This is a genomic window from Pseudomonas sp. SMN11, assembly GCF_052041945.1.
In the GTDB taxonomy this organism is placed as follows: Bacteria; Pseudomonadota; Gammaproteobacteria; order Pseudomonadales; family Pseudomonadaceae; genus Aquipseudomonas.
Window position 1 is genome coordinate 1 of record NZ_JBKGGW010000021.1, and the last position, 57,367, is coordinate 57,367.

Genomic DNA, 57,367 nt, shown 5'->3' on the forward strand with positions numbered 1-57,367 from the left:
GGGGGGGGGGGGTGGGCCTTGTAGGGGAAAAACAAACAAATAGGCCCATAAGCCTTGCACAGGATCAGGACCTTGGTTCGCGGGTGCCCAGCACATCGCGGATGTTGTCCACCACATTGCTGTCTTTGATCACGTCGCTCAGCCAGCCTTCCAGCGGCATGTTGCCCCACTTGATGGCGCGTTCGATCAGGTAGGGCACCGGGCTTTGCGGCTCGCTCTGCTTGAAGAACTGGGCGATGCCCGCGAGCATGGTGAAGGCCTCGTCGCGGGTCAGTGGCGTGGTGCGCATGGGCGCAGGCGCGGGGGCCTGGACTGGCGTGTTCATCGGTTCACCTGCTTCGCTGGTGGGGGCAACGGTGGCCACGGACTCTGCCACCGGCACGACGACCGGGTGCAGTTCGACGCCGCGGTCCTTGAGCAGTTTCTCGGCCAGTTGGCTGGCGCGCGACAGCATGTCGGCGAGGCTGGCGAAGCTCGGGGCCTCAGAGCCGAACAGTCGGTCGGCACTGGCCTGCAGGCGGTTGCAGGCCTGCAGGCTGGCGGCAATCTGCATGGCCTTGGTGCGCAGGTGCTCGGTGTCGCTGAGGGCGACCGAACGCTGGAAGATCTCGGCGTTGATCTTGCCTTCGTTCAGCGCGGTCTGCATCGCCTTGGGGTTCTGCAAGGCGAGGTTTTCTACGTGGCGTGATTCGTCATAGCGCAGCACGCCAAAATTCTGCCCTTGGGTGATGGGCAAGCCACCGGCAATGTCGGTGAGCGTGGTCTTGAGCCAGGCAAGGCGCGCGGCGCGCTCGTCCAGGCCGTCTTCGAGCGACGGGTAGGCGCTGTCCCAGAACGTGTCGAGGATACGTTCGGTCAACGTCAGGCCGAAGCTGATACCTTCAAAATGCTCGCGTTGTGCCAGGCCTTCGCTGAGCCAGGCGACCAGCATCAGGTCCTTGCTCTGCTGCGCCAGCCCCTGGGCCGAAAGATCGATGACCTGTTCCCAGTCGGCGGTTTTCAGGTCGGTCTGCCAGTCGCCCTGGGTCAGGTAGTCTGGGTCTGCCCGGCGCGCCTCCTTGATCTGGTCGAACAAGGCAGAGAAGCTCAAGTCTTCGCCACTGCCACCATCGATCGGTGCGGCCAGCTCGGCCAGCGAAAGTTCGTTGAGGATTTCAGGCATATAACACTCTGATCAGGGGAGGGGAGCGGCGCGCCGGGCAAGCCGGCACGCAGCGGAACATGGGCCGCCTGCGCGGCCCATGGGCAAGCCAGTGCTTAGGCGAACACTTTGTTCGCGGTGCGGTCCCAGCCACCGACGATGTTGCCGCCAGCCTGGCCGTCGGTGCGGTTCTGCTGGGTGTAGGTGGTCTTGATGCGAGCGAAGTTGAAGCTGATCTCTTCGATCGGCAGGTCGCTCACGGCCTTGTCTTCACCGCCCTGGTTGCCACCGGCGACGAAGCGGACCGACGACACCACGACTTCTTCCATGTCGATGGTCAGGTAGGTGACCTTGTCGCCACCGGCACGGTTGACGTTCAGTTTCAGCTTGGAGATGTGCTTGCCAGTGCAGCAGTGTTCGAACAGCTTGGCCGAAGCCTTGTCGACTGCCTTGCGGATCTTGAAGTCGCTCAGGGCAACGCGCTCGGAGGACGCACCGCCCGAGGAGCTGGCGGTAGCCGAGGTGGCCTGGGTGGCGCCGTACTCGTAGCCCAGCACTTCGATCCAGTCCTTGTGCTTGTCGTCCAGTACTTCGCCTGGGATGCCGTCGATTTGGATATACGCGTCAAAAGCCATTGTGAAACTCTCCATTAACATCATTTGAAGGGTTGCTCATGCACCCCTTGGTTTTGACCTCGCCGAACACGTCGGCAGAGGTAGCTTGCCGCCCCCCTGGCCTCCTCCTGTGAGGCCCGGGTGGCCGGTTCTTGCGGCGCGGCCTCAGTTGAGCCCGCGCACTTCGATTTCCACCCTTCGGTTGGGTTCCAGGCACTTGATCAGCTGCGCCCGTGGCTGCTGCATGTCGCAGTTGACCAGCGGCTTGCGGCTGCCCTCGCCCTGGGCGACCACCAGTTCGGCGGGCACGCCCTTGCCGACCAGGTAGGTGCGGATGGTCTGCGCCCGTTGTTTCGACACCTGCAGGTTGCCCTGGCTGTCGCCGAGCTGGTCGGCGTGGCCGGAGATGACGATCTTGCCGATGTTGGGCGTGTTCAGCAGTTTGCTGGCGATCGCGCTCAGCTGATGCTGGCCTTCGTTCTTCAGGCTCTGGAAGTCGGCGCGGCCGAAGGCGAACAGCGTGTCGGACTCCAGCGTGATGGTCTCGATCGAGCGCAGCGACTGGGCCCGCAGGCTGTCGATGTAGTTGCGCGAGCTAGACATCAGGAAGGCGTTGTCGAGGATGCGTGGCACGTCCGGTTCACGGATCTGGTCGCTGTAGAATGTGATCTGGCGGCTGGCGTACAGGTAGTCCTGGTTGCCGCCCTCGCTGCCGGCTGCAGCCATGCTCTTGCCGGTCTGGCGGGCGATGGCCGGGTACCAGTAGTCCGGCAGGCGCGCCTTGAGGAAGGCCGGGTCGGCCTTTTCACGCTGGGCCGGCGACAGCATCACGTAGGTGTCCAGGGTCGCCTTGCCGAAGTCGGCGATCGACTGGGCACGGTTGTCATGGGGCAAGGCTTCGGCCTGCACGCTGTCGACGCCGCTGACTGGCTGCAGCTCGCGGGCGTTGCGCTGGTAGACCTTGAGCGTGGTCAGCAGGTACAGGGTGCGGGTCAGGTTGTCAGCCGTGGGCTTGAGCATCACGTTCTGCAGGGTGGCGAAGTAGCGCGTGCGCACGATCGGCTCCACCTCATGGCCCTGGTACAGGCCCAGGCGCATGCCCAGCGGCACGCCCTGTTCGTGGTGCTGCTGATAATAGTGCGCAGTCCAGAAGCGCAGGCGGTCGAGGCTGCGCCAGGCGGCGTACTGGCCGCTGGCGGCCTTGTCTTCGGCCTTGGCCTGGGCCAGCTCGCCGGCAATGCTGGCCAGGGTGGCGCGGTTGTTCAGGTACGACCAGCCCCACAGGCTGCACAGCACCAGGCCGGCCAGGCTGGCGGCGGCCACCCAGGCGCCCTTGCGCCGGCGTTCGCGACGGTTGCTGGTGTACAGCGCCACCAGGTGCTGGTCGGGGATGATCACCTTGCGGAACAGGCTGTTGATGAACAGGGGCGCGGGGTGGCTGCCAGCACCGGCCGCGTCTGCATCATGTTCCAGGGCGAAGCGCTCGGCCACATGCTGGCCGTGGCTGCCCCACTGGGCTTCGTCAGCCTCCAGCGCAGCGGTGAAATAGAAGCCACGGAGCATTTCGGCATTCTGGTAGGGGTTGGCACGCAGCAGGCTGTCGACGAACTGCTGCAAGCGCGGCTTGAGCGCCGCCAGCTCCAGCGGGAAGCGGTAGGCCGCGTCGTTCTGCCGGGTCACCTGGATGTCCTGCTGCACCAGTTGCTGGCTCGCCACGTGCTGCCAGTAACCGGTCAGCTCGTCCATCGCCTTGCCGAAACGCTGGCCCCAGTCGGCCTGCTCATAGCCCTTATGCGAGAAGGTCTTGCCCATCACCTCGCCGCGTGCGGCATCGTCCAGCTGGCGGTAGAACGGGGTGAAGCCCGGGATCAGGTCGCATTTGGTGAACACCAGGTAGATCGGCAGGCGTACTTCCAGCAGCGCACAGCTTTCCTGGATGCGCTCGCGCAGGCGCTTGGCCACGCGCTCCTGGTCTTCGGCCGTGCCATGCAGGATGTCGGCGATGCTGACGCTGACGATCAGGCCATTGAGCGGGCGGCGCTGGCGATGCTGACGCAGCAGTTGCAGGAAACCTCGCCACTTGCCGGCTTCTTCGGGGCTGTTCATATAGCGCCCGGCGGTGTCCAGCAATACCGCTTCGGAGCTGAAGAACCAGTCGCAGTTGCGTGTGCCGCCCAGCCCGGATACCCGTGCGCCCTCGCGTTCTGCGTAGGGGAAGTTCAGGCCCGATTGCAGGATCATGGTGCTTTTACCTGCAGCCGGCTGGCCGATCACCAGGTACCAGGGCAAGGCGTACAGTGCATCCTTGGCGGCGGTGCCGCGCGGCTTGTTGCTGTGCAGGCGTTCGATGCTCTGCAGCAGGCGCTCGCGCAGCAGGCTGATTTCCTCGCGGTCGGCCGGGGTGGCGTTGAGCACGGCCTGGTCGGCGTCGTCACGCAACAGGCCTTCAAGGTTGTGATGCTGGCCGGCACCCCGGTACAGCAACAGGACATAGCCCGCCGACAGCAGCAGGAACACGCCGATGCCCGCCAGCAGGCTGTGCAGCGAAGCGAAGCCCAGGGCACGGCCGATCGCCCAGACCAGGAAGATCGCCAGGAAGAACGCCACCCCCAGCAGGTAGGGTTGGTAACGCAGGCAGTAGTACTTGATCTTGTTCATACAGGCGTCGCATCCAGCGCATCGACGAACTGGTCGATGACGTGTTCAAGAGGTCGGTCGTAGTCGTGTTGGCGTGGTGCCGCTGCCAGCGGGCCGAGCAGCGCCAGGTGCTGATGCGCTTCGGCGCAGCTGCTGAGCAGGCGATAGGCGCTGCTGGCGTGGCGCGACGGGAAGCAGTACAGTCGCGGGTGCATGAAGTCGTCGGCCAGCAGGCTCACCGCCGGCACGCTCGGTTGCCCGCTCAGGCGTGTCAGCCAGGTCAGCCAGAGGTCGGCCGTAGGGTTTTTCAGGCCGCGTTCGGCCGGCAGCGGCAGTTCGATGCCGCCGTCGAAGTCGCCGTGCAAGGCGGCCCGGCTGGCCTGCAGCCGCGCCAGCGCTGTGGCACTGTCGAAACTCGGCCAGGAGCCGTGCAGGGCGCGGGCGATATCGGTAAAGCTGAAGTCGTGGAGGAACTTGGCGTGTACCCGGCGGAACAGGTCCAGGTCCTGGGGCTTTAGCGGGCGCAGGGCCTTGATCCGCTCGAACAGGCTGGCGCGGTCGGCGCCTTGTACCGCCTGGTGCAGCAACGGTTTGATCTGCGTGCTGAACAGTTCACCGAGGGTGAACGGGTTGAGCAGCGCTGCGCCTTCCTCGCCCTTGAGCAGCTGGAAGATGAAGAACGGGTAGCGCCGCTGGCTGGCGTCATGCGAGCTGAGCAGACCACCGAGCAGCCAGTTGCCATTGCGCGCACGGTAGTTGAAGAAGCACATCGGCAGTGCGTCAAACAACGCCTGCCAGTCTTCGCGGTGGCGCATGGCCGCCAGCGAGGACTGCAGCCAGGCGTCGAACTCGCAGACTTCCTCCGCCGCGCCATGCAGGCTGACGAAGTCCGCGCTCGACGGCAACTTGCCGAAGCAACCGATCATTGCGCGCCCCTGTCGTTGAGGGCGCTGAGGGCCTTGACGTCACCCAGGTCGGTCAGCTTGACCCCACCGAAGTTGCGCACCACCAGGCTCACCCGGCCATTGGCGGTGTTCCAGCTGAAGCGCTGCTGGATGCCGTCGAGGTCTTCGACCCGGGCGCTTTCGTTCATGCGCAGCAGGCCCCAGCGCCCCGGGAAGTCGAACACGGTGACCCGCGCGCCGCTCAGGGTGACCACGTCCAGGCGGGCGCCCGGGGCGTTGCTGGTGCCTGGCCAGGCAAAGCGGTTCCAGCTGCTGCGGCCGTTGCGGTAGTGCTGCTCCTGGCCGTCGAGGGTGAACACGATGTCGGTGAAGCTGGCCGAGGGTTCCAGCATGATCTCGAAGCCGTTGTCACGATCCGACAGGCTGGCGATCACCTGGCCCACGGAGCTGGCCTTGTCGATGCTGTTGAGCATGCCCGGGTTGACCAGCGCGGGCCCCTTGCCATCGCCAGCCCCCAGGCCTTCACCGCCGGCCAGATTGCCGATTTCATTGCGTTTGAAAGCCGGGAGCAGGCCGCTGTCAGGGTCGACGAAACGCTGCAGATCTTTCACCGAGGCCTCGTTGCGGCTGCCGCCGGCAATCGGGTAGCGGTGCGCCATGACCTGCTCCCACGGCTTGGCGATCTGCTGCGCCCAGGCCTTGGCGATCTGTTGCCCGGCCGGGTCGCGCAGGGTCGCCCAGGCGTACTGGATCGGCAGGCTGAACAGCCCCTGCAGCGAGCGCGACAGGCCGTCCTGGCTGGTGTCGACGCTGCTTTCCACGTAGTTGCGTACGGTGGTGACTTCGCTCGGCTGGCCTTCCAGGGTTTCGCTGATCAGCTGCTTGCTGCTCTTGCCCACATCCTGCGAACGCTGGATGTTGTTCATGCGCACCTTGAGCTTGCGCAACGCGGCCAGGTAGCGGTCCATGATGGTGCTGTCGGCGCCTTCGGCGTTGTTCTCGGCGAACACTCGCGCCACGGGTTCGAAGCGCTTGGCCAGGCTGCCGTCATCGACCGCCGGCAGGACCGGGGCGACGTCAACGGGGCGGGCGTCTTTGCTGTCGAGCAGGCCGGTCACCTTGCTCCAGAAGCCGTCCTCATGGGCGGTACCCGGGGCCGGGATGGCATGCTTGACCGGCAGGTCCCACTGGGTGTTGTCGTTGACCGCCGCCAGCAGGTTCTTCACCGGCGAGTTCTGCACGTCGCTGAGCAGGCCCAGTTGCTGGGTGGCCGAGGCCAGGTCGGCGAAGTGGCGCACGCCGACGCTGCTGACCATCTTGTACCAGGCCTGGGTGTAGTCGCGCTTGTAGCGGGTCATGAACTCGCGGACGAAGTTGGCCTTCTGCACGATGGCATCGCCGCCTTCGCCGTCCAGTACCCAGTCCGACTCGTTGCGCGGGTTGCCCGACACCAGCTTGATCAGCTCGGGCTTGACGAAGGTGTCCCAGCCTTGGCGGGTGTATATCGCCGGTACGCCAGCAGAGCCATACAGCAACGCGCGGCCCGGTTGCGGCACCAGGTCGTTGAGGCTCAGCGCCGGGAACTGGCGGCTCGATTCGAGCTGCAGGCGCAGGTATTCGCGATCGACCAGCGAGCTGGAGATCATGAACGACTTGAGGTTCTCGCGGGTTTCGGTGATCAGTTGCTCGTTGCGTGGCAGCGACGGTGCCTGGCCCTGTTCCAGCAGCTGCACGTAGAGCGGGGCGTTCTCGTCGATCACGCCGGCATCGGCCATGGTGCCTTCACCTGCGGCGCTGGCCCAGGCCTGGGGTAGGCTGGCGGCGACGAAGGCAGCGTCCGGGTGGGCCTGCGGCTCGGTCAGCAGCAGGTACAGTTTGAGGGTGTTGTAGGCATCGATGATCGACGCCACTTGTTGCTCGTCGAGGCGCCCGAGCATTTCCTCGGACAACGACAGGCCGCCGGTGGTGGCCGACAGGTCGGCGGCATCGCTGGCGGTGGCCAGGTTGACCTTGGCGGCATAGCCACCCATGCGGGTATTACTCAACGCAGCCTGGGCCTTGGCGGCAACAGCCGGAGCCAATGGCTTGCCATTGCGCTTCTTCTGCGGGGCCGGGGTGAATTCCAGTTCCTGATTGATACCGCTGGCGAAGGTGTTGAACGCGCGCATCTGCAGTTGCAGGCTGCGGGCGATCGGCTCCAGCGCCTGGCTACGCAGTTGCGCCAGGTAGGCGGTGCGGGTCACCTGGTGGATTGCCTCGCCATGGTACAGGCCGGCACTCAGTTGCAGCGGTACGCCCTGCAGGCGATGGGCCTCGACGGTGGCCATCTGTTCGCGCAGCACTTCCAGGCCCTTGCCGGCGGCCAGTAGCTGCTCGCGGCCCTCTGCCTGCTCGATCTGCGCCAGTTGCCCGCGCAGGCTTTCCAGCCATTGGCGGTTGTTGCTGAACGACAGCGCTTGCCAGCCAATGAACAGCACGCCAGTGGCAGCAGCCAGGGTCAGCAACAGCGGGCTGAAGCCGGCCTGGCGGCCCATGCGCGACTGGAACAGGGTCAGGTCACGGTCGGGGAAGATCACCCGGCGGAAGGTGTCGGTGATGAAGTAGCTGCGGTTGCCCGCAGCCTTGCTGGCGTTTGCAGTGCCGTCATCGTGGGCGGCCTTCAGGGCGAACTCGTCGGCGATGGCGTCTTCGTAGACCTGTCCCAGGTGCTGGTCGGTATGCAATGCACTGGTGAAGTACAGGCCGCGCAACAGCAACGGCGCGCCGCCGCGGTGGCCACGGGTGAAGTGTTCGAGGAACTGCTCGAGCACACCGCTGAGGGCGGCGAAGTACTGCGGGAAGTTCAGCAGGATGCTGTCGGCCTCTGAGCCGAGGGCGATCATCTGCGCGTCGACGTGCTGGCGCACATGGCCCTGAAGGTTCTTCAGGCGCGTCTGCAGCACTGCATGCAGGCCATTGCTGTGGATTTCCGAAAGGCCGAAAGTCATGCCCAGCGGTTGCTGGCGTTCGTTCAGGTCGAGGCCGCCGAAAGCCTGGGTGAAGCCCGGCAACTGGTCAGTCTTGCTCAGCATCAGATAGATCGGCGGGTTGGCGTCCAGGCAATCCGCGTACTCTTCCACTCGCGCCACCAGCTGGGCGGCCAGGGCGTTGCGTTCTTCGCTGTTGGCGGCCAGCAGCTCGGGCAGGCTGACCACCAGCACCAGGCCGTTGATCGCCGCCTTGCCACGCTGCTTGCGCAGCATGCGCAGGAAGGCCGAGAACTCGCTGGCCGACTGGTCGTCGCGCAGGTAGCGGCCGGCGGTGTCGATCATTACCGCGTCAGGGCTGAAGTACCAGTCGCAGTGCTGGGTGCCGCTTTCACTGTCGTTGGCCGTGGCGATGCTGGCCGACAGGCCGGAATGGGTCAGCAGCGAAGTCTTGCCGGCGGCCGACATGCCGATCACCAGGTACCAGGGCAGGTCGGACAACGCCGCCTTGCCGCCGCCGCCAGCAGAGCGGTCGGTGCGCAGCATGGCGATGGCGTGCTTGAGGCGCTCGCGAAGTACCTGCTGGTCACGGAACTCGCCAGTGGCGTTCCACGAGCGGTCGACCTCGATCTGCAGCAGGTTCTCCAGGTTGTGCTCGGCGCGGATGCGCTGATACTGGCGCAGCACGATCACCAGCAGGAAGCAGGCGCTGATGATCGCCAGCGCTTCAGGCACGTGATGACGCAGCCACGGCACCAGCGGCGCAACCAGCCAGCAGATCAACAGGCTCACCAGCCACAACAGTGGCAGGAGAATCCAGAAACTTTTCAACAGACGCAGTAATGTTTTCATGTCTTCCTGACTCGGCTACCTGGGGTGTGCTCAGGCACTGAACAGCTGGCGGATTTGTTCGGAAAGGGCGGCGACGTCCTTGTCCAGCAACCAGTCGAGCGTCAGGTACACGGCGACGCAGACCAGCGCGATCAGCGCCAGGTACACCCACAGCGGCACTTCGTGGCGCAGCATCTGCGACACCTGGTCGGGCAGCGCCCAGTCCGGCGACAGGGCCTTGGGCGCCTTGCGGTAGCGGGCGATGTCCTGGCCGAGGGTGTTGGCCAGGTAGCGCAGCTGGTCTTTCTGGCCCAGGCCGAACTTGCCTTCGAAGCCCAAGGCCAGGCACAGGTGATACACCTCGAGCACGTCGATGTTCTGCTTGACGTCGGCACGCAGCGCGTCGACCTTCTCGTAGAAGCCTTCACCGGCCAGGTGCACCCCGAAGTAGCGGAACTGCAGCGGCTGCAGCTCGAAGTGCCGGCGCAGCTCGTTGTCCCCCGAGCGCAGCACGCTTTCGTCGAGGAACGCGCACAGCGCGTACTGGGTGTCCTTGACCTGCTCGACGCTGTAGTTGGCGGCGCGGGCATCGCGTTCGAGGTTGGCGAAGAAGCGCTCGACGCTGCCTTCGAAGGCCTGAACCGAGGTGACCTGGCGGCCACGGCGCACGATCAGCGCCATGCTGATGAAGTCCTGGACCAGGTCCTTGAGTGTCGGTTTGTCGCTGGCGGCCGCGACGGCGCCCTGTTGCAGTACGGCTTCGGTCATTTGAGCACCGCCATCAGTTCAAGCTTTAGGTTGGTAAAGGCGCTGGGCGCGTAGAAGCACACGGTCTGGGCATTCATCATTCGCTCATACACATGGCCGTGGGGCTCGATGGCGAAGTACTGGTTGTCCAGGCGCACCGGGATCGCGTTGGGCAGCCGCGCGGCGTGGTTGAGGGTGACGCCGGGCATGGCGCTGTTGACCACCACTTCGATGTCTTCCGGCGAGCCGACCTTGAATGCCCGCGGCACCAGTTCCAGGAGGCTGGCACCGGGCATGTCGGCCTGCACCGAGACGTAGAAGTCAGCCTCGGCCAGGCGCGGGTCGCGCAGCTGGCCCTGCCAGTACGACGGCTTGGTCTGGGTGAGGTTGATGACGATGCACTGGTTGGGCACCACGTTGTCGAGCATCACCCGGATCATTTCGTCGAGCTTGACCAGCGATGCCGCCGGGTCGCGGTGGTCGTACTCCGGGACGTCGCTGAGCTGGCTGTCGAGGGTGAAAGTCAGCAGGCCGCCGGCCAGGTCGGCGAGGAACAGGTACAGGCGCTCCGGGTGCAAGCGCGGGTGGGCCAGCAGGTGGGCAAGCTGCGGGTGGGCACGGTTAACCGTGTTCAGCAGCCAGAACAGGGTGACGTCGCTGGAGCCGAACTCGGCGATCTGGTCGGCACGCTCGCGGCGTCTGCCGGACAGCGCCTTGCTCTTGGCCTGCAGGGCGCCGAGCAAGCGCTTGCCGATACCGGCCAGGGTCTCGTGGTTGCCCAGGTGCAGGGTAGGGTGGACGAAATGCGGGTCGAGGTTGAAGCCGCCCATGCTGTTGCGCGTGAGCTTGGCCAGCGGGCAGTGGCTGTAGCCGTCGAGGCTGTCGCCGTCGACCAGCAGCACCACGTTCAGGCGCAGGCTGGTGATTTCGTTCTCCAGCTCGCCTTCGTTGAGGTCGGGCAGGGTGTCGAACTGCTTGCGGAAGCGCCGGGCGGCCTTGTGCTCCTCGCCGTCCTCGACGTAGTTGAGGCCGAACGGCTCGGGCAGCTTGAGCGCGGCATGGACCTTCAGCTCGTTGGCCTTGAGTAGGTCCTTGAGGTCGCGTGCGGCCGGCAGCGGGTCGTGCTGCGGTGCGTCGTACAGGCTGCCGTCGGGAAACACCAGCTTCAGGCGCTTGAGCTGCAGCGAACCGTTGGCCAAGGCATCCTCGTCCACCTGCAGCGCCTGCACGCCCCAATGGAACGGGGTACCGCGCAGGGTTGCTTCGGCCAGCTGGTGCTGGTGGAACTCATCCTGGTACTGGAAGTGCTGGGGCAGCAGGAACATGCCTTCCGACCACATCACCCGGCTCTGCTTGCTCATTTGACGCTATCCACTAAAGAGTTGAGGGTTTTGTCCGCGGCGTTCTGTGCCGACTGGCCGGCCACATCGGTGGCCTTGTCGAGCACGGCGTCCTGCACCTTGTCGGCCAGGGACGGCGTGGCCTGTTCGGCCTTCTTCGCGGCCGCCAGTTGGTCGGCGGTTGGCGGTTTGTTCAGTACGTCGACGCCGCGCATGGCGCTGATTTCGGTCTTGTCCACCAGCACCCGCAAGCCGTCGGAGGAGAACCAGATGCCATCCTTGCGCAGCGACTCGGCGTCGAAGGCAACCTTCCAGCGCGCGTCCTTTTCATCGCGGAAGAACGCCGCCACACCGACGTAGCGCGCGCTCTTGGCCAGAGGCCATTGGTCGATCTGGCCAATGCCCGGCAGCAGGGTGATCTCGCGAGCCTCGACCAGGGTGTTGCCTAGGGCCTTTTCCGGGGTGTCCCAGAGGGCCTCGGCATCGGTCGCGGCGAAGCGTTCGAGGTCGGTCAGCTGGTACACGCGCATCACCACCGACAGCGGTTTGCCCTCGACATCGGGATTGAGCTGGTTGCCGCCGTCGGACGTCAGGATGACCTTCTCGTTGTCGGCCAGCATGTCGGCCGCCCAGCTGTCATTCATGCGCTTGCCGATGCGGTCGGTGACCCCACAGCCAGCCAGCGTCAGCAGCAGGGCGGCGGTGGTCAGGCGCTTGAGGGCGGTGTGTTTGAGTTGCATGACGGCTAAACCTCCTTGTACGGGTCAGGCCAGGCGGTAGGCGAAATCGCCATCGCTGCCCAGGTCGATCGCCAGGCGCTCGATCGGCGCATCCTGGGCCATGCGCTCGAGCACGCGTTGGGCGAGCTCGGGCATCAGGGTCTGGGACAGGATGTTGTCGATGTTGCGCGCACCGCTGTCGACCTCGGTGCAACGAGCGGCAATGGCCTTGACCAGTGCCTCGTCGTAGCTCAGTTCGGCCTGGTGGTTGCGGGCGAAGCGCTTGGCGATGCGCTCCAGCTTGAGGGCGACGATGCGCTCGAGGATCTGGTCCTGCACCGGGTAGAACGGCACGATGCTCAGGCGGCCGAGGAAGGCCGGCTTGAACACCTGGTTGAGCTCGTCGCGCAGGCCTTCGACGATGGCCTCCGGCGTCGGCAGTTCGCTGGCGTTCAGGCAGGTCTGCATGATGCGTTCGGTGCCGGTGTTGGAGGTGAGGATGATCACCGTGTTGCGGAAGTTGATCTCACGGCCTTCGCCGTCGTCCAGCACGCCCTTGTCGAACACCTGGAAGAACAGTTCGAGTACATCGGGGTGGGCCTTTTCCACCTCGTCGAGCAGCACCACGCTGTACGGCTTGCGGCGCACGGCTTCGGTCAGCACGCCGCCTTCGCCGTACCCGACGTAGCCGGGTGGCGAGCCCTTGAGGCTCGATACGGTGTGCGCCTCCTGGTACTCGGACATGTTGATGGTGATCAGGTTGCGCTCGCCGCCATACAGGGTGTCGGCCAAGGCCAGCGCGGTTTCGGTCTTGCCGACGCCGCTGGGGCCGAGCAGCAGGAACACGCCGATAGGCTTGTTCGGGTCTTCCATGCGCGCGCGGGAAATCTTGATGCGCTTGCCAATCTCGTGCAGGGCGTGGTCCTGGCCCAGCACGCGCTCGCCTAGCAGGGCCGGCAGGCGCTGCACGGTGTCGATCTCGTCACGCAGCATCTTGCCCAGCGGGATGCCGGTCCAGCCGCTGATGACCTGGGCGATGGCGCCGCTGTCGACCAGCGCATGGACCAGTGGCTGGTCGCCTTGCACGCGAGCCAGCTCGGCGCGCAGGGCGTTGAGCTGGGCGGCATCGGCGTCGTTGGCGGCGTCCAGCGCCTTGAGCTGTTCGACCAGCGCCAGCTCTTGCTGCCACTGCTCGTTCAGTTGCTGCTCCTGTTGTTGCTCGGCCTGCAGGGCCGCCTGCAGCTCGCCGAGGCGGCGGGCGTGGTCGTGGCCCTTGCCGGCTTCGTGGCCAAGCACGGCGATTTCGGCCTGCAGGTTGTCGATCTGCCGGCGGCAGTCTTCCAAGGCACCCGGCTGCGACGATTGCGCCAGAGCGATTCGCGCGCAGGCGGTGTCGAGTACGCTGACGGCCTTGTCGGGCAGCTGGCGGCCGGTGATGTAGCGGTTGGACAGGCGCACCGCCTGCACCAGCGCTTCGTCCATCACCGCCACCTTGTGGTGCTCGCGCATCTTGCCGAGCAGGCCACGCAGCATGTGGATGGCCTTGTCTTCGTCAGGCTCTTCGACCTTGACCACCTGGAAGCGGCGGGCGAGGGCGGCGTCCTTCTCGAAGTACTTCTTGTACTCGGCCCAGGTGGTGGCAGCGATGGTACGCAACTCGCCACGGGCCAGGGCCGGTTTGAGCAGGTTGGCGGCATCGTTCTGCCCGGCCTGGCCGCCGGAGCCGATCAGGGTGTGGGCTTCGTCGATGAACAGGATGATCGGGTGCAGGCTGCGCTTGACCTCTTCGATCACGGCCTTGAGGCGGTTCTCGAATTCGCCTTTTACCCCGGCACCGGCCTGCAGCAGGCCCAGGTCGAGGGTGTGCAGGGCAACGTCCTTGAGCACTGCGGGCACATCGCCCTGGGCGATGCGCAGTGCCAGGCCTTCGACCACGGCGGTCTTGCCGACGCCGGCTTCACCGGTGAGAATCGGGTTGTTCTGCCGGCGGCGGGTGAGGATGTCGACCATCTGCCGCACCTCGAACTCGCGGCCCAGCACCGGGTCAATGCGGCCTTCGCGGGCGCTCTGGGTGAGGTTGACGGTGTACTGGTCCAGCGCCGGGGTCTTGCCAGCGGCCTTGGCATTGCCGGCCACCGGCGCTGCCGGGCTGGCCAGGGCGCTGGCCTGTTTCGATTCGGCGCTGCCTTCGACCAGGGCAGCGAGGTTCAGGCGCAGGTCGTCGGCATTGATCTTTTCCAGCTCCGGTGCCGAAGCGACCACCACGCGGCGCAGTTCGGCATCGTCGAGCAGGGCTTGCAGCAGGTGGCCGCTGCGTACCTGGCCAACGCCGTACTCGATCGAGGCCAGCAGCCAGGCCTGTTCGATCATGCGGGTGATGTGCGGCGACAGTGCCGGGGTGCGGGTGTTGCCTTTCTTGAAGGTGCCCAGGGCGGTGACCAGCTGCGCCTGCAGGCGCTCGGCAACCACGTCGTAGTGGCGCAGGATCGGCGCCAGGTCGCTGTCGCTGTTGTCGAGCAGCTGCAACAGCAGGTGCTCCACCTCGACGTCGTAGTGGTGCTCCGACAGGCACAGGGCCGCCGCGCTTTCAGTGGCCGTGCGGCTGGTTTCGTTGAGCTTGGCGAACAGAGACTTCAGGTTCACAAGGCGACCCCATCGTAAGGAATGTGGAAAACGGCGCAACGCGAAGGCTCCGCGTCACGGCCAGGGCGTTTGAGCCAGCCCAGCCAGCCCAGGGCGACATTGCCACTACGGCCCAGCTGGGCCCGTGGTACCGCCTCGCGCTTGAGGCGCGGGGCAATTTCGAAATCCAGCTCGGCACCTATATAGAAGCGCACCAGTTCGACCAGCTTGCGGTAGCAGGAGGTGCCCGGCTGGAAGCGCTGGTAATCGGCCAGGCTCAGCGGGCCCAGCTCGATGCGGATGCACGACTGATAGTCCCAGACCCGGTTACCGGCGACGGCGCTGTGGCCCAGTTGCGCGTTCTTGCGCCCCAGCTGGGTGCATTGCTCGGGCTGCAGGTTGAGCCAGCGCCCGGCAAACTGCTTCACCTTGATCGGCAGCGAGAAATAGAAGCCGAGCATGACTTCAAGGTTGAGTGCGTTGCGCGGCTTCTGGCTGAGCAGCCCGGCGAAGTAGCTGAACAGCTCGCGGCGCAGCGCCGACGGGTGCTCTTCGAACCTGAGCTTTTGCGCACGCGGGCCCAGGCCGACCAGGTTGAGCAGGTAGCCATCGAAGCCCGAGGTGCCATTGCGCTCGTGCTCGATATGGAATTTGTACTTCTGCCACGCCTCGTAGAACAGCGTGGTCATGCGGTGCGAGAAGATGTCGAGAAACGCATGGGCGGCATCGTCGCGGTACTGCACGTGGCGTTCGAGCAGCAGCTCGGTGTACGGGCGCGGCAGCACGCCCGACGGCCCGACCAGGCCCATGAAGGTGACTTGCACCTCCGACAGCGGCAGGCCGGCCGTGGAGACCTTGCCTTCGCGTTCGAAGTGCAGGTCGCTGACCTCGCTGGCCGGGAACGCCAGCGACAGCTGGGTGCGAAAACGCAGCGGGTCTTCGTGTGGCCTGGTTGCCAGGTCCATGCGCCCGGTACGGCTGTAGTGCAGGCGGAGCAGGCGCACCAATTGAAAGAATTCGAATCGGTGCGGCTCGGCTCGGGCCTGATCGATCAGACCAGGGGCTGATCGCCAGTGCGTGCTGGCCATTGGACGATTCTCTTTTCTCGTTGTTGGGAGCGCAGGCTCAGTCGGGTGAAGCTGTTCATCGAGCAGTACTGGCCGAAGAAGTGGTCCAGCACCATGCCGAACAGGAACACGCCGCTGCCGGTGAACTGGCTTTCGTCGAGGGTCAGGGTGATGCCCACGCCACGGACGAAATTCGGCCGCGGGTGGCCGATGCGTGCCACCACTGGCTCGCTGCTGATCGCCTTGATGCCGTTGATCTGTTTGCGAATGGCCGAGACGTTGCGGTAGTTGTACAGCGACAGCAGTTCGAGCAGCACTTCGCGGCCTTGGCTGACCAGTGACAGGTGGTTCAGCGACAGGTGAGCGATCAGCCGCCAGATCAAGCCCTTGCCCAGCGGCACGCGCACGGTGGCGGTGGGCTTGCGCAGGCAGCGGATGTCCTTGATCACCGAGTTGGCCGGAATGTTGAACTCGCCGCGGTCGCCACCGAATGACAGCATCAGCGGCACGTCGCGGTTGCTGCAGGTCAGGCCGATGCTGAGGGTGTCGCTGCTGCCGTCAATCAGTTCCAGGTCGCGGTCGACCACGCGGATGCTCATGGCCGTGGCATCGCCCTGGTTGCGCCGGCGGGCGATCCAGAAGCTGGTATGCGGGTCTTGCTCGCCACGCGGCTCGAAAAACGGCTGGCAGGTGGCGACCTGGTCGATGCCGCCGAGCTTGCGCACCCGGCGCACGCGGTCGATCGACACCACTTCGGCGGCATTGTGCAGCCGGGTGTCGGGGGTGACCGGGTATTCGTGCTGGGTGTGGGTCAGCTTGATCGGCTCGGCCTGTTGGCGGAACAGGTTGATGATCGGCGTGCAGTTTAGCTTGAAGTTGTTGCGCCCGATGTTTTGGGTCAGCCGCGCCAGGCGCTCGCTGAGGTCGTAGTCGGAAAAGTAGAAGTTGATCTCGACCTGCTCGATCGCCTTGCCCTGCAGGATGCGGGCAAAGCCACTGAGGTCGAAGAACAGGAATTTATCGGGGAAGGTGAAGTACTCGTGCAGCAGGCGATAGCCCAGGAACGAGCGCTCGGAGTAGTCCACCAGGCCTTCCTCGCGGGCATAGCCCACGGCTTTCAGGGCATCGACCGGCAGGGCGACCTCGCGGCTGCGGCCCTCGTCCTGGAAACTCAGGGTGACTTTGGCCAGGTTGTTGAACAGCAGCTCGTACAGCTGCAGCATCAGCGTCGCTTCGCCGTCGAGGAAGAACCGCAGGCGGTCGATTTCCATCTGGCCGAACAGTGCATCACGGGTGGCTTGCAGGCGGATGCGCAAGTGCGCCACCAGGTCGGCGCTGTGACCGTTGAACGCCGAACGTTCCATTTCCGCGAACGATGCCTGTTGCACGCTGATCGGCCACAGCTCCACCGGGTAGCAGGTGCGGAATTTGCACACCACGCCGTCCACGGCATTGGCATGCATCTCGGTGTGGCGTGCCACGCGGTAGGCTTCGGTGACCTTCTCATGCTTGCCCAGGCTCAGCTCGGCGATCGACATCGACGGGGTAGGGCGCAGGTAATGCGGGTACAGCACCTCAAGGAAGGATTCGACGATTTCAGGAAACTCGTCATCGAGCTTCTTGTGCACCCGCGCAGACAGGAACGAGAACGCCTCGATCAGGCGCTCGGTGTGCGGGTCTTCGCAGTTGTCGCCCTCGATCAGCAGCCGCGAAGCAATCTTCGGGTACTGCGCGGCAAACTCCTGGCCGAGGAAGCGCAGGTGCGACAGTTCCTTTTCGTAGTAGGGCAGCAGTTCGTCGAGCATCAGTTGAGGTTCTGCACTTTGTATTCCTGGGTGTTGACCTGCAGCACGGCGTCGAACGACACCTGGCGGCTGATGTCCTGCAGACGCAGCACGGCGTCCACTCGGAAGGTCAACATGCGGTGGCCGTTTTCCTGGGCCAGCAGTTGCACCCGCACCCGGCGAAAACGCCGGTCGCCGGTGCTGATCGCCCGCTCCAGCTGTTGCTGGATGAGCCGGCGATCATGCGGATCGAGCACGCTGCGGCTGATGAAGTCGGGCATGCCGTATTCAAGGATGGAACCACCGAGCTGGCTGAAACCGCCGAGTTCCTCCGCGACCAGGGACTGGCGAGTGTTCACCAGCACCTCGAGGTCGCGAACGATGCTCGCCTTGTACTCGGCCAGCGAGCAGGTGCGCTGCGCGGCCGCTTCGGCCGACTGGTAAGGACGGTCGTCCAGCAGTCGGTCGAGCAGCGAGGGCAGCAGGCGGGCCTGGTTACTCATGTGTCATCCCTGTACACAGCGGCCGGTCAGCCGCGGGCGCCTTGCGGCAGTTCGGCGACCAGGCGCAGCGAGGCGGTCAGTTCGTCGAGCTGGTAGTGCGGGCGCAGGTAGGTCACGGCCTTGTACACGCCTGGCTTGCCGGGCACTTCGAACACCTCGGCACGGGCTTCGCGCAGCGGGAACTTGGCCTTGGCCTCCTGGCTGGCGGTGTCGTCGAGCAGCACGTAGCTGGCCAGCCACTGGTTGAGGAAGCGCTCCACATCCATGCGCGAAGCGAAGCTGCCGATCTTGTCGCGCATGATCGCCTTCATGTAGTGGGCAATGCGCGAGGTGGCGAAGATGTACTGCAGCTGCGCCGACAGGCGTGCGTTGGCGTTGGCGATGTCGGTGTTGTACTGCTTTTGCTTCTGCGCCGACTGGGTGCCGAAGAACGCCGCGTAATCGGTGCCCTTGCAGTGCACCAGGGGTATGAAACCGAGGTCCGACAGCTCCTTTTCGCGGCGGTCGGTGATGGCGATTTCGGTCGGGCACTTGAGGGCGATTTCTCCGTCATCGGTCTTGAAGGTGTGGGTCGGCAGGCCTTCGACCAGGCCGCCACCTTCAACGCCCCGAATCGCCACGCACCAGCCGTAGCGCGAGAAGGCATCGGTGACGCGGGTGCCAAGAGCGTAGGCGGCGTTCATCCACAGGTACTTGTTGTGGTCGCGGCCGTCGACGCTCTCGATGAAGTTGAATTCCTCCACTGGCGTGGTATCCGGGCCGTATGGCAGGCGGCCGAGCACGTGGGGCAGGGTGAGGCCGACGTAGCGCGAATCTTCCGAGGCGCGGAACGACTTCCACTTGGCGTATTCGACGGTGTCGAAGATCTTCGCCAGGTCACGCGGGCCGGACATCTCGGTGAAAGAATCCCAGCCGAACAGCTCGGGCGAGGCCGCCGAAATGAACGGTGCGTGGGCCGCGGCGGCGACGTGCGAGATTTCTTCGAGCAGGTACATGTCTTCGGGGCTGCGCTTGAACTCGTAGTCGCCGATCAGCATGCCGAACGGGGCGCCACCGAAGGTGCCGTACTCTTCTTCGTAGACCTTCTTGAACAGCGCGCTCTGGTCGAATTCGCTGGCGGCCTTGAGGTCGCGCACCAGGTCTTTCTTCGAGGCGTTGAGCAGGTGGATCTTCAGTGTGGTGCTGGTCTCGGTCTGGTCGACCTGGTACTTCAGGCCGCGCCAGGAGGCTTCCAGCTGCTGGAACTCACGGGCGTGCATGATCTCGTTCATCTGCTCGGAGAGCATCGAATCGATTTCGGCGATGCGTGCGTCGAGCACGGCGATCAGGTCCTTGCTCGGGGTCATCTCGCCCTCGAGCACCTGATTCACCAGTTCGCCGATCAGGTCGCGGGTGCGGTTGCGCTCGGTGTCGGAGCGGGCCACGCGGCTTTGCGAGATGATGCTGTCGAGCAACGATGGCTGGGGGGCGAAGTTTTCCACTTCGACCAGGTCGCCGGCCTGTTGCGGTGCGGTTTGCTTGTCGGTCATGTTCGGGCTCCTGCTCAGGCGCGATCGTCGCTGGACGGGTCTTTCACTTCGGCTTCACGGCCGAATTCCTTGCCCAGGGTCTTGAGCTTTTCGGTGTTCTGCAGCACGTCCATCAGCAGCTCTTCTAGCTTGTCGTTGCCGCCCATCTTGTTGCGCAGGTCGGCCAGCTTGTTGCGCACTTCCAGCAGCTTGCGCAGCGGCTCGACCTGCTTGACCACGTTCTGTGGCTCGAAGTCTTCGAGGCTGTTGAAGTTCAGCTCGACACCGAGTTGGGTACCGTTCTTGGCCAGGGTGTTGTCGACGCGGTAGGTCAGGCGTGGCTTGATGCCCTTGAGCACGCCGTTGAAGTTGTCGCGGTCGATGAACACGAACTTGCGGTCCTTGAGCTTGGGCAGCGGCTCCAGCGGGTTGCCGGAGAAATCGCCCAGCACGCCAACGACAAAGGGCAGCTCCTTTTTCTCGATGGCATCACCGATGTCCACGTCGTAGGTGATATGGACCCGAGGCGCGCGAACGCGGTCGAGTTTGTGCTGGGTGCTTTCCTTCTTCGCCATCGTGTTCTCCAGTGCGAGCAATTCGCTGCGAATCATTGCGCGGCCCGCCAGCGGGCCCTGCGCGTTACAGTCCTTCGATCGTCAGCAGCAGGCGCTGACGGATGTCGTCGTTCATTTCCAGGATGTTGTCGCGCCCCACCAGCTCTTCGAAGCTGGTGTTGCCGGCAATTTGCGTGCTGCTACGGATAACCGAATCGTCGGGAAGTTCCGAGCGTACCGGTGAGCTGATGACGCAGAACGGCAGGTCGCCAAAGCCCTTCAGGCGCTCGAAGCTCAGCCCGTAGCGCAGGCCTTCGAACAGCCGGCCCAGGCCCGGCGACTTGCTCAGGCAGTAGAACAGCACCAGGTAGTGCACCACGAAGCGGTACAGCTCGGCGCTGCTGCGGTTGGGGTCTTTGATGACGTTGCGGAACTGCGCCAGATCGAAGGCGTGGAAGCCCACCACCCAGCGCGTCGGGCTGGTGATGCGGATGACCTGGCCGCTCTGCTCGAGGACCTTGTCGTATTCCAGCGGGAACAGTTCGGGGGTGGTGCTGATCAGGTTCAGCGGCACTTCCAGCTCGCTGACCAGCTGGAACGGCGCGGCCGAGCCGATGCGCTCGTAGAGTTCGATCAATGACTGGAAATGGCCCTGGGTTTCGCGCCCGCTGCTGCGCTGGGCGCCTTGCAGGTATTCGCCAAACAGGGTTTGCGGACGGATCAGCGGTGCCACGGTGGCAAGGTAATCCGCCGCCTGCGCCTTCAGCGCATCGGAGATCGCCCGCGTCTGGCTACGCAGCTTGATCAGTGCTTCGACATCAAAAGTCTGTGTCATCGGTACATCGTCCATGAGCCTGCTTGATCGTCCTGAAACGCCAATGGCGTGGACCTGAAAATCGCGCCTCTCGGCTGCGGCAATTTGAGTGCTGGCACATGAATATCGTGTTGCCAGCAATGCCGAGTAGGGCACCCCGCTGCGGAAGAAGTTCCGGCGAGGGGCGCGATTTTTTCCCTGTTTTGTGATGCGGTGCAATGATGGCGCCATGATATTGGCTAGCGGTTTCGAGCGCGGGAAACGGGGCTTTGGCCCCTAAAGTCAGGGGGCTGAAGTGCTAAGAGAAGGGTAAAAATTGGCGTAAAAAGTTTTTTTCAAAAAGTGAAGCGGGTCTCATTTTTTTGCGTCATGCCGTTGGCATAAGACTTCCATCGCGGCGCGTTTCAATGATGGCAATGCGACGGAATATGGCGTGCCGAAGCGGTTTCGTGAGGGTTATTGGAGCGGCTTTGCGCCCACCATGCGACCCTCGATTGCCCACTCCTGCAACCACCCGAGCAAGGCCTGCAATTCGTCGGTGACTTCGACCGACAGCGCGCCGTTTTCATACAGCACGGCATCGCTGAGCGTGCCCATGCCGCGAGGCATTGCAAACAAGCTTAGGCGCACTTGTTCGGGATCGCTGTGCAGCCGCGAGCAGTAGCCCATGAGCGTGTTGGCCCAGCTCGAGTAGCCGCCATCGCGCAGCAGCAAGGTGGCTACTCGCGTCAGCACCGCGGAGATTTCCGTCAGGTCCCAACTGCACGGGTCAGCCGTGCCGCGCTGGGTGCCAGGTTGCATCATCAGGGCATGGTCCAGTTCGCGGCGGCGGCATCGAGCGACCATGGGCAGCGCTGCCGATGGATCCTGTAGCCAGGCCGTGTATCGGGCCTTGTCGATACGGTAATACTCTTCGTAATCGACCATGGCATTACTGACCGGGATTGACAGGTAGAACTGCCGCGAAGTCAGTTCTATCCCTAGCGAAAAGTGGTGCTCCCGGCTGGTGTAGGTGTCATTGAATTTCATGCTGGGAAGCGCCTTCGAGGTAAGCAGCTAGCGGCCATCTACCTGGATGCAGATGGTCTTCTTGCCCACGATCTTGCATGGCCAGTTATCATTGATGTAGCTGTCTGGTGTGAAGCACATGCGCTCATCGTTCACCCAGAACATTTGCCATCCTGAACCCGAGATGCGCAGCTTGGGGCACGACCAGTAGCCCTTGGCGGAGAGTGTGGCAGTGGTCAGCGCGATCATGACAGGTGCCAGCACCATGAGTGCGACCGTCAGTTGAATCGAGCGCAGTTGCCACGCGTAGAGCCAGGACTTTTTCGGTGGGTCGAATTTCTGGCCGGTCCAGGCGGCGATCAAGCACCCCACGGTCATCATCGGCGTGAACGGCAACGCCGAGATCACGAAGAACGACATCAGGGGCGTTTCCACAACCGGTGCATGCCTGTAGATGCGACCGTAAAGCGGGACGATTTCAGTCCAGAGCACGTAGATGCCAAGCGCCCCCACGGCCAGCATGCCAAGGGCAAGGCCAATGCCCGTCAGTCTGAAAAGGATCGGGGATCTTACATGGAGCTCGGCATGTCTCTTCACGGTAGCCTCAGCGTTCCTTGCTGCATCGGAGTGGTCTCTGTTGCTGCCTGCAAAGGCCGTCGCCAATGAGCAGCAGGTTCAGCAGAATGTTCGCATGGATGAGCGCGACCCGCAGCAAGGAATGAGCATGATCGATCTGAGAAGTCCGGATGCAACCCTGAGTGAGTACGCCCAGCGATACGTTGCCCTGCTGCCCGAGTGGTCGCCGCAGTTGCAGCAGCGCATGGACCTTACATTGGGGCCCGATGTCCCCAAGCTGCCGCGTATCAAGCCCGCCTGGTTGAGCGACAGGTCGTGCACGTTGTTTCCGGAACAAGCGCTGGACCGCACGCAAGGTGCACAGCTGGGGCTGGCGATTGGTGATGCGGTAGGCACGACCCTGGAGTTTCAGCGGCGCATGTCAACGATATGGTCGGCGGCGGTCCTTTCCGCCTGGCGCCGGGTGAGTGGACTGACGATACCAGCATGGCGCTGTGGAGTTGCCTGGTCGCAACACATTCGTGATTTGGCGAGCCGAATATTTGAACTTGCGCCGCCGGGTGATGAGTTAGATGCTTGCGTATGATCGGCAGTGAAAGTTTCTATATGACGGTTGCGTGCCCTCTGGTCGGGACGTCCGGATTAGGTACGTTTGGCGCTCTGCGTCTGGTTGATTAAATGGATTGAGATCATGTTTACCGTTGATCGCTTCTTTGCAAAGATTTGGTCGGCATGGCTGCTGGTAGTGATCATGGCCGTGATGATGACTGGTGTAGCCCCGCCATTTTTTATTATCCTGTCAGCCATTGCGGTGGTCGTGATGACCGTGTGGTGCATTCAATGTGCCTATCGAACTGAACGCTTTGTTGTCTATGCTAACCTACGGCTCTTCTTCAATCTTTCTGTCGCTCCGTTATTCGCTGCTCAAGTGGCGATGGCCATCAGTCACAAAATAATGAAGCTAGGCGGTTTTGCCTCAACTGCGCTGTGTCTTGCTCCTGTGGTTCTTACACTGTTGGCATATGGCCTGGTTTGCGTATGGCCTGGGAAAAGCAGCGTGCTTCAGTTTGAGGGGCTACGCGTAGAGTCCATCGAGCCTCCGGAGCCGGTTAGGTGGTGGCAAGCCGGGCTGGGTGCGGGGCTGAGCAGTTTGGCCTACCCACTGATTAAAGCTCATGATGTGCCGATGAGCGGGTTGATCTACTTCTTCGTGTTCATGGCCTTGTTCATGGTGTTTTACAGTCGGGACAAAATATGGGCTTTGAGGTCCCTGAAGGCACGTGAGGCAAAAAAGAACTGTCAACACACCTTCAGGGATGTAGATGCCATTAGAGCCCTGCGCGCCGCTTCGTGGCTGGGCAGGCTTTTTGCTGTCAGGGCGAACGGCGAGTGAAGAGTATTAGCGCTGCGCTGGTGGATTGAACAGTCCCTGCTTATTCATCCATGGTGATGCATAACTTTTGCCTTCTATATTTTTGCAAGGCCACCTGTTTTCTGTATAGCTGTCAGGGACAAAGCAAAAGCCAGGGTGACTTACCCAATAGGTCTGCCAGGCCGATCCAGATTTTCTGAGTTGGGGGCAACTCGTATAGTCTAGTTTGTTGAGCGCTACCGTGGTGAGAATGGCTGTGAGGGGCGCTACCACAATTAATGAGTAGACAGAGGCTTTCAGCATCGCGATCTGGAACTTTCCGAACACAGACATGGCGGGTGGTGCGAATCGTTCGCCTGTACATATCGCAAAAGCACTGGCAATGACACAAGCGAGCATGACCGGTGGAGCCATCAGCAAGCCAAAAGCCATATATGGGACTTCGATAACAGAGGCGAGACGCCACATCTGGCCGTAAATGGGAAGCACCTGTGTTATTAGCCAATAGACGGCGAACAGACCCACGCTTACGCAGATGAGTAAGGTCAGAACAGCTCGAAGTCTGAATGCTATTGATCCAGTATCGCTGCCAGCCGAGGTCATTGGGTCCGCCTTGAAAGGGAGGACAAGGCTGCCCGTCCATCACCCTGTGAAGGCTTTTCCCCATACGCGACTTGAGCTTGCGCAGGGTAGGGGACTCGCCTCCTGTCAGCTCGATGCGGAACTCGGCGAAGGCCTGCTCGAGGTTGGCATACTGCTGCAGCCCTTCTTCGGTGAAAAAGTAGCGCCCGGGGATGTCGTGCCACTCCATCGGGGTGATGGCTTGGCGTATGTTGTCGACGCGCTGACCCCCCCAGGTAGTCATAGGCCAGATTGGCACCATTGCTCACTCGGCAACTGAACCCGTCCCAGGCTTCGTGGGTGCTGTTCAGGCCGCTGTCGACGCTCCGGTTGGGCTCGCTGAATTTCTGCTCGAGATTGCGCTCGATGTCTCCCCAGCTGGGGATACTGGTCAAAAGATCCATTTTCGCTTCACTGTCCATGGAGGTGGGCGGCGCTTCGGCGGCGAGCGCAGCATGTCGCGTCAGACCTCAAGATTTGGGTGAGGATCCGGCGGAGCGTTCATTGTTCTCATGACAGGGGTGTGCGGCAAAGATGGCAATTGAGTATCGTCGCCCGAATCATGGCTGTTCGCTTGCCGCAAGTGCCAGTACGGCCAGTGCTCACGCTAGCCATTTGCCAGAATGGATGAATGCCGAAGAGTTTGAACCAGTCCACGTTATGAAACATTTTTCTCCGCGAGCGGCGTGGACGTAATAGGTAGCGGACAGCTCGAATTGGCGTGGTCAGGTATGGGCTCCGATCACCACTTGAAAAACCTTCTGCTACGGGCCATTCGGCGGTGGTCCGTAGCGCTTCGGCGCAGCAGTGATGGTTGCGAAAAGTGGCGATGTGATATCGCTTTGCGCGGCTCTAAGCTCAGCGTTACAAGGCTTGCGATGTGTTGACAGGGCATCATTTGCCGGTGTCTCCTTTTGGGCGCTTCTGCCTGCCTGGCATTCGGTAATGTGAACCAGGTCGCATTAAATTCAACGCATGATGGCACTTTCCATCATGCTGGCAGTCGCATGATTCCGCGGGGCACGCGCGTGATGCGCGCATGCCGAATACGCCCGCAAGAACAGAGTTGTAGCTGAGCATCGCATTAGCGTGCTGGCCGTGTTTTCAAGGAGATTTCGCATGATCATGGACCTGGCCTCCGCGCTGCTGTCGCCGCAGAACCGCCGCCTGTTCAAGTTCCACAACCTGGCTAACCCCGAGCAGGAACTGCTGCTGGAAACCTTCAAGGGCGTCGAGGCCCTGTCGCGGGCGTTCAACTACGAACTGCTGCTGGTATGCGAAGACTCGGGCGTGCCGCTCAAGTCCATGATGGGCCAGCATGTCAGCATCGAAATCGAACTGGCAGAAGGCGGCCCGCGCTACATCACCGGTTACCTTACGCGCTTTGCCAGCATCGGCAGCGACGGTGGCATGGCGCGTTACACCGCCACCCTCAATCCATGGTTCTCGATGCTCAAGAACCGCTTCGACACGCGGATCTTCCAGGGCAACACGGTCGAGGAAGTGGTCACCGAAGTGTTCGCCCTGTGCCCGGCGTTCTCCCGCCACGAGTTCCGCCTGACCCGCCCGCAGAAGCGCTACACCTACATCACCCAGTACCGCGAAACCGACTTCAATTTCGTCCAGCGCCTGCTGGAGGAAGAGGGGATGTTCTACTACTTCGAGCACACCGCCGAAGGCCACACGATGATCATCTGCGATGACTCCAGCACGCTGGTGGACATCCCCGAGCAACCGCAGATCCGCTTCCACAGCGCTTCAGTCACCGAGACCGCCGACTCCATCACCCAGTGGAGCGGCAACCGCCAGCTGCAGTCCGGCAAGATGGCCACGCAGACCTTCGACTACCGCCAGCCAAACAACCGCTTGCCGGTGGCGATGAACAGCGTGAACAAGCAGGGCGACGTGGAAAACTTCGAGATCTACGACTTCCCCGGCCAGTACACCCACGGTACCTACGACGAAGGCGAAACCCTGCTGCGCCTGCGCATCGAGGCGCTGGAGCTGCGTGGCAAGAAGTTCGAAGGCGCCAGTAACTGCCGCGCCATGAAGCCCGGCTACACCTTCGAGCTGCTGCAGCACTACAGCCACGACCAGGGCGCCGTCGAAGACCGCCAGTTCCTGCTGATGAGCGTGGAAAGCGAAGGCCACAACAACTACCTCAGCGGCCAGCAGGCCAGCTACTACAACACCTTCACCTGCGTGCGCAAGAAGATCCCGTTCCGCCCGCAACTGAGCACGCCAAAGCCGACCATCGCCGGCCCGCAGACCGCGATCATCGTCGGCCCGCCAGGCGAAGAGATTTTCACCGACGAACTGGGCCGCGTGAAGATCCAGTTCCACTGGGACCGCAAGGGCCAGCACAACGACCACAGTTCCTGCTGGGTACGCGTTGCCCAGTCCGGCGCCAGCGGCGGCTTCGGCAGCATCCAGATCCCCCGCGTCGGCGACGAAGTGGTGGTGGTGTTCCTCGACGGCAACCCGGACCGCCCGCTGATCATGGGCAGCCTGTACAACAGCAGCAACACCCCGCCATGGTCGCTGCCGGCGAACAAGACCCAGAGTGGTTTCCTGACCCGATCGATGAAAGGTGACGGCGGTACCGCCAACTTCTTCCGCTTCGAGGACAAGGCCGGCGCCGAACAGATCATCATGCACGCCGAACGCAACATGGATACGGAGGTTGAGGCGGACGATAGTCTTCAGGTGGGCGGCAACAGAACAATCAAAGTTGAGGGAAAACATTCCGAAACCATAAGGCTGGAAACCAGCATTGCGGTCGAGGAGGGGTCGTATTTTGTAACGGTTGATCAGGGAGCGGTTAAAATAAAGGCTGCGACTTCAATCACTCTGGAAGTAGGTAGTAGCAAGCTGGTAATGAATTCTAATGGGACAATTACAATTTCCGGCATCATAGTGGATGTTGCGGGAAGCACGGTTATCAATTTAAACAAGTCTTGATATCAGACAGGGAAAGTTCATGCGTACTAACATCTACGACCGGATTTCCGAGCGGCGTGAGCGTGAGGAACGACTTGAGCGTGAACAATTGGAAAAGGAATTACTCAATGCGGAGCCGCCTGTTCCCGAGTGCTTCCTTACTAATGAGTTAAGCTTTATCAGGCCTGAAAATTTGAAGGATAAAACCTTTCATGTTTTCACGCTGACAGACATAGGCCCGAGTCCGTTCTCCCTGGTAGTTGGGCGCTCGCCAGTCGAGCCCGATGCTGATCTTGAGATAGTTGCACAGCAGTTACTTGGAGAGCTCGGTAAGTCCCTATCACATGTTCAGTGGATAGAGCCGGTTTCTCCTGCCGTTGTCGCTGGCCTGGAAGCGCGCCGTGTAGAGTTTCGTTGGCGACAACAGGGGAAACCCGTTCATCAGGTACAGCTGATTTTTCTCCACCAAGATGAAAAAAATCAACCTTTGCTTATGCAGATTACCGGTACAAGTAATAATCCGAAAGGCATGACGGTTGATGAACGTAGTGCGTTTGATAGCGTAGTTGAAAGTATCCAGCTGCGTTATCCGCTTACGGCTGAGGGGGGCGCAGAACAGGCAGGGCTTGTATGAGTGGCGCCGCTGCGAGATTTGACGATCCAATCGAGCATTCAAGCGCCTTAGGTGGACTGCTTGCCGGTTTGGCGATTGGGGCTGGTGCGGTCCTGATTGGTATTGCCGTTATTGGGACTGGGGGGCTCGGAGCTGTAGCGCTGGCTGCAATGGTCGGTGCGGGAGCTGCTACTGGCGCGGGGATTGGACAACTCATTGGGAGTTTGTCGTTCGCCTGTAGTGAAACGGGCAAAATTCGATCTGGTTCAAGTAACGTCTATATAAATGGAAAACCGGCTGCCAGAGCTCATCAAGATAGCGTCGAATGTTCTGACCATTCGGGTGCTCCGAAGGCGATAGCTCAAGGAAGCGATTCGGTCTACATCAATGGCCAGCCCGCAGCTCGTGTTGGTGATCGGACGGTTTGTGATGCGAAAATAAGCGCTGGATCCCCCAATGTAAATATTGGGGGAGGGACAGAGACAACAGACACAATTGACCCTGAGGTCCCGGTGTTGCTTGAGCGGGCTGTTATGGCTTTAGGGCTCGCTAGCGCCTTCGTGCTCGCCAGTCCTGTAATAGTGATAGCGGGGTTAGTTGGCGGTATTGCGGGTGGAATGGCTGGACATTGGGCGGGTGGTGAGCTCTTTGGTGAAGGCTCCGACGGCCAGAAGCTTATGGCGTTTGGCGGCGCGCTGTTGGGCGGCGGTATTGGTGCCAAAGGTGGGAAAGCATTCGACGCACGATATGAAATTAAGGTGCAGGGCTTAGGCTCGAATCTAGGGAACGTAAAAATAGTTCCTAAAAAAATACCGCCTGAAGTTATAGAGCCTACGCCGCCTGTGCGAGGGGCGGATGGTAGGTTCATTAAGAGCAGAGCAGAGCCTGTTCAGTATAATCGAAAATCTCAGTATCCAAGTGGTTATCGTGCCGGTGTCAAGGATAAAGTTCTGGATGCTAATACTATCAAAGACGGGCCGGATGCCGGCAAAGTTCTTACAGCTGATATGGAAGTTGTGAGCAGGAACGATCCTAGAATTACGATCGAGCACAACAAGGCAGTCGTTGAACATTGGAATGAACAGGGTTATAATTCCACGCGCGCTGCTCGAAATGATTTCTACAATGAAACAGATAATATGAGTATTCGATTACGCTCTGCTAATAGCTCTGATGGCGCAAAAATGGCGGCAGAAGGCGTGAGGTACAGGCAGGACGTTGGTCCCGATTATGAGTAGTGAGGTTGATATGTTCTCTAAAGATGATCTGCTGCAGTCCTTTGCTAGCGTGGAAGAATATTCGGGTTGTTATTTTTTTCAGCACAATCTTCCTAAGGTCACTTATGAATATTGCCTGAATAGCACGCCTGACAAGGATGTGCTGGTTATATCCGAAAACATGACTAATAGAGATTTTGCTGCAAAAGTGACTGCGCAAGCGCCGAGCACATTGACTCAAGTCAAGCCAGAAATTTTTGCAATTCAACCTAATGAGTATGGATTTACGCACGCGCTGGCAGTGCCTAATACCTATCATGGTAGTCTGAAAGGACGGCTGGAAGGTAAGCGTGAAAACTTGTATTTGTGTATCCCGATTCACCGGTGTGAGTTTTCAGGGGGCGAGTCCGAACGCGAATTTAAAGAGATGATTCAGCGTTTGATTCCAGTGTTTCGCTGGGATAGAAGCGTTTGCCCAAAGATTAACGTTTACTTTGATAATCCTGGCACTGAAGCTGGTACCCATGAGGCCGGTGTCCTGATGAAATATCCAACATTACTCGCGGAAGTGGATAATCTGAGTGGTGTTATTAATGGTTTCATTGAGGTTACAAATTACAAGGGGGACGTGGTCGAAATTCTTTCCCCCAGGGCTGGGGAGTTTACATTCATCCGCAATCGGAAGGATGAAGTGGTTTTAAGTCGTCCGCAGTTGCTTGAGGCTTTGGAAGCATTTGCTTTTACTAGCTGACTGGATTCTCCAGAAAGGAGGTTAAGATTCTGGGGCGGCAATAGTCCTCAACAGTGTGTTTCAAATAAAGGCCGTCGAAATCGAGGCGGCCTTTTCTGTTCTCTGTTTATAAATGAGTTTACTGTCGACGTACCGTCTCGCCTACGACACATCGGACCGCCTGGACGAAATCGGCTACGGCGCAGGCGGTGAGCGCCCCGAGCGCAGTTCCCTGTTCGCGCGTGACTCCATCGGCCAGTTACTGGCCAAGGTGAACCACGATGCGCGGCAAGCCGTTGAATAGGTGATTGGTTGGCACGGGCTTCGCCCGTGTTCGCGGGTCAAGCCCGCTTCCACAGGGATCGCGCCAGCCCATAGATGTCGAGCAAGACAGTTGCACCTTCAAGGCGCGCTGCAGCCCTTGGAAATTGAAGTAGTACGGGTGCTCTCCCTCGCAGCTGCCGCCCAACCTGTTCCACTGCGTGGAACCACATTCGTTTGTACTCCCTCGCCACTCGCGCTTATCTGTCGCCAAGCACGACCTGCCTTCCCCGTCGTGATCTCAAAGCGAACAACAAGAACGGGACCCACCCGCGCGAGGAGATTCCCCATGCAGCAACACCAGCACATCCTGGCCTGGCTCAACGACGTGGCCAGCGACCTGCACGCCATTCGCCACGACATCCACGCTCACCCTGAACTCGGTTTCGAAGAAAGTCGCACCTCGGCCCTGGTCGCCACGCTGCTGCACCAGTGGGGCTATGAGGTGCACACCGGCATCGGCAAGACCGGTGTGGTCGGGGTGCTGCGCAATGGCAGCAGCCCGCGCAAGCTGGGCCTGCGCGCCGACATGGACGCGTTGCCGATCCACGAGGCCACCGGCGCCGCCTACAGCAGCCGCCACCAGGGCTGCATGCACGCCTGCGGCCACGACGGCCATACCACCATGCTGCTGGGGGCGGCGCGCTACCTGGCGGCGACGCGGCAGTTCGATGGCACGCTGACGCTGATCTTCCAGCCGGCCGAGGAGGGACAGGGCGGGGCCGAGGCGATGCTCGCCGATGGGCTGCTGGAGCGCTTCCCTTGTGATGCGCTGTTCGGCATGCACAACATGCCGGGGCTGCCGGCCGGGCACCTGGGCTTCCGCGAGGGGCCGATGATGGCTTCGCAGGACCTGCTGACGGTCACCATCGAGGGCGTCGGTGGGCATGGTTCGATGCCGCATCTGACGGTCGACCCGCTGGTGGCGGCGGCCAGTGTGGTGATGGCGTTGCAGACCGTGGTGGCGCGCAATATCGATGCCCAGGAGGCGGCGGTGGTCACGGTCGGCGCGCTGCAGGCGGGCGAGGCGGCCAACGTGATTCCGCAGCAGGCGCTGCTGCGCCTGAGCCTGCGGGCGCTGGATGCCCAGGTGCGGGCGCAGACCCTGGAGCGGGTGCGGGCGATCATCGTCAGCCAGGCCGAGAGCTTTGGCTGCACGGCCAGCATCGAGCACCGCCCGGCCTACCCGGTGCTGGTCAATCATGCCGCGGAGAATGCCTTCGCCCAGCAGGTCGGCGAAGCGCTGCTGGGCGCCGACAAGGTCGATGGCAACACCCGCAAGCTGATGGGTAGCGAGGACTTCGCCTGGATGCTGCAGCGCTGCCCGGGCGCCTACCTGTTCATCGGCAACGGGATGCAGCGGCCGATGGTGCACAACCCGGCCTATGACTTCAACGACGACATCCTGCTGACCGGCGCCGCCTACTGGGGCGCCATGGCCGAGAGCTGGCTCAAGCCGGCCTGACTACCCCTGTATTGACGACTGCCGCTGGAACCCGGGCGCAGCTGCGCCTGGGTGATCACTTGAACAGAAGATGGAGTGTTCCGCATGCAGATTTCCAATACAGGCGCGTCGCGTACCCGGCAAGTGGTGGCGGCGGTCATCGGCAATGCGCTGGAGTGGTATGACTTTATCGTGTACGGCTTTCTGGCGAGCATCATCGCCCGCCAGTTCTTCCCCTCGGACGACGAATACGCCTCGCTGCTGATGGCCCTGGCCACCTTTGGTGTGGGCTTTTTCATGCGCCCGGTGGGCGGGGTGCTGTTGGGTGTGTATTCCGACCGCAAGGGGCGCAAGGCAGCGATGCAGCTGATCATCCGCCTGATGACGGTGTCGATCGCCATGATCGCCTTCGCCCCCAATTACCTGGCCATCGGCATGGGCGCGCCGCTGCTGATCGTGGTCGCGCGCATGCTGCAGGGCTTCGCCACCGGCGGTGAGTACGCCAGTGCCACGGCGTTCTTGGTGGAGAGCGCGCCGGCCAACCGCAAGGGCCTGTATGGCTCGTGGCAGTTGGTGGGGCAGTGCCTGGCGGTGTTCTCCGGGGCGGCGATGGTCGCGCTGGTCACTCACCTGTGCACACCTGAGGCGCTGGACACCTGGGGTTGGCGGATCCCGTTCGTGCTCGGCTTGCTGATCGGCCCGGTGGGGCTGTGGATTCGCAAGCACATGGAAGAACCCGAGGAGTTTCTGCAAGCACGCAAGCAGGCCAAGGGCCAGGCACCGAGCCTGGGCCAGGTTCTGCGTGAGCACCGCCGCGCCCTGTTGGTGTCGATGGGCCTGGCCTGTGGCGCGACGGTGTCGTTCTACGTGGTGTTGGTGAACATGCCGACCTTCGCCCACAAGAACCTTGGCCTGCCACTGGACCAGGTGTTGCTGGTGCAGATGCTCGCGGTGGGTCTGATGACCGTAGTCATCCCCCTTGCCGGCGCGCTGTCGGACCGGCTTGGCCGGCGGCCGGTGCTGATGGCCTTCACCCTGGCGTTCTTCGTCATGGTCTACCCGCTGTATGTGTGGGTGGCGGCGGCGCCGTCGATTGAGCGCCTGCTGGTGATGCAGCTGCTGCTGTGCAGCGCCATCGGCGGCTTCTTCGGCCCGGCGCCGACCGCCCTGGCCGAGCAGTTCCCGGTCGAGGTGCGTTCCACCGGGGTGTCGGTGGCCTACAACGTGGCGGTGATGGTGTTCGGCGGCTTCGCGCCATTGATCGTCACCTGGCTGAGCAAGGTGCTCGGCACCCCGGTGGCGCCGTCGTTCTACGTGCTGTTCGCCTGCCTGCTGACCCTGCTCGGCACCTACTGCCTGAAAGAAGCACCGCGCGCCGGCAAGGCCGTCGCCTACAACCTTGGAGTGAAACCGTGAACGCGTTAGCTATCGACCCGATCGTCGCCCTCGACGCCGAGGCCTTGTCCAAGGCCATTCATGCCCGCCAGGTGGCGTGTCGCGAGGTGATGCAGGCTTACCTGGGCCATATCGAGCGCTGCAACCCAAAGGTCAACGCGCTGGTGTCGCTGCGCGGCGCCGATGAATTGCTGGCCGAGGCCGATGCCTGCGACCGCGATCTGGCGCGGGGCCAGTCCCGAGGCTGGATGCACGGCATGCCCCAGGCGATCAAGGACCTGGCTGCCACTGCCGGCCTGCGCACCACCCTGGGCTCGCCGCTGTTCGCTGAACAGGTCCCGGCACACGACGCCATCAGTGTGACGCGGGTCCGGGCGAGCGGGGCGATCATCGTCGGCAAGAGCAATGTACCGGAGTTCGGCCTGGGCTCGCAGAGTTACAACACGCTGTTCGGTACCACCATCAATGCCTACGACCCCACCCGTGTGGCCGGTGGCAGCAGCGGTGGCGCGGCGGCGGCGCTGGCCATGCGCCTGCTGCCGGTGGCCGATGGCAGTGACATGATGGGCTCGCTGCGCAACCCGGCGGCGTTCAACAACGTGTTCGGCTTGCGCCCATCGCTGGGGCGGGTGCCTTATGGGCCGACGCCGGAGCTGTTCTTGCAGCAACTGGCCACCGAGGGGCCGATGGGGCGCAGCGTTACCGATGTCGCCCGCTTGCTGACGGTGCAGGCGGGGCATGATTCGCGGGTGCCGTTGTCGCTCAATGACGGCGGGCGGGATTTCGCGGCCGGGCTGCAGCGTGATTTCAAGGGCGCGCGGATCGGCTGGCTGGGTGATTACGACGGCTATCTGCCGATGGAAGACGGCGTGCTGGCCCTGTGCGAAGCGGCTCTTGCCGATTTCGCCGAGCTCGGCTGTGAAGTCGAGGCGTGCCAGCCCGCGTTCGATCAGGCCCGGTTGTGGCAGTGCTGGCTCACCCACCGCCACTTTCTGGTGCACGGCAACCTGGCAGCGGCCTATGCCGACCCGGGCACGCGGGCGCTGCTCAAGCCCGAGGCGCAATGGGAAGTGGAGGGCGGCTTGCAGCTCAGTGCCGCAACTGTCTATCAGGCATCAGTGGACCGCAGCGCGTGGTACCAGGCGTTGAACAAGCTGTTCGAACGTTACGATTTCCTGCTGTTGCCCTCGGCCCAGGTGTTCCCTTTCGACGCAGCCGAGGCATGGCCGAAGCAAGTTGGGGGGCGGACCATGGACACCTACCACCGCTGGATGGAGGTGGTGATCGGGCCGACCCTGGCCGGTTTGCCGAGCATGAGCGTGCCGGTCGGCTTCAATGCCGCCGGGTTGCCGACGGGCCTGCAGATCATAGGCCCGGCCCAGGCCGACCAAGCCGTGCTGCAGCTGGCCTACGCCCATGAACAGCTGACCCGCTGGGTGGAGCGGCGCCCGCCGCCGAGCCTGTTGGCACGCTGAAAGGGCTGGCCCGGCCCGTATCTTGCTGGGCATGATGACCATCCACGCACAGACAGGGAGGTCGGAGACATGGGCACAGCGACAGACAGCGGTGGCGTGCGCTCGGTGGAGCGCGCACTGGCCATCGTCGAACTGCTTGGCGAGCACCAGGCCCTGGGCCTGGAAGAGTTGCATTACCTCACCGGCCTGCCCAAGGCCACGGCCTCGCGCATGCTGGCGACCTTGCAGGAACAGGGCTGGGTCTACCGCGGCCTGAGCGACCGGCGTTACCGCTTGTGCGCCCGCCGTCTGTTCGGCGATCGCCAGCAGCGTTTCAAGCGCCAGCTGGTGGAAAGCGCCGCGCCACTGCTGCTGGAACTGAGCGAGCGCACCGGGTTGGTGGTCGACCTGTCGTGCTTCGACGGTGAGCGGCTGGAGGTGATGGAAAGCGCGATTCCGCAGGTGTTGCGCAAGCGTTATCCGAACAACTGCCAGATCGTCGGGCAGCATGCCAGCCTGTTCCATTCGGCGATGGGCCGGGCCTGCCTGAAGGAGTTGGCGGTGGACGAGGTGCGGCGCCTGGCTGGGCATGAGCGGGTGGGCGGTGAAGAGCTGCTGCGTGACCTGGAAGGGGATGCGCACAAGGGCTTCGGGCAGCGCACCGAGGGGTATTGGGAGTATCCAGTGCGCTTGCCGTTCCTGATTCGGGCGATCGCCTTGCCGGTGCGGGTGCAGGGGCAGCTGGCCGGGAGCATTGCCTTGCACTGGCCGTTGGATCAGGCGCCGGTGGAGCGGGTGTTGAGTTTGCACCTGAACAGCCTGGCGGCGACAGTGGGGGAAGTGCAGCATGCGTTGGTGAACTAGGTCACCTGTTCTGGCCTATTCGCGCACAAGCCCGCTCCGACAGGTACCGCACGAACTTGAAGACTGTGGTGATCCTGTGGGAGCGGACTTGCCCGCGAATAGGCCCTCAAAGACAACACAAGCATTTGCCAACAAGCGCTGCAAGCAGCTATGCCTAAGTCTGAACCGAGTCTAAAGGCCAAGCCCCAATGTTGGTCATCGAGCAATTGCAAAAATCCTTCCCCACCGCCCAGGGCCCACTCCGGGTCTTGCGCGGCGTCGACCTGTCTCTCGCACGCGGCAGCAGCCTGGCACTGATGGGCGAATCCGGCAGCGGCAAAAGCACCTTGCTGCACCTGGTCGCCGGCCTCGACCGTGCCGACAGCGGGCGCATCCTCATCGGCGGCGAGCCCCTGCACGGCCATGGCGAGTCCGTCCTGGCCCGCTGGCGTCGGGAGGGCATAGGCCTGGTGTTCCAACAGTACAACCTGATCAGCAGCCTCGATGTGGCCGCCAACCTGGCCTTCCAGGCGCGCCTGGCCAAGCGCCACGACCGGCAGTGGCTGGCCTACCTGGCCGAGCGCCTGGGCTTGGCGGCTTTGCTGGACCGCTATCCAGAGCAGTTGTCGGGCGGCCAGCAGCAACGGGTCGCCATCGGCCGGGCACTGGCCAGCCGGCCAGCGCTGTTGCTTGCCGACGAACCCACCGGCAGCCTCGACGAAGCCAGCAGCGACGAGGTGCTGGCCTTGCTGCTGCAACTGGTCGGCGAGGCCGGCAGCAGCGTGCTGATGGTAACCCACAGCCCGCGCCTGGCCGCCTGCCTGCAGCACCGCTGTGTGCTGCACCAGGGCCGGGTGCAAGGGTCATGAGCCACCTGCTGATCGCCCTGCAGGCGCTGGGCAGCCATTGGTGGCGCCATCGCTTACAGTGCCTCAGCATCTTCACCGGCCTGTGGCTAGCCACAGCCCTGTGGACCGGAGTTCAGGCCCTCAACGCCCAGGCGCGCAGCGACTATGCCCAGGCCAGTGCTGTGCTGAGCGGGGCAGCGCACCGGCAGATCGTTGCTCTCGATGGTCAGCGTTTCGACCAGGCGCTTTACGTGCAACTGCGCAGGCAAGGCTGGCAGGTGATGCCAGTGCTGGAGGGGCGTTTGCGCTTGGCCGGTGAGCCAGCCGTCTCCGTCAGGCTGATCGGCATCGAGCCGCTGAGCCTGCTGCCGGGCATGGCCGTCGCCGGTACTGACCCGGCGCGCTTCGATCTGCAGGCCTTCATCGGCACAACCGGGCAAGCCTGGGTCGGGCCGGATACCTTGCGCCAACTGGCGGGCAAGCTGCGCACGGTCGATGGCCAGGCGTTGCCGCCGCTGATCCTCGATGAACAGCTGGCGCCCGGCGTGATGCTGGTCGATATCGGCGTGGCCCAGGCCTTGCTGGGTGCGCCGGGTCAGCTGACACGGCTGATCAGCGACACCGACCAGCCTCTGCCGCCGGCCTTCACCGGACGTTTGCAGGTACAGCCAGCGGACGATGACACCGACCTGCAACGCCTGACCGCGAGTTTTCATCTGAATCTGACGGCCCTCGGCCTGCTGGCCTTCGTGGTCGGGTTATTCATCGCCCATGCGGCGATTGGCCTGGCGCTGGAACAACGACGGGGCCTGATGCGCACTTTGCGCGCCTGTGGTGTCAGCCTGAGGGTGTTGCTGGCGGCCCTGGCCCTGGAGCTTGGGTTGTTCGCCGTGATGGGTGGCCTGGCAGGTGTGGCAGCGGGCTATCTGCTGGCAGCACTGTTGCTGCCCGATTTTGCCTCCAGCCTGCGTGGCCTGTATGGCGCCCAGGTCTCCGGGCACCTGCATCTGCCGTTGTACTGGTGGCTGGTGGGCATTGCCGTGAGCCTGCTCGGCGCCTTGCTGGCGGGCATCGACAGCTTGTTGCGCGCAGCGCGGTTGCCCTTGCTGGCATTGGCTCAACCTCAGGCCTGGCGCCTGGCCCAGGTGCCCTGGCTGAAGCGCCAGGCACTGGCCGCGGCAGGGTTGGCGATGATTGCCCTTGGCTGCGGCGCTTTTGGCAACAGCCTGCCCAGTGCGTTCACCCTGCTTGCCGGGCTGTTGCTGGCGGCAGCATTGTTGTTGCCGGGTGCCCTGGCCCTGTTGCTCGCTGGCCTGGCGCGGCATACCCGACGGCCGCTGGTGCAGTGGTTCGTCGCCGACAGCCGCCAGCAGTTGCCGGCGCTGAGCCTGGCGCTGATGGCATTGCTGTTGGCATTGGCCGCCAGCGTCGGCGTGGGCGGCATGACCGAAGGGTTCCGCCGCACCTTCGTCGGCTGGCTCGACCAGCGCCTGGCTGCGGACCTGTATGTCACACCCCGCGACAGCACTCAGGCGCTGCAGGTCTATCAGCAGCTGCAGCATGACCCTGACGTCAATGCCGTGTTGCCGAGCTGGCGAGTAGAATGGCGCCTGCAACAGTGGCCGGTGCAGGTGCAAGGGGTGATCGACCATCCGTTCTACCGCGGCCACTGGCCATTGCTTGAACAGGCGCCGAAAGCGTGGCAGCAGGTGGCCAATGGCGAGGGCGCCCTGCTAAGCGAACAACTGGCGCGGCGCCTGGGCGTGGGCATTGGGGATGAAGTTCAGTTGCCGGGCGATCCGCCACAAGGCATGCGGGTGGTGGGCATTCACGCCGACTATGGCAACCCGAAAGGGCATGTGCTGGTCAATGCCGACTGGCTGCGCCGGCATGCGACGACGGCCAGCCTGAGCAGTCTGAGTCTGCTGATCCAGCCTGGGCACCTTGCATCGGTCAAGGACACCTTGCAGCAGCGCTTCGGCCTGGACGAATCGCAAGTGGTCGAGCAGGCCAGCCTGAAAGCCTGGTCGACACAGATATTCAGCCGTACCTTCGCCGTCACCGCAGCCCTGAACAGCCTCACCCTCGGCGTCGCTGGCGTGGCGCTATTCATCAGTCAGCTGACCCTGGGCCAGCAGCGCCTTGGGCAGCTCGCACCGTTGTGGGCGCTGGGTGTGCCACGCCGCTGGCTGGCCTGGCTGAGTCTGGGCCAGACGCTGATGCTCAGCGGTTTCACCGTGCTGCTGGCGATCCCCCTCGGGCTGCTGCTGGCCTGGTGCCTGGTGGCGGTGGTAAACGTGCAGGCATTCGGCTGGCGGCTGCCCTGGCATGTGTTTGCCAGCCAACTCGCGCAACTGGCCGCACTCGGCGTACTGACCAGCCTGCTGGCCAGCGCCTGGCCGCTGTGGCAATTGGCACGGCGCCAGCCAGGCGAATTATTGCGGCGATTCACTGATGAAGGTTGAAACCTGGCTGTTGCTGGCCTGCCTGCTGCTGGCCGGGTGTGATGCACCTGCGCCGCCGGCCAGGAGCTATGCCGGCCTTGGTGCCGAGGCGGCTGCGTTCAGGCAGGTCACACGCAATTCCGCGCTGGTGTTCCCTCGCGACCACGGCGCCCACGACGGCTACCGCATCGAATGGTGGTACGTCACCGCCAACCTGCGCGATGCCCAAGGCCGTGACTGGGGCGTGCAATGGACGCTGTTTCGCTCGGCCCTGCGCCCCGGCCCCGAAACCCAAGGCTGGAACAGCCCCAACCTGTGGATGGGCCACGCGGCCCTGACCGACCCGAGTGCCCACCAGATCAGTGAAACGCTGGCGCGTGGCGGCATTGGCCAGGCCGGCGTCGAAACCGGGCCGTTCCGGGCGTGGATCAACGACTGGTCGCTGCAAGGCGATGACAACATCCACCGTTTGCAGATGCGTGCCAGCGGCCAGGGTTTTAGCTATGACCTGACCCTGGCCAGCGACCACCCGCTGGTGCTGCACGGCGACCGGGGTTACAGCGAGAAGTCGGGCAAGGGCCAGGCTTCGTACTATTACAGCCAGCCGTTCTACCAGGTCAGCGGCGAGGTCGAGCGGGACGGGCAGCGCATCGCGGTGACCGGTCAGGCCTGGCTTGACCGGGAGTGGAGCAGCCAGCCGCTGGCGGCCGGGCAAAGCGGCTGGGACTGGTTTTCGCTGCACTTGGGCAGTGGCGCCAAGCTGATGTTGTTTCAGGTGAGGGAGGACCAGGGGCAGCCGTACCGCGCTGGCACCTGGGTTGGCCCTGACGGGCAGTTGCGTGTGTTGCAGGGTGCTGAGGTCCAGCTGACGCCGCTGGCCTGGACCGACCAGGCCAACGGCAAGCGCGTGCCGACCCGCTGGCGCGTTCAAGTGGCCGCCGTGCAACTGGATGTACAAGTCGAGGCGGTGCAGACCAAGGCCTGGATGGGCACGCGCTTTCCCTACTGGGAAGGGCCGGTGCGGGTGAGTGGCAGTACGCAAGGGCGGGGGTATCTGGAGATGACGGGGTATTAGCCCAGTCATGTACGGGTGCCAAGGGCCTCTTCGCGGCTAAAGCCGCTCCTACAGGGACTGCACAGTCTTTGAAACCCGTGCAATACCTGTAGGAGCGGCTTTAGCCGCGAAGAGGCCGCCACGGGCAATACATCAACCAGGTTTGTCACCGCGAAACGCACTCGGGCTCACCCCACACTGCTTGCGAAAGAACCGGCTGAAGTACCCCACATCGGCAAAGCCCAGTTCATGAGCGATCGCCTTCACACTCGCATCCGAATGCCCCAGCATCCGCTTGGCCTCCAGAACCAGCCGGGCGTTGATCACATTCATCGGGGTCATCCCCAGATGCTCCTGGCACAAGCGCCCCAGCGTCGCCAGGGTCATGCCCAGTTCACTGGCATAGAAGCCCAACGGCTGGTGTTCGCGGTAATGCCTGTCCACCAGTTCGCGAAAACCCGTGAGCTGCTGGCTGCGCCGTGACGCCGGGCGCTGCGCCAGGTCAGGTGCCTCCTGCGCATGGCGCAGCGCCTGGATCAGCAGGGTCAGCAGCAGTGCCATGCTGCTGGCGACATGCTCGCGGGCGCGGTTGTGGTACTCCTCGCGCAGGGCAAGGCAAAGCGGCAGCAGCGGGTCTGCTTCGGCGGACCAATCGGGCAGAGCAATGACCTGTGGCTTGCGGATCGGTGCCAGCAGGTTTGGGGCGAGCACCTGGGCGATGCTTTCCAGCGGTGGTTGGGCAGCGGTAATCACCTGGCCTTCGACCGCACCGGACCAATGGAAGCCGTGCACCACCTGCGCCGGCACATACACCACGCAAGGTGCACAGACCTGCACGCGCTCGCTGTCGAACAGCACATCGCCGCTGCCGCTCTGCAGGTACAGCAGCTGCAGCAGGCCGTCGTGGCGGTGCGCGGCGATTTCCCAGTTGTGCGCGCCGGAGCGCTGGGAGATCTGCTCCACATGCAGGTACTCGTGCCACACCGGCTGCGCGGTTTCGCCGTACAGGGCGTAGTTGGGGATCTTGTTCATGTTGTTGTAATTGTTCTGATCGCTACCCGGCCACTGTGCCACAGCCAGGCGCAGGCTTCAGGTGGCAGGCACGAAATTGACCGGAATGTGGCGACGCTTGCAGGTTTTGTCCATTCTGCCGGCCGGCCCCTCGGCCCTAGGCTGTTCACCAGATCAAGCGACACTCTGGAGAGCAGCATGCATAACAACAAGATTTCCTCCAACTGGCTGGGCCTGGATTCAGCCGTTTGCGTGGTCACCGGTGCGGCCGGTGGCATCGGTGCGGCGCTGGCCGCCGCACTGGTCGAGCAACAGGCGCACGTGGTGCTGCTGGACCGTGACTTCGACAAGTGCCGCGAGCTCGCAGCCAGCCTGGGTGAGCACAGTGTCGGTGAAGTCAGCGCGCTGGCCTGCGACATCGCCGACCCGGCCAGCGTCGAACAGGCCGCCGCCCAGGTGCAGGCGCTGCATGGGCGCTGCGATGTGCTGGTGAACAATGCCAGCGTGCTGCGCCCGGGGGCACTGGAGGCGCTGAGCCTGGAGCAGTGGAACCAGGTGCTGGCGGTCAACCTCAGCGGCTACCTGCTGTGTGCGCAAGGCTTCGGTCGCGCGATGCTTGCCCGTGGCCAGGGGCGCATCGTGCATGTGGCCTCGATTGCCGCGCATTACCCGCAGCCCAACAGCGGCGCCTACAGCGCGGCCAAGGCCGGGGTCAGCATGCTGTCGCGGCAGATCGCCGTGGAGTGGGGGCCGCGAGGCGTGCGCAGCAATGCCGTGTGCCCGGGGCTGATCCGCACGCCGCTGTCGGCGGCGTTCTATGCCGACCCGCAGGTGGAGCGCCAGCGCAGCGCGATGACCGCCAACCAGCGCATCGGCGAGCCGCAGGATATCGCCGACGCCGTGCTGTTCCTCGCCAGCCCGCGCGCCGACTACATCAACGGTGCCGAGCTGACTGTGGATGGTGGCCTGGAGAGCATGCCCATGGCCCTGATCCCGCGCCCTGGCTTCGAGGGGGTGAAGGCATGAACACGCGCAGCTGCGATGTGCTGGTAATCGGCGCCGGGGCCGGTGGCATGGCGACGGCGATCACCGCGAAGAAGCATGGGCTCGATGTGGTGGTGATCGAGAAGGACGACTGCTTCGGCGGCACCACGGCGTTTTCCGGCGGCGTGCTGTGGGTGCCGGGCAACCGGCATGACCCGAACCACAGCCATGACCAGGCGCTGACCTACCTGCGCAACGAAAGCGGTGCCTGTTTCGATGCCGCTGGCGTCGAAGCGTTCTTGCAGTATGGGCCGCAGATGGTCGAGTTTTTCGAGCGCGAGACCACGGTCAGGTTCGTCCCCACGCTGTATCCGGACTACCACCCGCAGGTCGCGGGCGGTGTCGATATCGGCCGCTCGATCCTGGCCGCGCCCTACGATATCCGCGGCCTCGGTGCGGACATGGCACGGTTGCGCCCACCGCTGAAGACCATCACCTTCATCGGCATGATGTTCAATTCGTCGAATGCCGACCTCAAGCACTTCTTCAACGTCACCCGTTCGCTGGCCTCGTTCACCTATGTGGCCAAACGGCTGCTGACCCATTTCAAGGAACTGCTGCTGTACCGCCGCGGCACCCAGGTAACCAGTGGCAATGCCCTGGCGGCACGGTTGGTCAAGTCGGCGCTGGACCTGGGCATCCCGATCCTCACCGGCACCCCGGCGCGGCAACTGCTGCGCGAAGGCGGGCGGGTGAGCGGTGCACTGGCCCAGCAGGAGGGGGGCGAGTTGCGCATCGAGGCGCGCCGCGGCGTGGTGCTGGCGTGCGGTGGCTTCTCCCATGACCTGCAGCGCCTGCAACAGGCCTACCCGCATGTGCGCCGTGGCGGTGAGCACTTCTCGCCGGTGCCGGCCGGCAACACTGGCGATGGTGCGCGCATGGCCGAGGCGCTGGGTGGCAAGGTGGATATCCGCCTGCAGGCAGCGGCGGCCTGGATGCCGGTATCCAAGGTGCCGATGGCGGGTGGCAAGCTTGTGGCGTTCCCGCACTTGCTCGATCGCTACAAGCCTGGGGTGATCGGTGTGTTGCGTTCAGGCCAGCGCTTCACCAATGAATCCAACTCGTATCACGATGTCGGCGCGGCACTGATCGAAGCCTGTGCCGACCAGCCAGAGACCGCCATGTGGCTGGTCTGCGACCGGCGCACCTTGGCCAAGTACGGCCTGGGCTATGCCAAGCCAGCACCGATGCCGCTGGGGCCGCTGTTGCGCAATGGCTACCTGCTCAAGGGCAACACCCTCGCCGAGCTGGCAGCCAAGGCGGGCATCGATGGCCAAGGCCTGGAGCGCACGGTTCGCGAATACAACCTCGGCGCTGTGCATGGCGAGGACCAGCAATTCGGCCGCGGCAGCACCACCTTCAACCGCTACCTGGCCGACCCGCAACAACAGCCCAACCCTTGCGTGGCGCCACTGGGCGAAGGGCCGTATTTCGCGGTGAAGGTGGTCATGGGCGACCTGGGCACCTTCGATGGCATCCGAACCAGCGTGGTCGGCGAGGTGCTCGATGGTGAGCGACGCGCCATCAGCGGGTTGTATGCGGTGGGCAACGACCGGGCCAGCATCATGGGCGGCAACTACCCTGGCGCGGGCATCACCCTGGGGCCGATCATGACCTTCGGCTACATCACCGGGCGGCACCTGGCCGGGTTCGAGCAGGGGCTGGCCAGTGCCGACCCGGCACGGGAGGTGGCGTGATGGACAAGGCGATTGTCGACCACCGCATCTACACCATCCGACCGCGCGGCATGGCCGCGTTTCTCGAAGCCTTCGAGCAGTTGGCGATGCCTATTCTGCGCCGGCACCTAGGCACGCCGCTGGGGTTCTACGTGAGCAGCATCGGGCCGCTGAATCAAGTGGTGCACCTGTGGGGCTATGACAGCCTGGAGGATTTCGAGCGGCGCAGTGCGGCGCGTGATGCCGACCCGGATTTTGCTGCGTACCTGCAGGCTACCCGCGACCTGGTGGTGGCACAGGAGACGCGGATCATCAAGCCGGTGTACCTGCGCAATTGATGTTGCCTGTTCCGGCCAATTCGCGGGCACGCCCGCTCCCACAGGTATGAGTGATCCTCAGGATTGTGGAGTAGCTGTGGGAGTGGGCGTGTCGGGTCGCCGCACTGCCGTGAATGGCCTCAATAAGAACAACAAGAGGTTAGGCAAATGAACAATCCAATCGACATACGCCAACTGATCGACCAGCAACCCATTGGTGCCTACCAGAAATGGGTAGTCTTCCTCGGCTTCCTGATCATCGCCCTGGACGGCCTGGACGTCGCGATCATCGGCTTCATCGCCCCACAACTGAAAAGCGACTGGCAACTCGGTGCCCAGGCCCTCGGGCCGGTGCTCAGCGCCGCACTGATCGGCCTGGCCCTCGGCGCCCTGGTCGCAGGCCCCTTGGCCGATCGTTACGGGCGCAAGGCGGTACTGCTCGGCAGCGTGCTGCTCTTCGGCCTGTGGACCCTGGCCTCGGCCTTTTCCCACAATCTGGAAACCCTGGTCGCGCTGCGCTTTCTCACCGGCCTGGGCCTGGGCGCGGCAATGCCCAACGCCAGCACCCTGGTCAGTGAATACGCACCGGCGCGTAGCCGCTCGCTGCTGATCACTCTGGCGTTTTGCGGCTTCTCGCTGGGTGCGGCGCTGGGCGGCTTCGTCAGCGCCTGGATGATCCCCAACCTGGGTTGGCGCAGTGTGCTGGCGGTGGGCGGGGTGTTGCCGCTGCTAGTCTTGCCGTTGCTGTGCTGGCACCTGCCCGAGTCGGTGACCTTCCTGGTCAGCCAGGGTGCCGACCCGCGGCGCATCCGGCGCATCGTCCAGCGCCTGGCACCGGCACACTGCGGGCCCGACAGCACCTTCGTGGTGCCCGCCGCCAGCGCGCACAAGGGCGGCGCCATCGGCACCATCCTCTCGCCACGCTACCGCTTCGGCACGCTGATGCTATGGGCGGGCTATGTGCTGGCGCTGTTCCTGGTCTATCTGTTCAGCGGCTGGCTGCCGACCCTGGTGAAGGAGGGCGGGGGCTTCTCGGTGTCGCAAGCCGCCATCGTCACCGCCTGCTTCCAGATCGGCGGGCCGGTTGGAGCAGTTTCGGTGGGCTGGGCGATGGACCGCTGTCACCCGCAGCGGGTGCTGATGCTGACCTTCCTGTTCAGTGGTGCGGTAATTTTCGCCATTGGCCAGGTGGCCGGTGATTTCGCCTGGCTGTGCGCCATCGCCTGGGCCGTGGGCTTTGGCCTGAACGGCGCGAGCGTGGGCATGAATGCGCTGGCGGCGGCGTTCTACCCGACCGAGGCGCGCGCCACAGGGGCCAGCTGGATGAGTGGCATCGGCCGTTTCGGTGCCATCCTCAGCGCCTTTGCCGGTGCCCAGATGCTGGCGCTGGGCTGGAGTTTCGCCCAGGTGTTCGCCTCGTTGCTGGTGCCGGCGGGGTTGGCGGCATTGGCGGTGCTGCTGCAAGGTTGGCACGCCAATATCGAAAGGAGTACAGATGTACTCCCATCGGTCTAGACCTGCCCCGCGCAGAGGCCGGTGCAGGCTTACTTGAAGCCTGTCACTGCATGCGGTACGTACGGCGCTTCCAGTCGAGCCTTTTCTTCATCACTCAGCTGGAACGCCAACGCCGCAATCGCATCGTCCAGCTGCGCCACTTTCGAGGCCCCGACAATCGGCGCCGACACGCCGCGCTTGCCCAGCACCCAGGCCAGCGCCACCTGCGCCATCGGCACCCCGCGCTCGCCGGCAATCTGCTCGACCACATCGATCACCCGGCCATCTTCCATCTCAGTCTTCTCGTAGAACGACTGCCCGGAAATGTCCGTGCGGGTCCGCTCGGTCTGCTGCCCATGGGGCCGGGTCAGCCGGCCGCGGGCCATCGGGCTCCATGGCATCAGGCCGACGCCTTGGTCGAGGCACAGCGGGATCATCTCGCGCTCTTCCTCGCGGTAGATCAGGTTGAGGTAGTTTTGCATCGACACAAAGCGGCTCCAGCCGTTGCTGGCTGCGACCTGCTGGGCCTTGGCGAACTGCCAGGCGTACATCGACGAAGCACCGATGTACCGCGCCTTGCCGGCCTTGACCACATCGTGCAGGGCTTCCATGGTCTCTTCGATGGGCGTGTGGTAGTCCCAACGGTGGATCTGGTACAGGTCGACGTAATCGGTACCCAGCCGGGCCAGGCTGGCATCGATGTTGGCCATGATCGCCTTGCGTGACAGGCCCTGTTCGTTGGGGCGGGTGCTGCCTTCCCACATGTTGGCGGGGAAGAACACCTTGGTGGCGATCACCGTCTCGTCACGGCGGGTGAACTCCTTCAGCAACTTGCCGAGGATGATTTCCGAGGTACCGGCCGAGTAGCTGTTGGCGGTGTCGAAGAAGTTGATGCCCTGCTCGACGGCGTGGCGGATGATCGGGCGGCTGTCGGCTTCGCCCAGGGTCCATGGGTGGGTGCCGGCGTCTGGCTCGCCGAAGGTCATGCAGCCCAGGCACAGTTTCGAAATATCCAGGCCGGTGGTGCCCAGTTTGACGTATTGCATCCGCTGCTCCTCAGTAATCGGTTGTGCGACGCAGGGAAGCTTAGCGGTGATGGCTGGCTGCGAAAATTCTTAATCGGTGCAGGCGCCATCCGCATAAATTCACAAGCGCAGCAGCGGCTTGACCTGTTGCTGCAGGAAGTCGGTGACAGCCTTGATGCGCGGCGTGTTGCGCACATCTTCGTGCACGGCCAGCCAGATTTCGATGCTCATGGTCTGTTCGTTCTTGCCGGCAACCTCAAGGCCATGCTCCTGCGCCATGAAGGCCGGCAGGCAGGCGATGCCAACCCCGCCCGCGGCCGCCTGGGCCTGAATGCGCAGGTCGTTGCTCTGCAACACCAAGGGCGGGTTGCCGGTCTGGCTGAGTAGCCACTGCTGCTGCGGTGACCTGGCCTGGGATTCGTCGTAGCCGATGTAGCGCGGCGTGCCAGCGCTGCGCAGGTAGGCGGGCGCGGCGTACAAACGGTAATCCAGATAACCCAACAGGCTAGCGACCAGTGTCGGCTCCGTGGGCCTGGCCAGAGTGATGCTGATATCGGCCTCGCGGCGGGCCAGCGAGGCCCGCGACTTGCTGCCGACCAGCTTCAGTTGCAGTTGCGGGTAGCGCTGCATCAGCGCACCCAGGCGCCGGGCAATGATGCTGCCGAGCAGCGCCGGCGGGGCGGCCAGCACCACTTCGCCTTCCACCTGCTGCTGGCCGGCATTGGCAAAGTGCTCCAGGGCGAAAGACGACTGGGTCATCTGTTCGGCGTAATCACCCACCCGGCGGCCTTCCTCGGTCAGTGCGTAGGCCCTGGGGCGGCGGTCGACCAGCTTGAGGTTCAAGGCGGCCTCCAGCGCGGCGATGCGCCGGGCCACGGTGGCGTGGTCGACACCCAGCTGCCTGGCCGCAGCTGACAATGAGCCGGTGCTGATGAAAGCGGAGAAATGGCGGAGATCTTCCCAGTCGAACATGGCGGGCCTCGGGTGTGGACGGCCATCATACGGGCTCCGGGTATCTGCGGCGACCGCTGCGCTCGGCAGCGTGCCGAGGAAGAGAAGCAAGGTTGATTGTCTGCAAATTTGTTTATCAAAGAAACGCTTTAATAAACGCATCATCAAGCGAGTGCGCATCGTAATGAGATAAAAACTGCTGGGCACTTTCAAAGGCCGTAAGATTTCTGTTGGCCAACATATAAAAACGATGGCAATTTTGAGCAATTTCCTCGGTGTAATGTGAGGACACCAATACGGCTGCACCTTCACGGCAGGCATGCTGAATGCCCAGCCAGATAAAGTGCCTGAATTCAGGGTCTACGCCTGCAGTGGGCTCATCAAGGATGATGAGATCGCACTCCATCAAAAGCAGCGTCAACGTGAAGTAACTGCGTACTTCGCCATAGCTGCAAGTCGCCGCCCGTTTTTGTCCGATATCAGCGTATCGTTTGGCCAACGGTGCGGACCACCTGGCTAAACGAGTAAATGCTTCATCAGTGCGAGGAAATGTTCTGGCATTAAACAGCCCGATCAATTTGCCAACCTCGTGCATCCGCAGCAAAGGAGGCGGCGTGAGAATTTGAGTAAGATAAGCCTGCTGTTGTGCGTGATTGACAATGTCTCCCCCCTGTGGTGCTTTGAGTTTACATATCAGGTCGAAAAGCGTTGTTTTGCCTGCACCATTCATTCCTAGCAATCCGACCGCCTCGCCTCGTGCGACATGAAGATTGATGGACTCGAATAATGGGCGCGCGGGGTAGGAAAATGTGAGGTCAGTCAGGGATAAGATTTTCAATTAATACCGGCTCCAGACAGGTTGTATTCTAAAATATTTTATAGAAGCGGTAAGTCCAATCAACAGGGTCGTCAGTGCAATGGCAAAGCTGATAAAAAGCGGTAGTCGACTATCGTAAAGTTGCACGCTAAGGGACAGTGGGTTGAAATAGGCAACCGATGAAGCGAACTTCGCATGCTGAGAGGCGCCGGCGTAGCCGGAAATCAACATCCAGAATGAAAGGAGAGAAAATACTGTGCTTGTGGTGCTGAATTTCAAGGGGAGCGCCACCACTACCAAGCCTATGCAACAAAATCCCAAGTAGGCTGTGTAGAAGCAGGCGGCCAGATGCAGGTACTCTATGAAGTCATAATTCCCATATAGCGGTTTGGTTACAAGATAAAATCCTGTTACATAGATCAGGCTCAGGAGTGAGTAGCTGAGAGTATGCGATACCAGAAATGTACGGACAGCACCTTGCTGATAGATGAAGGAACGTACGAAGCCGCTTTCTCTTCTTCCGACCAGATAAAAGCTGAATCCGAAAAAAGCGAAGCTTGATGATAAGTAAGAATAAAACCAGGCGGCAGCATTTACATAAGATTGGTCAAAGTCCTTGGAGGTGCGGTCTGTCACCAGGATGAACATCAAGCAGGGCGCCATACCAGTCCACAGTAGTGTGGTGGGTTCGCGTAGATGTTCAATCAGAAAAAGTTTCATGATACACGGTATGGCTTTGATTTTTGAAGTTGTTGGGTGCGTAGATTGGTTCATGGAAATGGCACCATATCAGTTAGTTGAGATTCGATTACATCCTTGAGAAAGGCGTCTGAGTAGTGGTTGTTGGTGTTGATTCTGCTCGCATTGTTCATGTGCATGAACAAGTTGGGTGAAATATACTTGCAGAAAAACAACGTCTTGTGGGTGGTGATTATGTGATTTAAATACAGATAGCCATTTATGTTATGTGTTTTTGCAGTATCTATTAGGTTCTTGGCTGTCAAGCGCTCAGTGACGGATTGTGGGGAGGGAGAGGGCAGTGATTGACGAGTATTGATAATGCGTTGAAAGGTTTCATATTTATTGCAGTTCATGAAATGTCGAAGGTAAGGGTCCGTGATTTTATCTTTCTCGTTATAAAATTGCATGAATCGAAATGTCTGCCACAATTCAATAATTGATTTTTCCAGCGCGGTGCAGCGAGTGTCTCCATAAGCCATGCCTGCGCAATACCTGACGCGCACGTTACCTTGCTGAGCGTTGCCATAGCAAAGGAGAATACAGCTTCCAGGAAAACGATTGTCAGTGAGATCCAGAATTGACAAATTTCCAGATAATTGCAATTGCTGGAGCAGTGGCAGGCTTCGGCTTTGTTTCATTAGTTCGCAGGCTTGATCGTACTCTATCTTTTCTCTGTAGGTTTTAGTTAGCCAGAAGCGAAGCAGGAACTGCCGCTCGAAAGATTCCTTCATTGCGCCTAAAATTGCTGCTTCCAGAGTGAGGTGAACGCTGCAGCCACAGGTGTCTCTTGCAGGGTAGATCGCATTGTCTATATTGTTTTTTGAATGCGTAAGTGAAATACAAGCTGATGGTATTTTACAGGGGGTGAGGTCAGTTATTCTAAATGCGCGAGTTAGATCAAAGGCATGGTTTTCGATAGTGTCAATTGAGATCTGGCTCGATGTCTGAGCAAATGCCTTGCTAAATGCTTTGCACTCTTCGGGTGTCAAGGTTTTGCCCATTGGGCCAGTGTCATGAATTGGAATGTCAAGGTAGAAGTGCTTGCGCTCAAGGTGCTCCCCCAAGGCGGTAGCGGCTACCTCCGAAGTCCATCCACTGCTCGACCCGTATGTGCTCCACCGTGAGCCAAACTCTGCACTGTGCGGCATATACGTCACCGCACTCGGTCGAAGCAATTCAAAATCCGCAATGCCTGGGCTATGTATTTCGCTGTAGTTATTCATGGGTCAGCCTATAAGTTGAATGCATGTAGACAGGAATAATGTGGGGTTGAGATTAAGGTGCTTTGTGACTTGATGGTCGGTGAACGCAGCCCAAGGACGGCTGTTGAGTCCTAGTTCTTTACAGCGAAGATCTGTAAGCATGTACATTGATCCGGCCTCCATCAATGCAAGTCTGTACCCCCTTTGCCGATACTTAAAAAGTGCCTTGGGTAAATATATGTAATATACAAGTGCGAGCGCAGGCGATCCGATCGGTGTGCTTGAGCCTATAATGGCGCTAGAAAGATTGTGGTCGTCAATTGTCTGGCTGTGGGCTTCAAGTGTTCTGGAGTTTGCTAAGAGGTGCAGTGCGCTGGAAGCTTTCGGCCAGCCCTCAACTCGGTTGTTTAAGTTTACGCAGAATACTTCAATTGGATAGAGAGCGCCTCCGCTTGGATAGCCTCGCTTGCTACTACTGTCTTTTCTCACCAGAGGAGCAAGAATTGCCTTGATTGTTTCGAAGTCAATTCGACTGGCTTTAAAGTCGTTGCAAGAATCATTTCGCCGTAGCGGATGGTGATGAGGTAGCGGTTGAGGGGCTAGAGATGGATTGTCGCTGCATGATGGCAGTGGATGTAGTGACAGCTCATTGCCTGAGAGCGTAGCAAGATCGGCAGCAGGGACGTGATGAAGCGTACTTAAATGTTGCGTGGCTGGGTGTATGACATAATTTCCTTTAGCATGAAAATTTAGAACTTCATCGATAAGCTCGTTGCTGACAAACTTTAAATATTGATCATGCGAAGTGCTCATTGCTCAGCTCCTATGCACTCGCAAAGAGGCCAATGGATACTGCTGTCTTCAGTAAGGAAGCCGTTCTGTAAATTCACAGTTCGTGAGAGAAGTATTCGATCTTGAGTGCACCTGAGTTTTGGAGCTTGCGTAAGCTTGTCGGCGACTTCCACGATGGCTCCAAAAATAAGTGCGCATTGGTACTCGTTTATAGGGGTCAAAGGTAAGTCTAAATTTTGCGCGCTACAGAATGCCCATATCCGGCTCCAATAATGGTGGCTGGCTCTCAATCTTTCATAGTGCGAAATTCGATCAAGCGTACAAAATGCACAGGGATTTCCAATTTCCGGTAGATGCGCCTCAGTCAGATGGAAGTAATTGCCGCTCACGAATCCAATGCTAGCCGCTGAGCCTGGATTCTGTTGGAGTACGGTTGTGTACATTTTTCTTATTAAGTTGGGTCGCAATTTCATGCATGCAAATACAAATAATGTAGGGCTTGAGGCAATCACTGGTAAATCATTGGGAAGAGGGAGTATCTGCAACCGCTGGCGCCGCTGTTCCTCTAGGAAGTTTTTTAAAGACTCTGAAATGACCATGTCGGTGAAAATTACGACTCTCTTCAAATAAGGTAAGCTAACTTCGTCTCCGAGCACTGATAAGGATTTGAGAAATACAGTTGCAGGCTCCGGTTGGAGATCCTCTGAGCGAAGAAGCGACTCCAGATCGCCCTCGGAGAGATGTTGAGTGTTCATGCTTCCCAGACGGACCAGGGCGTTGGTGATTTTTGGGTCAACCAGTTTCGTGAAGCCAGTTGATGTAAAGATAACGGGTTCTTGTTCGAAATTGAGTATTTCGTAGTTATAGACTCTCAAGGTTTTCATCGTGTGGCCCTGCGAGCAAGTGCCATCTCATCATTCGTCAAGATGGCACCCGCATTCTAGTTATTGTTGGGTGTGTTCGTTGTTATCAATGGAGTTGCTGCCTCCGGAGCAGCCACCACTGCCACCGTTACAGCCGCCGCCGCCTCCGCATCCACCACTTCCACCACACCCGCCAGCACTACCGGAACCGCCAAAGAATTCCGCTTCCATGTCGCCGGTAGTTTCTAGTGACAAAGTCATAAGATTGATTCCGTATTGATTGTCCATTTAAGTCTCCTTGGTTGTTGCTCCGAAATGCCGGAGCACTTTCAGAATTGAAGAGCTGTCGAATGAAGTCAAGATGGACCGGAGCTTTGATAGGTTGAGGCGTATAAGTCAGCGGCTTGTCGCTATCCTCAGTTTTGTAGGATGATTCTTTCAGAGAAATCGGGTTATCTTAAAATTTACGGCCGAGTTCCTCGTTGGCTGTAAGAAGCGAGAACCTGTTGTGTAGGAATTATTTATTTCACGATTAGGAGTGTTCTGATTGCGTCCGCTCGGGCTTAGCTTGGGAAGGGCAGACTGCTGACTTTCAATCTGTTTGATAATGTTTCGGAATGTAAAAAATATAAAATTGCCTGGAGATAGGTTACCGAGTTCACCATGCATGCTTTGAGAAGGCTTTGGCCGCGGAGCAGCTCTTTGTCAAAAATAGCTCCCCGCTGGCGGGTCTAATCGGTATTGACGGTATCTCTCTTAATTGAAGTGTCCGTGTTGCGGCGTGACCTGCCCCGCAGGTGCTAGGATGCTGCCATTCAAGCAACAGGTACCGCCATGCAACCCCTCGATCACCTGTCGTTGCACCTGTTCATCGTGGTCTGCGAAGCCGGCACCATTGCACGTGCCAGCGAGCGGGCGTTCATGGCGCCGTCGGCGGTCAGTAAGCGGATTTCGGATATCGAAGCGCGCTTTGGCACGGCGTTGCTCAAACGCAGCAAGCGCGGCGTCGAACCGACCCCGGCGGGCCTTGCGCTGCTGCGCCATGCGCGGGGCCTGACTCGGGCCATGGAGCGCCTGGACAGTGAATTGAGCGAGTACGCCGAAGGTGCACGCGGGCATGTGCGGGTGTTGGCCAACGTATCGTCGATCATGGAGTTCCTGCCCGAGGAATTGTCGGCGTTCATGCTCGACAACCCGCTGATCCAGGCCGACATCGAGGAGCGTTTCAGCCCGGACGTGGTTCGTGGAGTGGCAGAGGGCAGTGCGGACCTTGGCATCTGCCGCAAGTCCATGGCCGTCGGCGATCTGGAGTTTGTGCCATACCGGCAGGATCACCTGGCCGTTGTGGTCGGCGCCGATCACCCGTTGGCCGGGCGTGACAGCATCGCCTTCGAAGAGACGCTGGATTACGAGCACCTGGGCCTGTCGGCCTTCGCCACGCTCAATACCTTCATGCGCAACAGCGCCGAGGCGGCCGGCAAGGCGTTGCGCTTTCGCTCGTACGTGTCGTCGTTCGACGCAGCTTATCGCCTGGTGCAGTTCGGCCTGGGCCTGGCGGTGTTCCCCCAGGAAGCGGTGGCGCGCTATGCGCAGCTGTTCGACCTGCGGGTGATCCCGCTGACCGATGACTGGGCACTGGGCGAGTTCGTCATCTGCATGCGTGACCGCCATGCCTTGAGCCTGTCTGCGCGCCGCCTGCTCGACCATCTGCTGTTGCGCGCGCCGGCCTGGCAAACCCGGGACTGATCCATCGCGGCTGACGATGGATCAGCCCGTGAAACACGTCTTTTCTGCCTGTCGCACTGCTCTTAGTCTGGCCCCACGCTTCAGACAGAGAGACCGTGATGACAACAATAACCATCAATGAAGTCGGCATGCGCGATGGGCTGCAAAGCCTGCACACGGTAATGCCGACCGCCGCCAAGCTGCGCTGGATCGACAGCGCCTATGCAGCCGGCGTGCGCCACATGGAAGTCGCCTCGTTCGTGCCGGCGCGGCTGCTGCCGCAGATGGCCGATGCCAAACAGGTGGTGGCCCACGCCCTCACGTATCCCGACCTGCTGGTGACGGTGCTGGCACCCAACCTGCGCGGTGCGCAGGATGCACTGGAGTCCGGCGCCCAGCGGATTGTCGCGCCGGTATCGGTCAGCACGGCCCACAGCCTGGCCAACGTGCGCCGCACGCCACAGCAGATGGTCGAGGAGCTGGGGCGCATGTGCCAGCTGCGCAGCGAACTGGGGCGGCATGAGGTGCAGATGATCGCCGGCATGTCGGTGGCCTTTGGCTGCACCCGACAGGGTGAGGTGCCGCTGGGCGACCTGTGTGAGCTGACCCGTCAGGTGATCGAGGCCGGCTGCGATCTGGTCTCACTCGGCGACACCACGGGCTATGCCAACCCCGGCCAGGTGGCGACGGTGATCCAGGCCGTGCGCGCCATTGCCGGCGAGCGCCTGCGCGCCGCGCACTTCCACGACACCCGTGGCCTGGCCCTGGCCAACAGCCTGGTGGCGGTGCAGCAGGGCATCCGCGAACTAGATGCATCGCTTGCCGGTCTTGGCGGTTGCCCGTTCGCACCGGGGGCATCGGGCAACACGGTGACCGAGGACCTGGTGTTCATGCTGCAGAGCATGGGCTTGGACACCGGCATCGACCTGCCAGCGTTGATCGCCTCGCGTCAGCTGTTGCGCGAGGCGCTGCCGGATGAGCCGCTTTACGGCGCCATCGCCCGCGCCGGCCTGCCACTCAACTACCCAGGAAACGCGTAATGTCCACACTTCCATTGGACGGCATTCGTGTCGTCGAGATTTCGCACATGGTCATGGGCCCCACCTGCGGCATGATCCTGGGCGACCTAGGTGCCGAAGTGATCAAGATCGAGCCCACCCGTGGTGACGGCACACGCCGCTTGCTCGGGGCGGGGGCGGGGTTCTTCCGCACCTTCAACCGCAACAAGCAGTGCATCGCTGTCGACCTCGACACGCCCCAGGGCCGTGAGGCGGTGCTGGCGCTGATCAACAGTGCCGACGTATTCATCGAAAACTTCAAGCCCGGGCGCATGCACACGCTGGGCTTCGACTACGCCAGGCTGCGCCAGCGTAACCCCCGGATGATCTACGCCTCGCACAAGGGTTTCCTCAGCGGCCCGTACGACAACCGTCTGGCCCTGGACGAAGTGGTGCAGATGATGGCCGGCCTGGCCTACATGACCGGGCCGGTGGGCCGCCCACTGCGCGCTGGCAGTTCGGTGAACGACATCATGGGCGGCATGTTCGGCGCCATTGGTGTGCTGGCCGCGCTCAACGAGCGCAACTCCACAGGCGTTGGCCGCGAGGTGCAGAGCGCTTTGTACGAGAACTGCGTATTGCTCGCGGCCCAGCACATGCAGCAGTACGTGGTGACCGGCCAGGCGGCGGCACCGATGCCCAACCGCATCAGCGCCTGGGCCATCTACGACGTGTTCACCTTCGCCGGCGGCGAGCAGATGTTCGTCGCTGCCACGGGTGAAGGCCAGTGGCAGGCCCTGTGCCAGCTTTTGGGCCAGACGGCCTTGCTCGATGACCCGGCCTTGGCGACCAACAATGACAGGGTAGTGCAGCGGCCACGGCTGCTGGCGCACCTGGCCGAGGTGTTCGCCAACCTCGATGCCGGGCAATTGGCCGTGGAACTGGAGGCCAACGGCATTCCTTTCGCGCCGATCCGCCGCCCGGAAGAGTTGTTCGACGACCCGCACCTGACCCAGAGCGGTGGCATGGCGGACCTGCAGCTGGAAGATGGCAGCAGCACGCCGATGCCCTTGCTGCCGCTGTCGCTGGACGGCCAGCGCCTGCAGCCACGCCGGCCAATCCCGCGGATTGGCGAACACACGCACAAGGTGATGCGCGAGTTGGGCTACAGCGACGAACACATCGCCGAGCTGTGTGCCGCTGGTGTGCTGAAAACCGACGATCAGGCCCAGGGAGTGCACTGAATGGCGATCTAGCGATACGAAACACTGACACCGGCCCTTCACCCGGAAACGTTCGTGGCCGAGGACGCCACGGTCATTGGCGATGTCACCCTGGAGCAGGGCGCAAGCGTGTGGCCGCAGGCGGTGCTGCGCGGTGACAACGAGCCGATCCGCATCGGCCAGCACAGTAATGTGCAGGAAGGCGCAGTGCTGCATGCCGACCCAGGCTTTGCCCTGACCGTGGGCCGCAACGTTACCATCGGCCACCAGGCCATGCTGCACGGCTGCAGCATCGGCGATGGTGCGCTGGTCGGGATCCAGGCCGTGGTGCTCAATGGCGCGGTGATCGGCCGCAACTGCCTGGTCGGTGCCGGCGCCGTTGTCACCGAAGGCAGGGTGTTCCCCGACAACTCGCTGATCCTCGGGGCACCCGCCAAGGTGGTGCGTGAACTGAGCCCTGAAACCATCGCCGGCATGCACGCCAATGCCGCCGAGTACGTGCGCAAGGGCCAGGCCTTCAAGGACAAGCTCGTGCGCATTGGCTGACCCGTTGCACGCGGTGCCCACACCGGGCGCCGTCGCTCTCCAATAACTACAAGAATGGAGATCCACCATGGTTGCCTTGACCGGCGAAGTGGCGCGCGAGCGCGCCGACAGCCACATCGATGAACTGCTGCTATACCGTCGCGTGGCCTGGCGCATCATGCCGCTGGCCATCATCTGCTTCCTGTTTTCCTACTTCGACCGCATCAACATCAGCTTTGCCAAGACCCAGATGCAGGCTGAACTGGGCCTGAGCGACGCCGCCTATGGCCTGGCCGCGAGCATGTTCTTCATCGGCTACGTGCTGTTCGAAGTGCCGAGCAGTCTGGGCCTCAAGCGCTACGGGGCGCCGGCCTGGATCTGCCGGATCATGGTGTCCTGGGGCCTGGCCACGGCGGCATTGGTGTTTGCCTACACCCAGTACACGCTGTATTTCCTGCGTTTTCTGATCGGGGTGATGGAGGCCGGTTTCGGCCCGGCGATCCTGTTCTACCTGGCCTGTTGGTTCCCCCGCAAGCACCTGGCGAAGATGAACGGCCTGTGGTTCCTCGCCGTGCCCCTGGCTGGCGCGGTGGGCGGGCCGGCAGCGGGCTTCCTGCTGGGGACCATGGACGGTGTGCTGGGCTTGGCGGGTTGGCACTGGCTTTTCCTGATGTCGGGGTTGCCGTGCGTGCTGCTGGGCGTGCTGGTGCTGTGCAAGCTGGACCGCGACATCGCGTCGGCCCGCTGGCTAAGCCGCCAGGAGAAAGACCTGCTGTTGGAGAACCTGGCCCAGGACCGGCGCGTGCAGAAGCCGGTGCTGGGGTCGATCTGGCGGGTGCTGCTGACCCGTGAAGTGGCGATCATGGCGTTCATCTACTACGTGGTGAAAACCGCTTCCTACGGCCTGAATTTCTGGATGCCGCACCTGATCAAGTCGTCCGGCGTGCAGGACATGCTCTGGGTTGGCATGCTGTCGGCACTGCCCTATGCGGTGGCCTGCATCGGCATGGTGCTGCTGACCCGGCGCTCCGACCGCACCGGGGAACGCAAGCGCTACCTGGTGTATTGCCTGCTGGCGTCGGCGCTGGGCTACCTGCTGGCCTGCCTGTACGCGGACTCGTCCTGGGCGATGATGGCGGCGCTGGTGCTGGCCACGGCGGGCACCTTCATCGCCATCCCGATCTTCTGGACCATTCCGCAGTCCACTTTCTCGGGCCTGGCCATCGCCACCGGCACGGCGGCGATCAACTCGGTCGGCCAGCTGAGCGGCATCGTCGCACCGGTGATGGTCGGCAAGATCAACGACCTTACCGGCAGCAGCTATATGGGAA

49 protein-coding genes and 1 pseudogene (1 of these 50 cut by a window edge) are annotated in these 57,367 nt (G+C 62.1%); 23 read left to right on the plus strand and 27 right to left on the minus strand.

The features are described from left to right. Positions 1-64: 64 nt before the first annotated feature. The 17 genes from tssA to ACLEJU_RS17660 form a co-directional block, all read right to left on the minus strand. Entirely contained in the window at positions 65-1,162 is a 1,098-nt protein-coding gene (tssA, locus tag ACLEJU_RS17580; protein ID WP_435423166.1) for a type VI secretion system protein TssA, read from the minus strand. A 95-nt stretch (positions 1,163-1,257) separates the two neighbouring features. Further along, positions 1,258-1,776, minus strand: coding sequence for an Hcp family type VI secretion system effector (locus ACLEJU_RS17585; protein WP_435423165.1), 519 nt, complete (start codon positions 1,774-1,776; stop codon positions 1,258-1,260). A gap of 144 nt (positions 1,777-1,920) precedes the next feature. Next, complete coding sequence (tssM, locus tag ACLEJU_RS17590; RefSeq protein ID WP_435423164.1) at positions 1,921-4,413, minus strand: type VI secretion system membrane subunit TssM; 2,493 nt, start codon at positions 4,411-4,413, stop codon at positions 1,921-1,923. Continuing rightward, positions 4,410-5,318: a type VI secretion system-associated protein TagF gene (gene tagF / locus ACLEJU_RS17595; RefSeq protein ID WP_435423163.1), complete on the minus strand. Its 909-nt coding sequence runs from the start codon at positions 5,316-5,318 to the stop codon at positions 4,410-4,412. The genes tssM and tagF overlap by 4 nt, the downstream gene beginning before the upstream one ends. After that, on the minus strand, positions 5,315-9,115 hold the full coding sequence (locus ACLEJU_RS17600; protein WP_435423162.1) for a type VI secretion protein IcmF/TssM N-terminal domain-containing protein: 3,801 nt from the start codon (positions 9,113-9,115) through the stop codon (positions 5,315-5,317). Before ACLEJU_RS17600 ends, tagF begins: the two co-directional genes overlap by 4 nt. Positions 9,116-9,145: 30 nt before the next feature. Continuing rightward, positions 9,146-9,862: a type IVB secretion system protein IcmH/DotU gene (gene icmH, locus ACLEJU_RS17605; protein ID WP_159410666.1), complete on the minus strand. Its 717-nt coding sequence runs from the start codon at positions 9,860-9,862 to the stop codon at positions 9,146-9,148. Then, on the minus strand, positions 9,859-11,202 hold the full coding sequence (tssK, locus tag ACLEJU_RS17610) for a type VI secretion system baseplate subunit TssK (protein WP_435423161.1): 1,344 nt from the start codon (positions 11,200-11,202) through the stop codon (positions 9,859-9,861). The genes icmH and tssK overlap by 4 nt, the downstream gene beginning before the upstream one ends. Continuing rightward, positions 11,199-11,921 carry a type VI secretion system lipoprotein TssJ gene (gene tssJ / locus ACLEJU_RS17615; protein WP_435423160.1) on the minus strand — a complete coding sequence of 241 codons (723 nt, stop codon included), beginning with the start codon at positions 11,919-11,921 and terminating at the stop codon, positions 11,199-11,201. Before tssJ ends, tssK begins: the two co-directional genes overlap by 4 nt. Positions 11,922-11,945: 24 nt before the next feature. Further along, positions 11,946-14,543: a type VI secretion system ATPase TssH gene (gene tssH / locus ACLEJU_RS17620; RefSeq protein ID WP_435423159.1), complete on the minus strand. Its 2,598-nt coding sequence runs from the start codon at positions 14,541-14,543 to the stop codon at positions 11,946-11,948. Next, a complete protein-coding gene (tssG, locus tag ACLEJU_RS17625) occupies positions 14,540-15,610 on the minus strand; it encodes a type VI secretion system baseplate subunit TssG (protein ID WP_435423158.1) in 1,071 nt (356 codons plus the stop codon). The genes tssH and tssG overlap by 4 nt, the downstream gene beginning before the upstream one ends. After that, positions 15,574-17,394, minus strand: a complete 1,821-nt coding sequence (gene tssF / locus ACLEJU_RS17630; protein WP_435423157.1) for a type VI secretion system baseplate subunit TssF — start codon at positions 17,392-17,394, stop codon at positions 15,574-15,576. The genes tssG and tssF overlap by 37 nt, the downstream gene beginning before the upstream one ends. After that, positions 17,394-17,876, minus strand: a complete 483-nt coding sequence (gene tssE, locus ACLEJU_RS17635; protein WP_294337378.1) for a type VI secretion system baseplate subunit TssE — start codon at positions 17,874-17,876, stop codon at positions 17,394-17,396. The genes tssF and tssE overlap by 1 nt, the downstream gene beginning before the upstream one ends. Before the next feature lie 26 nt (positions 17,877-17,902). Beyond that, complete coding sequence (gene tssC / locus ACLEJU_RS17640) at positions 17,903-19,405, minus strand: type VI secretion system contractile sheath large subunit (RefSeq protein ID WP_435423156.1); 1,503 nt, start codon at positions 19,403-19,405, stop codon at positions 17,903-17,905. 14 nt (positions 19,406-19,419) lie between these two features. Continuing rightward, entirely contained in the window at positions 19,420-19,959 is a 540-nt protein-coding gene (tssB, locus tag ACLEJU_RS17645) for a type VI secretion system contractile sheath small subunit (protein WP_028697264.1), read from the minus strand. Between the two features lie 64 nt (positions 19,960-20,023). Continuing rightward, a complete protein-coding gene (locus ACLEJU_RS17650; protein WP_027917412.1) occupies positions 20,024-20,773 on the minus strand; it encodes a hypothetical protein in 750 nt (249 codons plus the stop codon). A gap of 435 nt (positions 20,774-21,208) precedes the next feature. Continuing rightward, the gene (locus tag ACLEJU_RS17655; RefSeq protein WP_435423155.1) at positions 21,209-21,781 is read right to left on the minus strand and encodes a hypothetical protein; all 573 of its coding nucleotides are present in this window, start codon (positions 21,779-21,781) and stop codon (positions 21,209-21,211) included. Between the two features lie 27 nt (positions 21,782-21,808). Next, positions 21,809-22,357: a hypothetical protein gene (locus ACLEJU_RS17660; protein WP_435423154.1), complete on the minus strand. Its 549-nt coding sequence runs from the start codon at positions 22,355-22,357 to the stop codon at positions 21,809-21,811. A 127-nt stretch (positions 22,358-22,484) separates the two neighbouring features. Between ACLEJU_RS17660 and ACLEJU_RS17665 the strand changes: the two are divergent. Next, positions 22,485-22,855: pseudogene (locus ACLEJU_RS17665) on the plus strand (ADP-ribosylglycohydrolase family protein); the annotation flags it as partial. Between the two features lie 172 nt (positions 22,856-23,027). Next, positions 23,028-23,729: a hypothetical protein gene (locus tag ACLEJU_RS17670; protein WP_435423153.1), complete on the plus strand. Its 702-nt coding sequence runs from the start codon at positions 23,028-23,030 to the stop codon at positions 23,727-23,729. Positions 23,730-23,735: 6 nt separating this feature from the next. Here ACLEJU_RS17670 and ACLEJU_RS17675 read toward each other — a convergent pair whose 3' ends face one another. Further along, on the minus strand, positions 23,736-24,311 hold the full coding sequence (locus ACLEJU_RS17675; protein WP_435423168.1) for a hypothetical protein: 576 nt from the start codon (positions 24,309-24,311) through the stop codon (positions 23,736-23,738). A 1,137-nt stretch (positions 24,312-25,448) separates the two neighbouring features. On the opposite strand from ACLEJU_RS17675, the gene tssI reads away from it, so the two are divergent. The 12 genes from tssI (at position 25,449) to ACLEJU_RS17735 (ending at position 39,653) form a co-directional block, all read left to right on the plus strand. Further along, positions 25,449-27,290 carry a type VI secretion system tip protein TssI/VgrG gene (tssI, locus tag ACLEJU_RS17680; protein WP_435423152.1) on the plus strand — a complete coding sequence of 614 codons (1,842 nt, stop codon included), beginning with the start codon at positions 25,449-25,451 and terminating at the stop codon, positions 27,288-27,290. 19 nt (positions 27,291-27,309) lie between these two features. Further along, positions 27,310-27,903, plus strand: coding sequence for a DcrB-related protein (locus ACLEJU_RS17685; RefSeq protein ID WP_435423151.1), 594 nt, complete (start codon positions 27,310-27,312; stop codon positions 27,901-27,903). Beyond that, positions 27,900-29,120: a PAAR domain-containing protein gene (locus tag ACLEJU_RS17690; protein WP_435423150.1), complete on the plus strand. Its 1,221-nt coding sequence runs from the start codon at positions 27,900-27,902 to the stop codon at positions 29,118-29,120. The genes ACLEJU_RS17685 and ACLEJU_RS17690 overlap by 4 nt, the downstream gene beginning before the upstream one ends. 10 nt (positions 29,121-29,130) lie before the next feature. After that, the gene (locus ACLEJU_RS17695; protein ID WP_435423149.1) at positions 29,131-29,850 is read left to right on the plus strand and encodes a hypothetical protein; all 720 of its coding nucleotides are present in this window, start codon (positions 29,131-29,133) and stop codon (positions 29,848-29,850) included. Positions 29,851-29,962: 112 nt separating this feature from the next. Continuing rightward, positions 29,963-30,133, plus strand: a complete 171-nt coding sequence (locus tag ACLEJU_RS17700; protein WP_435423148.1) for a hypothetical protein — start codon at positions 29,963-29,965, stop codon at positions 30,131-30,133. A gap of 306 nt (positions 30,134-30,439) precedes the next feature. Then, positions 30,440-31,615: a M20 aminoacylase family protein gene (locus tag ACLEJU_RS17705; protein ID WP_435423147.1), complete on the plus strand. Its 1,176-nt coding sequence runs from the start codon at positions 30,440-30,442 to the stop codon at positions 31,613-31,615. 84 nt (positions 31,616-31,699) lie between these two features. Beyond that, complete coding sequence (locus ACLEJU_RS17710) at positions 31,700-33,010, plus strand: citrate-proton symporter (protein WP_435423146.1); 1,311 nt, start codon at positions 31,700-31,702, stop codon at positions 33,008-33,010. Further along, entirely contained in the window at positions 33,007-34,464 is a 1,458-nt protein-coding gene (locus tag ACLEJU_RS17715; protein WP_435423145.1) for an amidase, read from the plus strand. The genes ACLEJU_RS17710 and ACLEJU_RS17715 overlap by 4 nt, the downstream gene beginning before the upstream one ends. A gap of 69 nt (positions 34,465-34,533) precedes the next feature. Beyond that, a complete protein-coding gene (locus ACLEJU_RS17720) occupies positions 34,534-35,307 on the plus strand; it encodes an IclR family transcriptional regulator (RefSeq protein ID WP_294337322.1) in 774 nt (257 codons plus the stop codon). Positions 35,308-35,495: 188 nt separating this feature from the next. Further along, positions 35,496-36,155, plus strand: coding sequence for an ABC transporter ATP-binding protein (locus ACLEJU_RS17725; protein ID WP_435423144.1), 660 nt, complete (start codon positions 35,496-35,498; stop codon positions 36,153-36,155). After that, positions 36,152-38,599, plus strand: coding sequence for an FtsX-like permease family protein (locus ACLEJU_RS17730; protein ID WP_435423143.1), 2,448 nt, complete (start codon positions 36,152-36,154; stop codon positions 38,597-38,599). The genes ACLEJU_RS17725 and ACLEJU_RS17730 overlap by 4 nt, the downstream gene beginning before the upstream one ends. Next, positions 38,589-39,653 (plus strand): lipocalin-like domain-containing protein, encoded by a 1,065-nt coding sequence (locus ACLEJU_RS17735; protein ID WP_435423142.1) that lies wholly within the window; start codon positions 38,589-38,591, stop codon positions 39,651-39,653. The genes ACLEJU_RS17730 and ACLEJU_RS17735 overlap by 11 nt, the downstream gene beginning before the upstream one ends. Positions 39,654-39,785: 132 nt before the next feature. Here ACLEJU_RS17735 and ACLEJU_RS17740 read toward each other — a convergent pair whose 3' ends face one another. Continuing rightward, positions 39,786-40,664 (minus strand): helix-turn-helix domain-containing protein, encoded by an 879-nt coding sequence (locus ACLEJU_RS17740; RefSeq protein WP_435423141.1) that lies wholly within the window; start codon positions 40,662-40,664, stop codon positions 39,786-39,788. A gap of 177 nt (positions 40,665-40,841) precedes the next feature. Between ACLEJU_RS17740 and ACLEJU_RS17745 the strand changes: the two genes are divergently transcribed. The 4 genes from ACLEJU_RS17745 to ACLEJU_RS17760 all read left to right on the plus strand — a co-directional run bounded on the left by ACLEJU_RS17745 (position 40,842) and on the right by ACLEJU_RS17760 (position 45,195). Continuing rightward, positions 40,842-41,669, plus strand: coding sequence for an SDR family NAD(P)-dependent oxidoreductase (locus ACLEJU_RS17745; protein ID WP_435423140.1), 828 nt, complete (start codon positions 40,842-40,844; stop codon positions 41,667-41,669). After that, a complete protein-coding gene (locus ACLEJU_RS17750; protein WP_435423139.1) occupies positions 41,666-43,384 on the plus strand; it encodes an FAD-dependent oxidoreductase in 1,719 nt (572 codons plus the stop codon). The genes ACLEJU_RS17745 and ACLEJU_RS17750 overlap by 4 nt, the downstream gene beginning before the upstream one ends. Then, positions 43,384-43,701, plus strand: coding sequence for an NIPSNAP family protein (locus ACLEJU_RS17755; protein ID WP_435423138.1), 318 nt, complete (start codon positions 43,384-43,386; stop codon positions 43,699-43,701). Before ACLEJU_RS17750 ends, ACLEJU_RS17755 begins: the two co-directional genes overlap by 1 nt. A 147-nt stretch (positions 43,702-43,848) precedes the next feature. Continuing rightward, positions 43,849-45,195: an MFS transporter gene (locus ACLEJU_RS17760; RefSeq protein ID WP_435423137.1), complete on the plus strand. Its 1,347-nt coding sequence runs from the start codon at positions 43,849-43,851 to the stop codon at positions 45,193-45,195. Between the two features lie 29 nt (positions 45,196-45,224). Here the strand turns inward: ACLEJU_RS17760 and ACLEJU_RS17765 are convergent, their stop codons facing one another. From ACLEJU_RS17765 to ACLEJU_RS17800, 8 genes are all read right to left on the minus strand, one after another. Then, positions 45,225-46,220, minus strand: coding sequence for an aldo/keto reductase (locus ACLEJU_RS17765; protein WP_435423136.1), 996 nt, complete (start codon positions 46,218-46,220; stop codon positions 45,225-45,227). Positions 46,221-46,319: 99 nt separating this feature from the next. Next, positions 46,320-47,171 (minus strand): LysR family transcriptional regulator, encoded by an 852-nt coding sequence (locus tag ACLEJU_RS17770; RefSeq protein ID WP_435423135.1) that lies wholly within the window; start codon positions 47,169-47,171, stop codon positions 46,320-46,322. 115 nt (positions 47,172-47,286) lie between these two features. Next, positions 47,287-47,988 (minus strand): ATP-binding cassette domain-containing protein, encoded by a 702-nt coding sequence (locus ACLEJU_RS17775; RefSeq protein ID WP_435423134.1) that lies wholly within the window; start codon positions 47,986-47,988, stop codon positions 47,287-47,289. After that, positions 47,989-48,741 (minus strand): hypothetical protein, encoded by a 753-nt coding sequence (locus tag ACLEJU_RS17780; RefSeq protein WP_435423133.1) that lies wholly within the window; start codon positions 48,739-48,741, stop codon positions 47,989-47,991. Then, positions 48,738-49,931 carry a YcaO-like family protein gene (locus tag ACLEJU_RS17785; RefSeq protein WP_435423132.1) on the minus strand — a complete coding sequence of 398 codons (1,194 nt, stop codon included), beginning with the start codon at positions 49,929-49,931 and terminating at the stop codon, positions 48,738-48,740. Before ACLEJU_RS17785 ends, ACLEJU_RS17780 begins: the two co-directional genes overlap by 4 nt. 3 nt (positions 49,932-49,934) lie before the next feature. After that, entirely contained in the window at positions 49,935-50,723 is a 789-nt protein-coding gene (locus tag ACLEJU_RS17790; protein WP_435423131.1) for a SagB/ThcOx family dehydrogenase, read from the minus strand. Continuing rightward, positions 50,720-51,586, minus strand: coding sequence for an McbB family protein (locus ACLEJU_RS17795; protein ID WP_435423130.1), 867 nt, complete (start codon positions 51,584-51,586; stop codon positions 50,720-50,722). Before ACLEJU_RS17795 ends, ACLEJU_RS17790 begins: the two co-directional genes overlap by 4 nt. 60 nt (positions 51,587-51,646) lie before the next feature. After that, on the minus strand, positions 51,647-51,853 hold the full coding sequence (locus ACLEJU_RS17800) for a hypothetical protein (protein ID WP_435423129.1): 207 nt from the start codon (positions 51,851-51,853) through the stop codon (positions 51,647-51,649). Positions 51,854-52,399: 546 nt separating this feature from the next. On the opposite strand from ACLEJU_RS17800, the gene ACLEJU_RS17805 reads away from it, so the two are divergent. The 5 genes from ACLEJU_RS17805 to ACLEJU_RS17825 all read left to right on the plus strand — a co-directional run. Beyond that, positions 52,400-53,311 carry a LysR family transcriptional regulator gene (locus ACLEJU_RS17805; RefSeq protein ID WP_422763966.1) on the plus strand — a complete coding sequence of 304 codons (912 nt, stop codon included), beginning with the start codon at positions 52,400-52,402 and terminating at the stop codon, positions 53,309-53,311. Positions 53,312-53,409: 98 nt separating this feature from the next. After that, complete coding sequence (locus ACLEJU_RS17810) at positions 53,410-54,330, plus strand: hydroxymethylglutaryl-CoA lyase (RefSeq protein ID WP_435423128.1); 921 nt, start codon at positions 53,410-53,412, stop codon at positions 54,328-54,330. Further along, entirely contained in the window at positions 54,330-55,532 is a 1,203-nt protein-coding gene (locus ACLEJU_RS17815) for a CaiB/BaiF CoA transferase family protein (RefSeq protein WP_435423127.1), read from the plus strand. Before ACLEJU_RS17810 ends, ACLEJU_RS17815 begins: the two co-directional genes overlap by 1 nt. Before the next feature lie 24 nt (positions 55,533-55,556). Further along, the gene (locus ACLEJU_RS17820; protein ID WP_435423167.1) at positions 55,557-56,057 is read left to right on the plus strand and encodes a gamma carbonic anhydrase family protein; all 501 of its coding nucleotides are present in this window, start codon (positions 55,557-55,559) and stop codon (positions 56,055-56,057) included. A 67-nt stretch (positions 56,058-56,124) separates the two neighbouring features. Then, on the plus strand, positions 56,125-57,367 hold the 5' portion of the coding sequence (locus ACLEJU_RS17825) for an MFS transporter (RefSeq protein WP_435423126.1). It continues 74 nt past the right edge of the window; only the first 1,243 of its 1,317 coding nucleotides appear in the window; the start codon lies at positions 56,125-56,127; the stop codon falls past the right edge of the window.

Coding starts and splice junctions, on each gene's coding strand:
- tssA (WP_435423166.1), bottom strand. CDS start 1,162: ATGCCTGAAATCCTCAACGAACTTTCGCTGGCCGAGCTGGCCGCACCG.
- ACLEJU_RS17585 (WP_435423165.1), bottom strand. CDS start 1,776: ATGGCTTTTGACGCGTATATCCAAATCGACGGCATCCCAGGCGAAGTA.
- tssM (WP_435423164.1), bottom strand. CDS start 4,413: ATGAACAAGATCAAGTACTACTGCCTGCGTTACCAACCCTACCTGCTG.
- tagF (WP_435423163.1), bottom strand. CDS start 5,318: ATGATCGGTTGCTTCGGCAAGTTGCCGTCGAGCGCGGACTTCGTCAGC.
- ACLEJU_RS17600 (WP_435423162.1), bottom strand. CDS start 9,115: ATGAAAACATTACTGCGTCTGTTGAAAAGTTTCTGGATTCTCCTGCCA.
- icmH (WP_159410666.1), bottom strand. CDS start 9,862: ATGACCGAAGCCGTACTGCAACAGGGCGCCGTCGCGGCCGCCAGCGAC.
- tssK (WP_435423161.1), bottom strand. CDS start 11,202: ATGAGCAAGCAGAGCCGGGTGATGTGGTCGGAAGGCATGTTCCTGCTG.
- tssJ (WP_435423160.1), bottom strand. CDS start 11,921: ATGCAACTCAAACACACCGCCCTCAAGCGCCTGACCACCGCCGCCCTG.
- tssG (WP_435423158.1), bottom strand. CDS start 15,610: ATGGCCAGCACGCACTGGCGATCAGCCCCTGGTCTGATCGATCAGGCC.
- tssF (WP_435423157.1), bottom strand. CDS start 17,394: ATGCTCGACGAACTGCTGCCCTACTACGAAAAGGAACTGTCGCACCTG.
- tssE (WP_294337378.1), bottom strand. CDS start 17,876: ATGAGTAACCAGGCCCGCCTGCTGCCCTCGCTGCTCGACCGACTGCTG.
- tssC (WP_435423156.1), bottom strand. CDS start 19,405: ATGACCGACAAGCAAACCGCACCGCAACAGGCCGGCGACCTGGTCGAA.
- tssB (WP_028697264.1), bottom strand. CDS start 19,959: ATGGCGAAGAAGGAAAGCACCCAGCACAAACTCGACCGCGTTCGCGCG.
- ACLEJU_RS17650 (WP_027917412.1), bottom strand. CDS start 20,773: ATGACACAGACTTTTGATGTCGAAGCACTGATCAAGCTGCGTAGCCAG.
- ACLEJU_RS17655 (WP_435423155.1), bottom strand. CDS start 21,781: ATGAAATTCAATGACACCTACACCAGCCGGGAGCACCACTTTTCGCTA.
- ACLEJU_RS17670 (WP_435423153.1), top strand. CDS start 23,028: ATGTTTACCGTTGATCGCTTCTTTGCAAAGATTTGGTCGGCATGGCTG.
- ACLEJU_RS17675 (WP_435423168.1), bottom strand. CDS start 24,311: ATGACCTCGGCTGGCAGCGATACTGGATCAATAGCATTCAGACTTCGA.
- tssI (WP_435423152.1), top strand. CDS start 25,449: ATGATCATGGACCTGGCCTCCGCGCTGCTGTCGCCGCAGAACCGCCGC.
- ACLEJU_RS17685 (WP_435423151.1), top strand. CDS start 27,310: ATGCGTACTAACATCTACGACCGGATTTCCGAGCGGCGTGAGCGTGAG.
- ACLEJU_RS17690 (WP_435423150.1), top strand. CDS start 27,900: ATGAGTGGCGCCGCTGCGAGATTTGACGATCCAATCGAGCATTCAAGC.
- ACLEJU_RS17695 (WP_435423149.1), top strand. CDS start 29,131: ATGTTCTCTAAAGATGATCTGCTGCAGTCCTTTGCTAGCGTGGAAGAA.
- ACLEJU_RS17700 (WP_435423148.1), top strand. CDS start 29,963: ATGAGTTTACTGTCGACGTACCGTCTCGCCTACGACACATCGGACCGC.
- ACLEJU_RS17705 (WP_435423147.1), top strand. CDS start 30,440: ATGCAGCAACACCAGCACATCCTGGCCTGGCTCAACGACGTGGCCAGC.
- ACLEJU_RS17710 (WP_435423146.1), top strand. CDS start 31,700: ATGCAGATTTCCAATACAGGCGCGTCGCGTACCCGGCAAGTGGTGGCG.
- ACLEJU_RS17720 (WP_294337322.1), top strand. CDS start 34,534: ATGGGCACAGCGACAGACAGCGGTGGCGTGCGCTCGGTGGAGCGCGCA.
- ACLEJU_RS17725 (WP_435423144.1), top strand. CDS start 35,496: ATGTTGGTCATCGAGCAATTGCAAAAATCCTTCCCCACCGCCCAGGGC.
- ACLEJU_RS17730 (WP_435423143.1), top strand. CDS start 36,152: ATGAGCCACCTGCTGATCGCCCTGCAGGCGCTGGGCAGCCATTGGTGG.
- ACLEJU_RS17735 (WP_435423142.1), top strand. CDS start 38,589: ATGAAGGTTGAAACCTGGCTGTTGCTGGCCTGCCTGCTGCTGGCCGGG.
- ACLEJU_RS17740 (WP_435423141.1), bottom strand. CDS start 40,664: ATGAACAAGATCCCCAACTACGCCCTGTACGGCGAAACCGCGCAGCCG.
- ACLEJU_RS17745 (WP_435423140.1), top strand. CDS start 40,842: ATGCATAACAACAAGATTTCCTCCAACTGGCTGGGCCTGGATTCAGCC.
- ACLEJU_RS17750 (WP_435423139.1), top strand. CDS start 41,666: ATGAACACGCGCAGCTGCGATGTGCTGGTAATCGGCGCCGGGGCCGGT.
- ACLEJU_RS17755 (WP_435423138.1), top strand. CDS start 43,384: ATGGACAAGGCGATTGTCGACCACCGCATCTACACCATCCGACCGCGC.
- ACLEJU_RS17760 (WP_435423137.1), top strand. CDS start 43,849: ATGAACAATCCAATCGACATACGCCAACTGATCGACCAGCAACCCATT.
- ACLEJU_RS17765 (WP_435423136.1), bottom strand. CDS start 46,220: ATGCAATACGTCAAACTGGGCACCACCGGCCTGGATATTTCGAAACTG.
- ACLEJU_RS17770 (WP_435423135.1), bottom strand. CDS start 47,171: ATGTTCGACTGGGAAGATCTCCGCCATTTCTCCGCTTTCATCAGCACC.
- ACLEJU_RS17780 (WP_435423133.1), bottom strand. CDS start 48,741: ATGAACCAATCTACGCACCCAACAACTTCAAAAATCAAAGCCATACCG.
- ACLEJU_RS17785 (WP_435423132.1), bottom strand. CDS start 49,931: ATGAATAACTACAGCGAAATACATAGCCCAGGCATTGCGGATTTTGAA.
- ACLEJU_RS17790 (WP_435423131.1), bottom strand. CDS start 50,723: ATGAGCACTTCGCATGATCAATATTTAAAGTTTGTCAGCAACGAGCTT.
- ACLEJU_RS17795 (WP_435423130.1), bottom strand. CDS start 51,586: ATGAAAACCTTGAGAGTCTATAACTACGAAATACTCAATTTCGAACAA.
- ACLEJU_RS17800 (WP_435423129.1), bottom strand. CDS start 51,853: ATGGACAATCAATACGGAATCAATCTTATGACTTTGTCACTAGAAACT.
- ACLEJU_RS17805 (WP_422763966.1), top strand. CDS start 52,400: ATGCAACCCCTCGATCACCTGTCGTTGCACCTGTTCATCGTGGTCTGC.
- ACLEJU_RS17810 (WP_435423128.1), top strand. CDS start 53,410: ATGACAACAATAACCATCAATGAAGTCGGCATGCGCGATGGGCTGCAA.
- ACLEJU_RS17815 (WP_435423127.1), top strand. CDS start 54,330: ATGTCCACACTTCCATTGGACGGCATTCGTGTCGTCGAGATTTCGCAC.